This window comes from [Mycobacterium] fortunisiensis (assembly GCF_019050325.1).
Lineage (GTDB): Bacteria > Actinomycetota > Actinomycetes > Mycobacteriales > Mycobacteriaceae > Mycobacterium > Mycobacterium fortunisiensis.
In genome coordinates this window covers 1-56,220 of the sequence record NZ_VOMB01000027.1, presented here as the reverse complement: position 1 = coordinate 56,220, position 56,220 = coordinate 1, and the positions used below count along the sequence as shown (strand labels likewise).

Genomic DNA, 56,220 nt, shown 5'->3' with positions numbered 1-56,220 from the left:
ACCACATCGGCGCGCCGAGCGGTGGCCCGCCAGTCGATCGAGCGGACGTCGTCACCCACCACATATTCACGCAGCGAGTCGAATTCGGTGCCCTGACCGCGGATCAGCACCGGGACCGCACCGTCGAGCTGTCGCAGCCGGGCCAGCCGCGACGGCAGGTGTTTGCGCGACAGGAACGGCGGCAGCACCCGCACCTGCCCGGGCAACCCCAGCGAGCGTTGCCGCCCGGCCAGCCCCAGCGGGCCGATCGAGCGCACCGTGACCAGTTCGCAGCGCTGATCGCCGCGGCGCACCGGATCGAGTCGGGTGGTGAGGGAAATCTGCTGCCCCGCAGCGATGTTCACCTGATGGGCGCGCGGCTGAGCCGAGGCGCTGGGCGGCCAGGCGTCGCGGATCGCCCCGCGCACCCGGCGCCGCCCGGTGTTGTGCACGGTGAGCACGGCGTCGACGCTCTGGCCCAGCCGAACCGTGGCGTCACCGCTGCGGGACACCTGCAGGCCGCCGATACCTCCGGCCAGCGCGACATCTGCGGCCACGGCCACCGCCAGTAGCGCTGCCAGCACCACGAAAGCCGTTGCCGGCCATGGGGCCATCGCGATCGGCAGCACACACAGCAGTGCCACCAGACCCGCGCGGCCGGTGAGAACCATCAGCGCGGCACCGGAACGGAGGCCAGGATCCCGTCCAGCACACCGTCGGCGGTGGCGCCCTCCAACTCGGCCTCCGGACGCAACGCCACCCGGTGCCGCAGCGTGGACCGCGCCATCGCCTTGACGTCGTCGGGCGTCACGTAATTGCGGCCGGACAGCCAGGCCCAGGAGCGCGACGTGGCCAGCAGGGCGGTCGCGCCGCGCGGGGACACCCCGAGCTGCAGGGACGGCGAATGCCGGGTGGCCCCGACGATGTCGACGATGTAGCCCAGCACCTCGTCACCCGTCAGCACCTGACGCACCGCCTCGCGGCCGGCGCCGAGCTCTGCGGTGCCGGCCACCGGCTGTACCGCCGACAGATCCCGGGGATCGAAACCATGCGCATGCCGGGCCAGGATCGCGATCTCCTGATCCCGCGGCGGCAGCGGCACCGTCAGCTTGAGCAGGAAGCGATCCAGCTGGGCCTCGGGCAGCTGATACGTGCCCTCGTACTCGATCGGATTCTGCGTGGCGGCCACGATGAACGGATCGGGCAGTGGCCGGGGCTCACCATCCACGCTGACCTGCCGCTCTTCCATCGCCTCCAGAAGCGCGGCCTGGGTTTTCGGCGGGGTCCGGTTGATCTCGTCGGCCAGCAGCAGGTTGGTGAACACCGGACCGGCGCGGAACTCGAACTCGGCGGTGCGCGCGTCGTACACCAGGGACCCGGTGACATCGCCGGGCATCAGGTCCGGGGTGAACTGCACCCGCTTGAAGTCCAGTTGCAGCGCCGCCGCCAGGGTGCGCACCAGCAGGGTCTTGGCCACCCCGGGCACCCCCTCGAGCAGGACGTGTCCGCGGCACAACAGCGCCACCACCAGTCCGCTCACCACGGCATCCTGCCCCACCACCACCTTGGCGATCTCAGTTCGCAAGGCCTGCAAGGCTTCCCGGGCATTCTCGGAGCTGGGCTGTGTCACGACTGCGCGACCTGCCTTTCCATGTCGTCGAGTTGGTGGGCGAGGTGGACGAGTTCGGTGTCAGAGGCCGGAGGTGGGCCGAACAACACGTGGCCGGCCGTGTTGGCAGTGACACCGCAGCGCGCGGCGACGGCGGCCGCAACGGCCTGCGGGGCGGCCCCGGCGGTCAAGCCCAACCGCGGCGCAAGCCGACCCAGCGCGGCGCTGCGCAGGGCATCGGCGGCCCGGTCGCGCGCCCGGCGGGATCGGTACAGGCGGCCGCGACCCTCCACGGTTTCCGACGCGCGCACCACCACCGGCAGGGACTCGGCGACCAACGGGCCGAGACGTCGGCCCTGGGCCAGCGCCAGCAGCGCCACCACCAGGCACAGCTGCAGCACGATCCAGTGGACCTGCCGCGGCAACAGGTCGGCAAGCTTGCGGTCCCCCGTCGAGCTGGTCTCGAAATACTGTGGCGCATACCAGATCACCCGCGGTGCGGCACCGGCCAGATTCATCGCCAGCGCCGCGTTGCCCTCCTTGAGCAGGTGCGAGTTCGTCAGGAAATCTCCGGCGCCGACCACCGTCACGGTGCGGTTCCCGTCGTGGTACCGGACCAGCGCGCCGTCGTAGCAGGACGTGAGTGCCACGTCGTCAGCGGTGTAGGTGTTGACCGGACCCAGTTGCGTCACACCGGCCCGGATCGCCGCGGGCAGTTCGCAATTCGGCTCGCCACCACCGAATTCCGTGGGCTTGCCCAGCGTCAGCTGCGGGGCGAGTTTCTCCCGGGCCAACCCCGCGGGCTCGACCAACAACAGGTCCCCGGGCAGGCCGGCCAACCGGTCCACGGTTTTTCCGCTCGTCAGATACATCGTCTGTGCGATCACCAGCAGCGTGTCGGGCCGGGCCGCGCGGGCCACCTCGTCGGCGTCGGCCGCGGTGACGACCTCGACGCCGTGGTCGCGCAACAGGCTGATCAACGCATGCGTACCCGCCGGTGACGTCGAGGCGGGATCCAGTCGGCCGCCCGGACGCGGCGCGGTCAGATAGACCGTCGCGACGGCCACCGCGACGATGACGACGAACGCCAGCAGCACCCAGCGGGTCGTGCGCAGCCGTCCCCTCATCGCACGCCGACCTCGTCGAGGGCGGCGATCGCCCGGTACTGCGCTTCGGTGCCGGGGCGCTCACCGTAGGTGACGTCGTTGAACGTGGTTGCTGCACTGGACAGTTCGGCTGATCTGCCCGGAAACAGGGCTGCGGCGTCGCGGGCCAGCTCGGTGGCGGTGCGGCCGGGAACGGCGTCCAAGGCGCCGGCTTCTTCCAGGCTGCGGGCCAGGGCGCGCAGTCGGTGCCGGATCGCTGCCGACCAATCGCCCTGTGCGGCACAGGTTTCGGCGAGCGCCCGGTGTTGGGCCGCGGTGAGCTCCTGGCTGCCGAACAGGGCTGGGCCGCCGCCGCGGTCGGTGCGCATGGTCCGCCGCGCGATCCGTACCGCCACCACGATGGCGACCACCACCAGGATCAGCAGCACCGAGATGGTGAACCAGCCGCCGGGAATCTCGGCACCGGCCGAGGTGAGCCGGTAGAGCAGGTCGTTGAGCCAGTCGGCGATCTGCTGGCTCGGTGTGGACCTCGGGTAGATCGGTTTGGCAAGCTCGTGTTGCGCAGCGTCGTGCGCGGCGTCGCGGTCGATGTCGATGCCCGTCACCTCAGGCGTACCGGGGGAGCCAGAGTTGGTCGGTGGTCTCGACGGGACCCACCCCGCCGGTCTGCAACAGCAGATCGAACGCCTCGGACCGGAACCGGCGATCGGTGTACAGCAGCACCACCACGCCGGCGCTGAACGGGGCGGTGACGATTTGCCCGATGGCCGCGCCGATCGCGCTGAGCACCAGTGCCGGCACCGTCGGGCCCGCCTCAAGGCCGGGTCCGGAAAGCGACATGATCTGGCCGGCGATGTTGAACGGCGCACCGACACCCCAGGCGATCACCGCGGCCACGATAGCCGACAGTATCCAGATGCCGAACACACGCCAGAAGTCCTTGCTCACCAACGTGAATGACCGCCGGATCGCGGCCACGATGCCACGCTGCTCCAGCACGATCACCGCGGGCGCGAACAGCAGCACCGTCGACGCGTAGAGCACGCCCGCCAGAGTCAGCAACAGCAGCGGGATCCCCAGCACGGTGGCGATCACGGCGCCGCCGACGGCCGCCACGGCCACCAGGGGCAGCGTCAACCCCACCACGACCAGGACCAGCGCCAGCGCCTCCAGCGCGGTCAGCCCGATCAGCGCCGGCAACCGGCCCCGCAGCCGCTGCCAGGCCGCACCGATCGTGACGGTCCCGCCGAACACCGACCGGCCGATCACCACCGTGAGCATTCCGCTGAGCAGAAGCGAGGACAGGGTGGTGACGACGATGCCGGTGAGAGCACCACCGGCGAACACCACCACCGACCCCACCGACGGGGTTTCACCCTGCACCGTGGTGTTGAACTCGCCGAGCGCGGACAGCGGGCCGATGCGCAGTGCCAGCTCGACGACCTGCGCGGCGATCACCACCACGGCGGCCAGCCCCAGGGTGGCTTTGGGGTTCGCCCGGATGTAGGCAACTGCACCGTTGAAGATGTCGGTCAAGCTCAACGGGCGCAGCGGGATGACCATGCGTTCCATCCTGACCTGCGGGGTGTCGGTCAGCAACTACGGTGGGGGCATGCCCACCGAGATCATCGTGCGAGGGTCGTACTCCGCTTTCCGGGCGCCTGAACGCGCCACGGTGTACGCCACCGTGGCTGACGAAGGGCCGACGATCGAGCCGGTGTACGAGCGGGTGGTCCGTGCGGTGGACGCCGTGAAGACCTCGATCGCACCGCTGCACGAGCCGGAGGCCGGCCCGGTCACCCGATGGTCCACCGGCCAGGTCCGCACCTGGGCCGGCCGGCCCTGGAACAACGAGGGCAAGCAGCTGCCACCGGTGCACCACGCCAGCGCCGACATCGAGGTCGAGTTCCGCGATTTCGCCGCGCTGTCGCGCTGGGTAGGTGGCCACATCATCGAGACCGGCGGGTTCACGCTGTCCCGCATCGCCTGGGCGTTGACCGTCGCGCACCGTGACGAGCTGGTCGCCGAGGTGCAGGCCCGGGCGGTGGGCGACGCCGTGACCAAAGCCCAACGCTATGCCGATGCGCTCGACCTAGGCCCGGTCCGGCCGGTCGCGATCGGGGACGCCGGCATGCTGACCCGGCCGCCCGAGGAGCCGTCGTCGCCGCGGTTGATGCGCGCCATGGCAACCCGAGGGGCGCCGGGCGCGCGCGAACTGGACTTCACCCCGGCCGATATCGAGGTCTCGGTGGCGGTCGATGCGAAATTCCATGCGGGCCAGGATTGATCGCGGCGTAGGTTTACGGCCATGGCCGAGCTCAAGGACAAACTGCGCGCGGATCTCACCGGCGCGATGAAATCGCAGGACAAGCTGCGCACTGCCACGCTGCGGATGGTGCTGGCCGCGATCCAGAGCGAAGAGGTTTCCGGCAAGCAGGCTCGCGAACTGTCGGATTCCGAGGTGATCGCGGTGCTGGCCCGGGAATCGAAGAAGCGCGGCGAGGCCGCCGAGATCTACACCCAGAACGGCCGGGGCGAGCTGGCGGCCAACGAACACGCCGAGGCCCGGGTCATCGACGAATATCTGCCGACCCCGTTGACCGACGCCGAGCTGGCCGACGTCGCCGACACCGCGATCGCCCAGGTGGCCGAGCAGCTCGGGGAGCGTCCCGGCATGCGGCAGATGGGCCAGGTGATGAAGGCCGCCACGGCCATCGCCGCAGGCAAGGCCGACGGCGCGCGGCTGTCGTCCGCGGTCAAGGCCCGGCTGTAGGAGCGGCGTAAAGAATCCTCGTGCTGGGTATCTCAGGCACATGCCGAAAGGGACGGGGATCTACGACGAACAGCACCGAGATGACGGTGACGACGGCGACGCCGCCGCCAAGAGCGGCCGGGCCAAGAAGGTTCCCGAGGACACGCCGGACGTGGACACCACCGAGGCCACCAGCCATGAGCCGCCAGACTGAGTGCTGAGCCGGCGCGGCCCTACAGGTTTTCCGGTTGGATCCGCCAGAGCGCTTCCTGGCTGACGCTGGCCACCAGTCGGCCGGCGGTGTCGTAGAGCGAGCCGCGGGCCAGCCCGCGCGAATCGTTGTGGTTGACCGCCTCGATCTCGTAGCGATGCCAGTCGCGGGGCTGGAAGGGGCGATGGAACCAGATCGAGTGGTCCAAGCTGGCGGCGAAACCGAGATCCGACCGCAGCGGGACGGCCGGCGGCAGCGCCGAGGGCACCGGCCCCAGGTCGGACATGTAGGCCAGGGTGCAGGCCCGGATCAGTGGATCGTCCTCGATCTCGTGCTGTGTGCGGATCCAGAACGGCGAGATCGCGAACTCCGAGTGATCGGTGGGCATGGTGCGCAGGTCGAACTTGTCACCGAAATCCAGCACGTCACTCTTGGGGACGGCGGCGTCCAACTCGAGCTTCGGCGCGGCCTGGGGAAACCAGTCCAGCCCGGGCTCGGGCTGGTGGAACGATGCGATCATCTCCAGGATCACCGCGCCGTCCTGGGTGGCGGTGACGTGGCGGGTGGCGAATGCGCGTCCGTCGCGGATGCGGTCGACGTGGAACTCGACCTCGGCGTCGTAGCGGCCACCCCGGACGAAGTAGGCATGCACGGACTGCGGCAGCTTGCCGTCGTCGACGGTGGCCCCGGCCGCGGCCAGCGACTGCGCCGCGATCAGCCCACCGAACAGACGCTGCACGGCGCCCTCGCGGGGTTCACGAATGCAGAAGTCGTCGCCGCTGCGGTCGAACTGCAGCAGGCGGGCTATCCAGCTCAGCGTGGCCATCGGCCGACGCTATCAACTGCTTGGTTGGGACCCCGGTCACACCTGCTGCGCCCGTACCGTCTCCAGCCGGCGCCATGTCCACCAGAACACCACCGCGCCAAGGATGGATCCCGCCGACGCCAGCGACTGCGCGCCCAGATAGAGGTCCCACTCGATCACGTCGTCGATCGGCCGGTGCTGCCAGGCCGCCACGGTCAGCAACGTCCCCATGGCCAACACCACGCCACCGGCGAGCGTGATGAGGATGACGAACACCGTGCGCAGCACCCGAGGCCGGCCGTCGTCCACGGCTCGCACCCTTCCGGTGCGGGCCAGGAAATGTGAAGCGGCACAAGCCACCACGAGCGAGACCGCCACCGCCGCCAGGGTGTCCGAGGCGCGATGCCACTTTGCCGTCACCGTGTAGGCGCCGATGCTCACCGCCCAGGCCAGCGCGACGAACATGACGATGCCGCGAATCCGGTAGGGGCTCACCACCAGCAGGGCGAACAGAATCGTCATCGCGATCGTGGTGTGCCCGCTGGGCAGGCTGTTGTGGGCGTAGTTGCCGGTCACCTCGACCAACTCAGGGCGGGGCAGGACGAAGCGCTTGAGTGCCTGGGTGATCACCTGGCCCAGCACGACGATCGACATGCCGGCCACCGCGAGGGCCGGTTGACGCCGCAGCAGCGCGATCACCCCCACCACCAGCGTGGCCACCGCCAGTGAATACACCGTGATGGTGTCCAGCGCCGTGGTGGCGGCCAGCGCGTCGTCTGGGCTCACCTGGTCGGCGCCACGCAGCGCGGCGTTCTCGATCGTCTGCCCGGTCACGGTCTGGACCGCGAACCAGTACACCGCGACGCCGAACAGTGCCGCGGCGATCAGGACCCCTGTCCATCGATGGCGCGCGGCGGAAATCGTCATCGTCGGCGGCATGGTGCCAGCATGCCGCAACGGCATTCCGGGATACTCGGAGCAAGTGCAAACCGGAGGGGAGATTCTGATGACGGCTGCGCTCGGCGGCCGCTACGAATTGCGAGGTGTACTCGGTCGCGGCGGCATGGCCGAGGTGCGCGAGGGCTGGGACACCCGGCTGTCGCGCCCCGTCGCGATCAAACTGCTCCACCCGGCGCTGGCCGCCGACGAGGTGACGCGGGGGCGATTCGAGAACGAAGCGCGCGCTGCCGCCGCGCTCAACCACCCCAACATCGTCGCGGTGCACGACAGCGGCGACGACCACGGCACGCCCTTCATCGTGATGGAACGGCTACCCGGCCCGACCCTGGTCGACGAGATCGCCGCCGGACCGCTGACCGCCGACCGGATGCGTTGGGTGCTCACCGACCTGCTGGGCGCGCTCGGCGCCGCGCACGCTGCCGGCATCCTGCACCGCGACATCAAGCCGGGCAATGTGCTGATCGCTTCGTCAGGTGCCGCCAAGCTCGCCGACTTCGGGATCGCCAAGACCGGCGGGAGCGGCCACACCAACGCCCGCACCGTGTTCGGCACCGCGAATTACCTGAGCCCGCAACGGATTACCGGCCAACCGGCGTCGGTCACCGACGACCTCTACGCCCTCGGCGTCCTCGGCTACGAAGCCCTCACCGGGCAGCTACCGTTCGATCGCGACAATCCGATCGCGACCCTGCACGCGGTGCTCGAAGAGCCGTTGCTGCCGATCGGCATGCTGCGTCCGGACGTCGACCCGGCACTGGTCTACGTGTTGGAGCGGGCGATGGCGCGCGATCCGGCGCACCGCTTTCCCGACGCCGCCGCGATGCGGGCCGCACTGCACGCGCCGGTACCGGCGCGTCCGGCGACCCTGCTGCTGCCGACGCCGTTGCCGCCGCGGCGTCCACGCCGGCGAACAGTGATCGCGGCCGTCGCCGTCGCGGCCGCCGCGATCCTCGGGGGCATCCTGCTGATCGCCGACCCTCCGCCGCAACGCGCACCCATCGCCCCCGTGGTGACTGAACCCGCGCCCACTGTTCCCGCCGCGACGAGCGAGCCCACCGTGCCGCCGACCGAGGATGACGGGGAGTTGGGGGCCGGGCACGGCAAAGGCAATGGGAATGGCAATGGGAACGGCAAGGGGCACGGACATGGGAATGGCAAGAAGAAGCATCCACATGAGTGATGTCGAGGCGGCGCACCGGCACTGAGCACCCGGACGAACGCACCCAGACGAACGCCCAGACGAACGCCCAGATGAACAAGGCCCAGACCGGATTTCTCTGGTCTGGGCCTTGCTTGCACTGTCGGGGTGGCGGGATTCGAACCCACGACCTCTTCGTCCCGAACGAAGCGCGCTACCAAGCTGCGCCACACCCCGCGTGAAGCCTCGACAGCGTATCGCACCGGGTGCCTCGAAAGCCAAACGGCCACCTCTGCACCGAATTCGCACTCAGGTGTGCGCCACCTTCTACGTCTGGGCTGTGGCGCGGCGCGAATCGCGACCCTGGGGGAGAAATCGGCGAGCAATCCACCCGCAGCGGGAAGCAACTCGTGCGTCGGCGACGTTATACGACGCATGACCATCTTGGGCGCTGCGATTTACCTGGGCTTCTTCGCCCTGGCGGCGTTGTGGCTATTCGTGACGGCCGACACGGCCGAGGCCGAACCTGCCGACCAGACACCCGACCGCTCGAACTCCGAGAGCACTGCCGCGGACTCCGACAGCTCCAGCCCCTGGGCCTTGAGCCAGTCCGGGTCGAAGTAGGTGTCGGCGTAGCGGTCGCCGCTGTCGGCCAGCAGCGTCACCACCGACCCGGTGCGGCCGTTCGTGATCATCTCGGCCAGCAGCCCGAACGCCCCCCACAGATTGGTACCCGTCGACGGGCCGACCCGTCGTCCCAGCACCCGGCTCGCGTGATGCGCGGCGGCCACCGAGCCGCTGTCGGGGACGGCGACCATCCGATCGACCACCCCGGGCAGAAATGACGGCTCCACCCGCGGCCGGCCGATGCCCTCGATCCGGGACGACGCTGCGGTGACGACGTCGTCGCGGCCCTGGGCGTAGCCGGGGAAGAATGCCGAGTTCTCCGGGTCCACCACACACAGCTGCGTGGCATGGCGGCGGTATTGGATGTAGCGGCCGATCGTCGCGCTCGTACCCCCGGTGCCCGCGCCCACCACGATCCACTCCGGGACCGGATGCGGTTCCAGGCGCATCTGCTCGTAAATCGACTCGGCGATGTTGTTGTTGCCCCGCCAGTCCGTGGCCCGCTCGGCGTTGGTGAACTGGTCCAGATAATGGCCGCCGGTCTCCTCGGCCAGCCGCTGCGCCTCGGCATACACCTGCGACGATTCCGCGACGAAATGGCAACGGCCACCTTGGGCTTCGATCAACGCGATCTTGGAGCCACTGGTCGAGGCCGGCACCACCGCGATGAACGGCAGCCCCAGCAGCGCGGCGAAATACGCCTCCGACACCGCCGTCGACCCGGACGACGCCTCGATGATCGTGGTGCCCTCACCGATCCAGCCGTTGCACAGTCCGTACAGGAACAGCGACCGGGCCAATCGGTGTTTGAGGCTGCCGGTGATGTGGGTGGACTCGTCCTTGAGGTACAGCGCTACATCCACATCGGCAGCCCAGGCGCTCGGCAGCGGATAGCGCAACAGATGGGTGTCGGCGCTGCGTTTGGCGTCGGCCTCGATCAGCCGCACCGCATTGTCGACCCAGCGGCGGGGCCGCGGGCGCGAGGCGATGTCGGCCGGTCGGCTCACCGGGCCGAAACGGCCGGGCTGGACTGCCCGGCCCGGATCCCGGCATGTCCACCGCCGGTCGGTGCCGCGACGAGCGTCAGCAGCGTGGCCTCGGGACGGCAGCAGAACCGCACCGGCGCGAACGGCGACGTACCGATGCCCGCCGACACGTGCAGCTGCATGTGCGACCCCCACTTGGAGGCGCCCTTGGCCCGCGAGCGGTCCAGCTCGCAATTGGTCACGATGGCGCCGTAGAACGGCAGGCACAGCTGGCCGCCGTGAGTGTGGCCGGCCAGCACCAGCTGGTAGCCGTCCTCGGCGAAGCGGTCGAGCACCCGGGGCTCGGGGGAGTGGGTGAGCCCGAGCGTCAGGTTGGCCGCGTTGTTGGCCTTGCCGGCGATGGTGTCGTAACGGTCGCGCTTGAGGTGGGGATCGTCGACCCCGGCCACCGACAGGTGCAGGCCGGCCACCTCGACATCACGGCGGATGTGGGTCATGTCCAGCCAGCCGCGCTCGGTGAACGCCGCCCGCAGATCCTGCCAGGGCAACGGTTCCCCGTGCGTGCGGTGCTGCGGATTGGTCAGGTAGTTCAGCGGGTTCTTCAGCCGCGGGGCGAAGTAGTCGTTGCTGCCGAACACGAACAGTCCCGGCGCCGAGAGCAGCTCGCTCAGCGACTGCACCACCGCAGGCACGGCCTTCGGGTGGGCCAGATTGTCGCCGGTGTTGACCACCAGATCGGGCTCGAGGCGGGCCAGATCCCGCAGCCAGGCCTGCTTGCGGCGCTGGTTGGGGCGCATGTGCAGATCGGACAGATGCAGCACGCGCAGCGGCGACGAGCCCGGGGCCAGTACCGGCATGGTGGCTTCCCGCAGCACGAACGCGTTGCGCTCGATCAGGGACGCATAGCCGATCCCGGCGACCAGGGAACCGGCGGCGACGGCAGCTGCCTTCTTTACTGACATGACCGCAAGCCTACTGCGAACCACCGGTCACGGGGGCGGTGGCGGTCCCAGCACCGGAACGGTGATCGGCGGCAACCCCGGAATCTCGACGACCGTCTGGCCGATCTCGGGCGGCGGGCCCCCGGGTATCGGGAAACCGATCGGCGGAGGCGGCGGCGCCGGCGGGATGCCGTTGCTGATCTGGATCGTGATGATCGAGCCCGGGATCGTCTGCCCGCTGGGCGCGGTGCCGACCACGGTGCCGTAGCGCGAGCTGCTGTTGACCGAAGCGGCCCCGTCGGCCACCTGGAATCCGGCGTCGCGCAGCCGCTGCCGGGCCGCGGTCTCGTCCAGCCCGTTCACCGTCGGCACCACCGATCCGGGACCGCCGTCGACGTAGCGCGGATCGGTCGGCGGCAGCGCCACCGGTCCGAAGCCGTTGGCGATCGGCTTCATCGCGGTGAACCAGGTGCGGGCCGGCTCGTTACCGCCGAACAGGTCACCGTCGCCGCACTTGCGCAGCGGGAACGAGCACAGCTCACCGGGGCTGGTCGAATCGTCGTAGATGTAGTTGGCCGCCGCGAACTGATTGGTGAACCCCAGGAACGCCGACGAGCGGTGCGCCTCGGTGGTGCCGGTCTTGCCCGACATCGGCAGATCCCAGCCCACCGAGCCGGCCGCACCCGAGGCGGTACCGCCGCCCTGGGAGTCCTTGCTCATCGCGTTGGCCAGGGTGTTGGCCAGGCCCTCGGGCACCGCCTGCTCGCAGGTCTCGGTGGTCACCGACACCTCGTTGCCGCGGCGGTCGAGCACTTTGTCGATCGGGTTCGGTGGGCACCAGGTGCCGGAGGAGCCCAGGGTGGCCGCCACGTTCGACAGCTCGAGGGCGTTGACCTCGATGGGCCCCAGGGTGAACGAGCCGATGTTCTGGCGCTTGACGAAATCGGCCAGGCTCTCGTTGCTGTCCGGGTCGTAGTCGCGCGCGGTGCCGGGCAGCGCATAGGACCGCAGCCCCAGCTTGACCGCCATGTCGACGGTGCGTTGCACCCCGATCTGCGAGATCAACTTGGCGAACGCGGTGTTCGGCGAGGTGGCCAGGGCATCGGTGACGCTCATCGAGCCGCGGTACCCGCCGGCGTTCTTCACACACCAGGTTTCCTTCGGGCATCCCGGGGTGTCGCTGCTGCCCAGGCCCTTGGCCTGGAAGAAGCTCGGCACCGGCAGCTGGGTGTTGATGCCCATCCCCATGTCCATGGCCGCGGCCGTGGTGAACAGCTTGAAGATCGAGCCGGCGCCGTCGCCGACGAGCGAGAACGGCTGGGGCTGCATGGTCTCGCCGGCATCGGTGTTCAGGCCGTAGGTGCGGTTACTGGCCATCGCCAGGATCGGATGCGACTCCTTACCGGGCCTGATCACGCTCATCACGCTGGCGATCCCGGGGGTGTCCGGGCGGGCGATGCTGTCGATCGAGGACTTCACCGTGGACTGCACGTCGGGATCCAGCGTCGTCTTGATCAAGTAGCCGCCCTTGGCCACCTGGTCCTTGGACAATCCGGCGCGGGCCAGGTACTCCAGGGCGTAGTCGCAGAAGAAGGCACGGTCACCGGCGGCGATGCAGCCTCGCGGCAGCTCGTTGGGCTGCGGCAGCACACCCAGCGGCTGCTGCTTGGCGGCCCGCAGCGCATCGGCCTCGGCCGGGATGTTGTCGATCATGGTGTCCAGCACCAGGTTGCGCCGGGCCAGCGCGCCGTCGGGATTGGTGTACGGGTTCAGCGCGCTGGTGGACTGCACCATGCCGGCCAGCAGGGCGGCCTGCTGCCAGTTCAACTCCGAGGCGTTGATGCCGAAATAGGTCTGTGCGGCGTCCTGGACCCCGAACGCGCCGTTGCCGAACGAGACCAGGTTGAGGTAGCGGGTCAGGATCTCGGGCTTGGTGAACGTCTTGTCCAGCGTGAGCGCCATCCTGATCTCGCGCAGCTTGCGCGCCGGGGTGGTCTCGATCGCGGCCCGCCGCTCGGCATCGGTCTGGGCGATCACCAGCAGTTGGTAGTTCTTCACATACTGCTGTTCGATCGTCGAGCCGCCGCGGGTGTCCATGTCACCGCGCATGTATCCGGTCAGGCCGGTGAGCGTGCCCTGCCAGTCCACGCCGTTGTGTTCGGCGAACCGCTTGTCCTCGATGGAGACGAGGGCCAACTTCATGGTGTTGGCGATCTGGTCGCTGGGCACCTCGAAGCGGCGCTGGGAATACAGCCAGGCGATGGTGTTGCCCTTGGCGTCGACCATCGTCGACACCTGCGGAACCTCACCCTCGACCAGCGCGGCCGAGCCGTTGGCCACCACGTCGGAAGCACGGTTGGACATCAGGCCGAACCCGCCCACGACGGGGAACATCAGGGCGGCCGCCAGCACGCTGGCAAGCAGACAGCACCAGGCGAGCTTGATGATGGTGACCGCTTGGGGTGGCTGCGCGGGCGGTCGTGTCGGCGGCTCCGGCATGGGTACAGAGTAACGAGCTTGCTGACGGCCCCTGCCGACGAGCGGGCCTGCCGGCCCATCGCCCTTGCCAGCGGAAACACAGCAGTGCGCCAGGAGACGGATCAGACGGCACGGGCGTCCCAAAAAAGTGGGCTGCAAACTGTTGCATAAACACCCGCTGACCACCTAGCTTGGACACACAGTGCGATCCAGGTAACACCCGCTGGCGCAATGTGGCGTAGATCGCAACGGCGTTCTACACCGGAAGGTTCAACGCCCGCCATCTGGGGAGATGGCTGGATACGAAGGGATCGCTGGTGTCAGGTACACGAACTGTCGCAGACAAGATGAACGCTTCCGCTCCAGCCGCCAACCTGGTCCATCGCGGCGAGGGCGAAGCCCGGATCGCGTGGGTTTCCCAGGCCCGGTGCCGTCAGGCTGATCCGGACGAGCTGTTCGTCCGCGGCGCTGCCCAACGCAAGGCCGCGGTGATCTGCAGGCACTGCCCGGTGATCCTGGAATGCGGAGCCGACGCTCTGGACAACCGGGTCGAGTTCGGCGTGTGGGGTGGCATGACCGAACGTCAGCGTCGCGCCCTGCTCAAGCAGCACCCCGAAGTCAACTCCTGGGCCGAATTCTTTGCCGCACAGCGCAAACACCGCAGCGCCGTCTGATCAGGCGGCGCCGGCAGCTTCTCCCGTGATCTGATCGGCGATCGCGCGCAGCGCGTCGAGATCGGACACATCGAACGGCAGCGACGGCACCCCGACGATCGCCACGTGCGGATTGGCGCCGGTGAACCGCGACAGCAGCCGGATCTCCCGCTTGGCCGTCTGCGCCCGGTCGGCATGGATGCGCAGAACTGCGGCGGCCAACGATTCCGGATCTTCGGCGGCCAACTCATCGGCGGCCTCTTCGGCCTTGTCGCCATGCAGATCACACAGCGTCGGGTGAGTCCGGTTGAGGATCAACCCGGCCAGCGGCATGTGTTCGGTCGAGAGGCGGTCGACGAAGAACGAGGCCTCCCGCAGCGCATCGGGTTCGGCCGCCGACACCACCACGAACTGGGTGCCGTGACGCTTGAGCAATTCGTAGGTGCGATCGGCCTTTTCCCGGAAGCCGCCGAACGTGGCATCCAGGGATTGCACGAAACCCGCTGCGTCAGAAAGCATCTGCGATCCCAATACGGTGGACAGGGCCTTCATCGCCAGGCCCACCGCGCCGGTGACCAACCGTCCGATGCCCCGCCCCGGGGCCAGCAGCATCCGCCACAGCCGGCTGTCCATGAAGCTGCCCAGCCGCTTGGGGGCGTCGAGGAAGTCCAGCGCATTGCGTGACGGCGGGGTGTCCACCACCACCAGGTCCCACTTGTCCTCGGCCAGCAACTGACCGAGTTTCTCCATCGCCATGTACTCCTGCGTGCCGGCCAGCGAGGTCGCCACGGTTTGGTAGAACTGGTTCTCCAGGATGGCGTCGGCCCGGTCTTCCCCGGAGTACTGAACCACCATCTCGTCGAAGGTGCGGCGCATGTCCAGCATCATCGCGTGCAGCTCACCGGTCACCTCGGGGGCCAGCGGAACCCGCTGCGGAGTGTTGCCCAGGTCCTTGATGCCCAGCGCCTGGGCCAGCCGGCGGGCCGGGTCGATCGTCAGCACCACGACCGTGCGGCCGTACTCGGCGGCCCGCAGGGCCATCGCCGCCGCGGTGGTGGTCTTCCCGACTCCGCCTGCGCCGCAACAGACTACGACGCGGTTGGCGGTGTCGGACAGGATTGAGTGCATGTCCAGGGTGGGCGGTGTGGTGCTCACTATCTGACCCCCTGCTGTTCGAGTGCTTCGGCGAGTTCGTACAGGCTGCCCAGGTCGACTCCGTCGGTCAGCGCGGGCAGTTCCAGGCGCGGGATGTCGATGGCGTCGAGCAGTTCGGCGCTCTCGGCCCGGGCCGCGATCCGGGTGGCATGCTGGATCGATTCCGTGAGAAGCCCGGCAAAATCATTGTCCGACAACGTGATTCCCGCCTTGGTCAGATCGGCGCGGATCGCGTCGGCGTCGATGTCACCCTCGGCGGCCTTGGCCAGGGCTTCGGTGGGCAGATAGGCCGGGATGTTGCGGTTGACGATGACGCTGCCGATCGGCAGGCCCATCTCGGTGAGTTCGTCGATCGCCTCCAGGGTCTCCTGGATCGGCAACGCCTCCAGCAGCGTCACCAGGTGAATGGCGGTCTGCTCGGAGTGCAGCAGCTTGACCACACCGTCCGCCTGGGAATGCACCGGACCGCCCTTGGCCAGATCCGACACTGCCTTGGTGACGTCCAGGAAGCGCGAAATGCGGCCGGTGGGAGGGGAATCCACCACGACGGCGTCGTAGACACCGCGTTTTCCCTTGGCATCCTTGGAGGTACGCGTCACGATCTCCTTGATCTTGCCGGTGAGCAACACGTCACGCAGGCCCGGCGCGATCGTGGTGGCGAATTCGATGGCCCCGATGCGGCGCATGGCCCGACCGGCCAGGCCCAGGTTGTAGAACATGTCGAGGTATTCCAGGAAGGCGGCCTCGATGTCGATCGCGAGCGCGTTGACCTGACCGCCGCCCTCGGCGGTGGCGACCTTGACTTCCTCGTACGGCAGCGGCGGCACGTCGAACAGCTGCGCGATGCCCTGGCGCTCCTCCACCTCGACCAGCAGCACCTTGCGGCCGCCGGCGGCCAGCGCCAGGGCCAGCGCCGCGGCGACGGTGGACTTGCCGGTACCGCCCTTGCCGGAAACGAAGTGCAGTCGGGCTTTGGTCAGCCGCGACGGCCAGCCGACATGTTTGGCGCCGCTCTCAGTGGTTGCCACCAGTGCATGCTAACCAAGCCTGTGTGCCCGACCGATAAGCTCAGCCCATGAGCGAACCAACCCGGTGGGAATACGCCACGGTGCCGTTGTTGACCCATGCCACCAAACAGATTCTCGACCAGTGGGGACAGGACGGCTGGGAGCTCGTCTCGGTGCTGCCCGGCCCGACCGGCGAACAGCACGTCGCATACCTCAAGCGCCCGAAGTGACCAACTCGCAGCGGCTCGGTGAACTCGGCATCGCCCTGCCCGATGTCGTCGCGCCGCTGGCCGCCTATGTCCCCGCGGTGCGGACCGGAAACCTGGTCTACACCGCCGGGCAGCTGCCGATCCAGGCCGGTGAACTGTTGGCGACCGGCAAGGTCGGCGACGAGATCAGCCCGGAGCAGGGCAGGGAGCTGGCCCGGGTCTGCGGGCTCAACGCCTTGGCCGCGGTGCACGCGCTGGTGGGCATCGACGCGGTGGTGAAGGTCGTCAAGGTGGTCGGGTTCGTCGCCTCTGCCCCCGGCTTCAGCGGGCAGCCCGGCGTGATCAACGGAGCCTCCGAGCTTTTCGGTGAGATTTTCGGCGAAGCGGGCGCGCATGCGCGGTCGGCTGTCGGGGTGTCGGAGCTGCCGCGTAATGCGCCGGTGGAGGTCGAGATCATTGTCGAGGTCGCGTGAGCGACGATCGGGCGGAGGTCGCGTGAGCGACGATCGGGCGGAGGTCGCGTGAGCGACGATCGGGCAGAGGTCGGGTAGCGCGTGACGACAGCGCAGCACCCGGCTTATGGGCTGCTGAGGCCGGTCACCGAATCGGCCTCGGTGCTGCTGTGCGACAACCCGGGCCTGATGACGCTGGAGGGCACCAACACCTGGGTGCTGCGCGGCCAGGGCAGCGACGAGATCGTCGTCGTCGACCCCGGCCCCGACGATGACGCGCACATCGCGCGCATCGCCGAACTCGGCGCCGTCGCACTGGTGCTGATCAGCCACAAGCACGAGGACCACACCGGCGGGATCGACAAGCTGGTGGATTTGACCGGCGCTGTGGTGCGGTCGGTCGGCAGCGGTTTCCTGCGGGGCCTGGGCGGTCCGCTGACCGACGGCGAGGTGATCGACGCGGCCGGGCTGCGGATCAAGGTGCTGGCCACCCCGGGGCACACCGTCGATTCACTGAGCTTCGTGATCGACGACGACACCGGCGCCGTGCTGACCGCCGACACCGTGCTGGGCCGTGGGACGACCGTCATCGACACCGAGGACGGCAGCCTGCGGGACTACCTGGAATCGCTGCACCGGCTGCAGGGCCTGGGTGCCCGGACGGTGCTGCCTGGGCACGGTCCCGATCTGCCGAACCTGCGCGACGTCACCGCGATGTACCTGGCCCACCGCGAGGAGCGGCTGGACCAGATCCGGGGGGCGCTGGCCGAACTCGGTGCGGACGCCTCGGTCCGCCAGGTCGTCGAGCATGTGTACACCGACGTCGACCAGAAACTCTGGGATGCCGCCGAGAAGAGCGTGCAGGCCCAACTGGACTACTTGCGCGCCTGACTCCTACTCCTTTAACGCCGAAACGGCATTCCAGCAGCTGGCTACTCGCACAAACGCTGCCGGAATGCCGTTTCGGCGGAAAAGCGGAAAAGCAGAAAACTAGCGGGCTCGGCGAGCCAACCGTTCGGAGTCGCTGATCAGCACGCTCTTGCCCTCCAGCCGGATCCAGCCACGATGGGCGAAATCGGCCAGGGCCTTGTTCACGGTCTCGCGGGACGCGCCGACGAGCTGGGCGATCTCTTCCTGCGTGAGGTCGTGCGTGACGCGCAGCGCCCCGCCCTCCTGGGTCCCGAACCGCTGGGCCAGCTGCAGCAACTGCTTGGCCACCCGGCCGGGAACGTCGGTGAAGATCAGATCGGCCAGGTTGTTGTTGGTGCGACGCAGACGACGGGCGAGCACGCGCAGCAGCTGCTCGGCGATCTCAGGCCGGTCGGCGATCCAGGCGCGCAGCGCGTCGCGGTCCATCGACACCGCGCGCACCTCGGTGATGGTGGTGGCGCTGGAGGTCCGCGGCCCCGGGTCGAAGATCGACAGCTCGCCGAACATGTCCGACGGCCCCATGATGGTCAGCAGGTTCTCGCGGCCGTCCGGAGAACGGCGGCCGATCTTCACCTTGCCGGAAATGATGATGTACAGCCGATCGCCGGGCTCGCCCTCGGCGAATACCGTATGACCGCGCGGGAAGTCGACGGGCTGCAACTGCTTCGTCAGCGCCGAAACGGCGGTCGGTTCGACTCCCTGGAAGATTCCGGCCCTGGCCAGGATCTCGTCCACGTTGCCCCTCTTAAGCTATTGGGTGTGTTGTCCTCTTACTGATACTTCCTGCTCAGTCTAGAGGTACGCGGTTTCGCGACTAGCCCACGCTACACACGATTGACAGGTCGAGACGCCGGAAACCCAGGATTGATGGCCTGCGGCTCGTAGTACCGCGTCGGCAAACCCTCGCTCTCCATGTCGAAGGTGACCGGCTTCGGCGGCGGCAGGGCTGCTGCCGGGGTGGGCTCTCGGTCCAATCCGGATTCGAGCCGCTCGAGCCCGAACGCCGCCAGCATGAGGAACCCGGGGATGAGCGCCACCAGCAACCACGACACAAGGGTGTAGTTAACACGGCGCAGGTCTCAGCACGGTCACGAAACGTCACCGGTCCGCGCCACGGTATGTCCGAGGCGGTCAGTACGCTGGCTGGCGTGACTGCGGCTGCCGCCCCATCAGGGAAAACGCGCCGGTCCAAGAAGTGGGACAACGAGACCCACCTGGGCCTGGTCCGTCGGGCTCGACGGATGAACCGGGAACTGGCCCGCGCCTTTCCCCATGTGTACTGCGAGCTGGATTTCACCAATCCGCTGGAGCTGACGGTGGCGACGATCCTGTCGGCGCAGAGCACCGACAAACGGGTCAACCTGACCACCCCGGCGCTGTTCAAGAAGTACCGCACCGCGCTGGACTACGCGCAGGCCGACCGCACCGAGATGGAGGAGCTGATCCGGCCGACCGGTTTCTACCGGAACAAGACCAACTCGCTGATCCGGCTCGGCCAGGAACTGGTGACCAGGTTCGACGGGCAGGTGCCCGACACCCTCGATGAGCTCGTCACCCTGCCCGGGGTGGGACGCAAGACCGCCAACGTAATCCTGGGCAACGCCTTCGACATCCCCGGAATCACCGTCGACACCCACTTCGGGCGGCTGGTGCGGCGCTGGCGCTGGACCGCCGAGGAAGATCCGGTGAAGGTCGAGTTCGCGGTCGCCGAGCTCATCGAACGCAAAGAATGGACCCTGCTCAGCCATCGGGTGATCTTCCACGGGCGCCGGGTCTGTCACGCTCGCAAACCCGCCTGCGGGGTGTGTGTGCTGGCCAACGACTGCCCGTCGTTCGGGCTCGGGCCCACCGACCCGGAAACCGCGGCCGCGCTGGTCAAGGGCCCGGAGACCGAGCATCTGCTGGCCCTGGCCGGGCTGTGAACGTGCGATGAGTGTCTCGGCCCGCTGGACCGTGGCGGTCCTGGTGGTCCTGGTGGCGCTGGGCACCGCGTTCTGGATGGAGTTGCGCGACGAGCCGGCCCCGCAGGCCGGGGCCGGGCAATCCGACGCCCGCGATCATCGCGACGCCGACACCCCCGAGGCGCTCGCCGGGCCCCGGGCCCGGGCCGACCTGCCGTCCTGCCCCGCCCCCGGTCCGGGCCAGGGGCCACAGGCGCTGCGCGGCATCACACTGGACTGCACGGCCGACGGAAAGCCCGTCGACGTGGCCGCCGCGCTGGCCGGGCGCACAGTGGTGCTCAACCTGTGGGCGTACTGGTGCGGGCCGTGCGCCGACGAACTGCCCGCGATGGCCGAATATCAGCGCCGGGTCGGTGACGACGTGCTGGTGGTGACCGTGCATCAGGACGAGAACGAGAACGCGGCACTGATCCGGTTGGCCGAACTCGGCGTGCGGTTGCCGACGCTGCAGGATGGCCGGCGTCTGGTCGCGGCAGCGCTGAAGGTACCCAACGTCATGCCTGCGACGGTCGTGCTGCGTGCGGACGGTAGCGTGGCCGGGACCCTGCCCCGCTCCTTCGTCAGTGCCGACGAGATCGCGGCGGCGGTCGATGAGAAGATCCGCTCTAGCCGATAAGGAGCACCCGGGGTGAGGTCGACGCGCGGCGGGTTGGTCCCCGATGCCGCTCCGGACTGGCTCAAACCGCTGGTGGCCAATGTCGACCGGGTGCCCGATGCCTACCGTCGGCGGGTTCCGCCCGACGTCCTGGCCGGCATCCTCGAAGCCAACAACCAGGCCGTTCAGGCCGGTCGCGGGCGTGATGCCGCAGTGCTGGTGTTGTTCTCCGGACCACCCGACGTCCCGCCCCCGCTGCTACCCGAGGACGCCGACCTGCTGGTGACCGTCCGTGCGTCGACGCTGCGACACCACGCCGGCCAGGCCGCGTTCCCCGGCGGCGCCGCCGATCCGGGGGACCGGGGCCCGATCGGCACGGCGTTCCGTGAGGCCGCCGAGGAGACCGGCATCGACACCAGCCGGATCCATCCCCTGGCCACGCTGGACAAGATGTTCATCCCGCCGTCGGGATTCCACGTGGTCCCGGTGCTGGCCTATTCGCCCGACCCGGGGCCGGTGGCGGTCGTCGACGAAGCCGAGACCGCTGTCGTGGCGCGGGTCCCGGTACGGGCCTTCACCAACCCGGAGAACCGGCTCATGGTCTACCGGGAGTCCAACACCAGCCGGTTCGCCGGGCCGGCGTTCCTGCTCAACGAGATGCTGGTGTGGGGTTTCACCGGCCAGGTCATCTCGGCCATCCTCGATGTCGCGGGCTGGGCCAAGCCGTGGAACACCGAGGACGTCCGCGGACTCGACGAGGCAATGGCCCTCGTCGGGCATGACAACGGTTACGGTGAAGCCCAAAGTTGAAGTGGAAATAGATGACACCTTCGGTCTGGCTCGATTTCGCCATCCTCGGCATCGGGTTCGTCGCAGCGATCTCCGGCTGGCGTTCCGGCGCGCTGGGTTCCCTGCTGTCGTTCATCGGTGTGGTGCTCGGTGCGGTGGCAGGCGTGCTCCTGGCCCCGCACGTGATCCCGCACATCAGCGGTGACCGCACCCGGCTGTTCGCCACCCTGTTCCTGATTCTGGCGCTCGTGGTGATCGGCGAGATCGCCGGTGTGGTGCTGGGGCGGGCGGTGCGCAGCACCATCCGGAACCGGGCGCTGCGTGCACTGGACTCCGCCGTCGGGGTGAGCCTGATGCTGGTCGCGGTCCTCGTGGCGTCCTGGCTGCTGGGCAGCTTGCTGACGTCGTCGGATCAGCCGAGTCTGGCTGCGGCGGTGAAGAACTCACGGGTGCTGACCGAGGTCGACAAGGTGGCGCCGGACTGGCTGCGCTCGGTGCCGAACCGGCTCTCGGCGCTGCTGGACACCTCCGGGCTGCCCGATGTGCTCGAACCGTTCGGCCGGACCCCGATCGTCAACGTCGACGCCCCGGACGCCGCGCTGGCCACCGACCCGGTGGTGACCACCACCCGGCCCAGCGTGGTGAAGATCCGCGGCGTCGCCCCGAGCTGCCAGAAAGTGCTGGAGGGCAGCGGATTCGTCGTCGCCCCCAACCGGGTGATGTCCAACGCCCACGTGGTGGCCGGCGCCGACAGCGTCACGATCGAGGCCGACGGCCAGACCTACGACGCCGGTGTGGTGTCCTACGACCCCAACGCCGACATCTCCATCCTCGACGTCCCCAACCTGCCGGTGGCACCCTTGCAGTTCGCCGAACAGCCGGCGCCCAAGGGCACCGACGCGGTGGTGATGGGCTACCCCGGCGGCGGTGACTTCCTGGCCACCCCGGCCCGGGTCCGCGAGATCATCGAGCTCAACGGCCCCGACATCTACCGGACCACCACCGTGACCCGCGAGGTCTACACCGTAAGAGGCACGGTGCGGCAAGGGAATTCGGGCGGGCCGATGATCAACCGGGCCGGCAAGGTGCTGGGCGTGGTGTTCGGCGCCGCGGTCGACGATGTCGACACCGGCTTCGTGCTGACCGCCAAGGAGGTCGAGCACCAGCTGGCAAAGATCGGCAACACCCAGCGGGTCGCGACCGGAACCTGCATCAACTCTTGATCAGCCACGCAGCTGAGCCAGGAAGCGGCTCAGCTGTTCATTGACCGCCCCCGGTTGCTCCTCGTGGCCGAAATGCCCGGCGCCCGCGATCGATACGTACCGGCCGTGCGGTGCATAGCGCTGGGTCCGCGTCACCGGGTCGGCCAGGACGTACGGGTCGGCGTCACCGCGCAGGTGCAGCACCGGCACGTTGACCGGGCGCTTCATCGAGCGCATGAACCGTCGCCCCTCGCCACGCAGCTGGCTGCGCACCGCCCACCGCTGATACTCCAGGGCGCAGTGGGCGGCACCGGGAATCTGGATGGCCTGGCGCAGATACCCCATCGTGTCCGAGAAGTCCGGTGTGGCTTGCCAACCGGCGCCGGCCCGGCTGCGTACCAGACGCTCGAGCTCGGCGCCGTCATGCTGGGTCAACGTGCGCTCGGGCCAGGCCGGAAGCTGGTAGCGCAGCATCGACGGCAACAGCGCGCGGCCCTGATCGCGGCGGGTCAGCGTGGAGGCGCGCAGCGCCACCGGGTGCGGTGAGCTGACCAGAGCGATCGCGTCGACCATGCGCGGGTGCAGCACCGCCGTCGCCCAGCACACCAGGCCGCCGTCGGCGTGCCCGACAAGTGTCGCGGACTTGTGGCCCAGTGCCCGGATCAGTCCGGCAGTGTCGCCGGCCAGAGTCCAGCCGTCATAACCGCGTGGCGGTTTGTCGCTGTCGCCGTACCCGCGCAGGTCGACGGCAACCACCCGGGCGTCGGCCAGTCCGCTGAGCTGGTGGCGCCAGGACCACCAGAACGACCCGAACCCATGCAGCAGGATGACCAGGGGCCGCTCTGCTTCCGGCTGCGGGCCCTCACTTCCGACGGTGCCCTCCACGACATGGAACCGAATGCCATTCGCATGCACCTGCAGATGACGCCATGGCCCGTCGATCCTGGTGATCGACGGGTCGGGTGGGGGCATTACCAGCCTGACGGGTCGGTGGTCGGCCTGGTCGGGACAGCCGTCGTGATGGCCTTGTCGTGGCCGGGGGTCAGGGCCTCGCGGGTCTCCTTGACCGATTCGATGGTCTGCTGCGGACCCTTGATCCGTCGTACCTTCAGGAAGCCGAACAGCGCCAGGGCCCCGGTGGTCAGCACCATCAGGCCGAACACGATCAGGAAGGCCACCCAGCGCCACAGCCAGGTGTCGAGCAGCTCGGCCAGGAAGAAGAAGAAAAAGAACGTCGAGTAGAACAGCACGACCAGCGCGGCGATGAAGAACACGCTGCCGGTCAGGCCCTTCTTCACGTCGCGGGTGATCTCGGCCTTTGCCAGTTCCACCTCGGCGCGCACCAGCGTGGAGACCTGTGCGGTGGCGTCCTTGACCAGGTCGCCGATCGACGGGTCCGGCTTGGGTGCGTGCGGGTCGACGAGCGGAATCGAGGTCACCGTCGTCGGAACGCCGTCCCTGCGGTCGCCTGTGCTCATGGCGTTCATGTTGCCATGCGCCGAAGCCGTTAACGATGCCGCCCGACATCCGGGTCTTAGTAGACTGACCGCATTCTTGAGTTGCGCGGGTCGGGCGCGTCGATTGGAGGACTCTTGACGAGCAGACACCGCCGGCAGTTGCTCCTCGGTGCACCGTTGGTCGCCCTCCTCGCGCTGCTCGCGCCGGCGCCCGCGGCCGCCGATGCCCCCGTGGTTCTCGGTGGCGGCTCGGGCATCGTGGTCAACGGTGAATCGCTGTGCACGCTCACCACGATCGGGCACGACAGTGCGGGCCGGCTCATCGGTTTCACCTCGGCGCACTGCGGCGGCCCGGGCGCGGTGGTGGCTGCAGAAGGTGCCGAGGCCGCCGGGGTGCTGGGCACGATGGTGGCCGGCAACGAGGGGCTGGACTATGCGGTCATCGAGTTCGACCCGGCCAAGGTGACCCCGACCAACAACGTCAGGGGATTCCAGATCGACGGCCTCGGCCCGGACCCGGTGTTCGGCGATGTGGCCTGCAAACTCGGTCGCACGACGGGGTACTCGTGCGGGGTCACGTGGGGGCCGGGGCAGGATCCGGGCACGATCGTCAACCAGGTGTGCGGTCAGCCCGGTGACTCGGGCGCGCCGGTGACGGTCAACAACCGGCTGGTCGGCATGATCCACGGCGCCTTCAGCGACGAACTGCCCACGTGTGTGGTGAAGTTCGTGCCACTGCACACGCCGGCCGTCACGATGTCGTTCAACACCCAGCTGGCCGACATCACCGCCAAGAACCGGCCGGGAACGGGTTTCGTCCCGATCGGCTGAACTTCCCCGCGCGAGCGGCCACCTATGACCCGCAATTGCTGGAACAGCGTGCGACAAGTGGCCTCTCGACCAGCCCTACTTGCCGGCCCGGATGGCCTCGAACACGCTCGGGTCCACCAGGGTCGAGGTGTCGCCGAGCTCGCGGCCCTCGGCGACGTCGCGCAACAGCCGACGCATGATCTTGCCGCTGCGGGTCTTGGGCAGCTCGGGCACCACGTGGATCTCCCGCGGCTTGGCGATGGGCGAGATCTCGGTGGCCACCTGAGCGCGCAGCTCGTCGATCATGGAGTCGGCACCGCCGTGCGCGGACGCCTTGAGGATGACGAACGCGCAGATCGCCTGCCCCGTGGTGTCATCGGACGCACCGACGACCGCGGCTTCGGCCACCCCGGAGTGACCGACGAGGGCCGATTCCACCTCCGCGGTCGAGATGCGGTGACCGGAGATGTTCATGACGTCGTCGATACGGCCCAGCACCCAGATGTTGCCGTCCGAGTCGTAGCGGGCACCGTCACCGGCGAAGTACCAGCCCTGCTCGGCGAACCGCGACCAGTAAGTGTCGGTAAACCGCTTCGGGTCACCCCAGATGCCGCGCAGCATCGCCGGCCACGGCTGATCGAGCACCAGGTAACCGGTGACATGCTCGGCCTCGTCCGCGCCGGGCACCAACTCGTTGCCGTCGTCGTCGACGATCTTGGCCGAGATGCCGGGCAGCGGCGTCATCGCCGAACCGGGCTTGGTGGCGGTGACACCGGGCAGCGGGGAGATCATGATCGCCCCGGTCTCGGTCTGCCACCACGTGTCTACCACCGGGGTCCGGCCCGCGCCGATGACTTCCCGGTACCAGCGCCAGGCCTCGGGGTTGATCGGCTCACCCACCGACCCCAGCAGCCGCAGGCTGGACAGATCGTGCGCGGCCGGGATCTGCCGGCCCAGCTTCATGAACGTGCGGATCAGGGTGGGCGCGGTGTAATAGATTGTGACGCCGTACTTTTCGATGATCTCGAAGTGGCGGTGCTCGGTCGGTGAGGTGGGCGTGCCCTCGTAGACCACCTGCGTGGCCCCGTTGGCCAGCGGTCCGTAGACGATGTAGGTGTGCCCGGTCACCCAGCCGATGTCGGCGGTGCACCAGTACACGTCGGTCTCGGGTTTGAGGTCGAACACGTTGTAGTGGGTGTAGGCCGACTGGGTGAGGTAGCCGCCCGAGGTGTGCACGATGCCCTTGGGCTTGCCGGTGGTGCCCGAGGTGTACAGCAGGAACAGCGGCTGCTCGGAGTCGAACGCTTCGGGGCTGTGCTCGGCCGAGGCCACGTCCACCGTCTCGTGCCACCACAGATCCCGGCCGTCGGTCCAGTTCACGTCAATCCCGGTGCGGCGCACCACGAGTACATGTTCGACGGAGGGCTGATCCGCGACCGCCTCGTCGACGGCGGCCTTCAACGAGGCGGCCTGGCCGCGCCGGTACTGACCGTCGGTGGTGATGACAACCTTGGCCTCGGCGTCCTCGACGCGGGCCCGCAGCGCCGATGCCGAGAACCCGGCGAACACCACACTGTGCATGACGCCCAGCCGGGCGCAGGCCAGCATCGCCACGATCGCCTCGGGCACCATCGGCATGTAGATCGCCACCCGGTCCCCGGCGGTCAGCCCCAGCCCGGTGAGCGCATTGGCCGCCTGGCTCACCTCGTCCTTGAGCTGGGCGTAGGTGATGTCGCGGGCATCACCGACGGGCTCGCCCTCCCAATGGATCGCCACCCGGTCCCCATTGCCGGCCTCGACGTGCCGGTCGACGCAGTTGTAGGCGACGTTGAGCCGCCCGCCGACGAACCACTTCGCAAACGGCGCCTCCGACCAGTCGAGTACTTCGCTGAACGGGGTCTGCCAGGTCAACCGGTTGGCCTGGGCGGCCCAGAATGCCAGCCGGTCCTTCTCGGCCTCGGCGTACAACTCGCCCGTCGCGTTGGCGGTGGCCGCGAATTCGGCGGGCGGCGGATAGGCTGACGGAACTTCGGTGGATGTCGTCGGCGAGTTTGACATGCGTGTGAGCCTAGTCACCGAACGTTGCAACGGGGTTGGGACCTCACAAGGCAGTGGTCGGCGGCTAGCGTTTCGGCTATGACGACCGACCCACTCGCTCCGCTGGTCGACTTGCCCGGTGTGGCCGAGGCCAGCGATGAGGCCCGTGACGCGCTCGGGCGCGCACACCGGCACAAGTTCAATTTGCGGGGCTGGCCGCAGACTGCGGCCGAGGCGGCCCTGCGCGCGGCGCGGGCTTCCGCGGTGCTCGACGGTGGATCGGTGCAGCTGTCCGCCGACGGTGAGCCCGATCCGGTGACCGCCGGTGCCATCCGGGTCGCCGAGGCGTTGGAGGGCGGGGCGACGGCGTTGGTCGCGGTGTGGCAGCGGGCGCCGATGCAGGCGCTGGCCCGGCTGCACGCATTGGCAGCGGCCGACCTCACCGATGACGAACATCTGGGCCGCCCCCGCACGGATCCCGGCGTCGGGCGTCGTCTCGAGCTGCTCACCGAGATTCTGTCCGGCGGGTCCAAGGTGCCCGCCCCGGTGATGGCCGCTGTCGCGCACGGTGAACTGCTGAGTCTGGCGCCGTTCGGCACCGCCGACGGCGTGGTGGCCCGCGCAGTGTCGCGGTTGGTGACGATCGCCACCGGGCTCGACCCGCACGGTCTCGGGGTGCCCGAGGTGCATTGGATGCGCAAGTCGGGGGAGTACCGTGCTGCCGCACGGGGATTCGCGTCCGGCACGCCTGACGGGCTGGCGGCGTGGCTGTTGCTCAGTAGCGAGGCGTTGACGGCCGGGGCCCGGGAGGCGCTGCAGATCGCCCAGTCAGCAACGTAAAGCGGGCGACGCTCCGAAATATCGTTTCGGCTCGCCGCCCGCTAGCACGGATACCGGTTACCAAGCGTGCCAAGTGGGTTGCGTGGGTGGCCTCGGCGTCCTTGCGATGCGCTTCGGCTGCAACCCTACCCAAAGGGTCGTCGTAGCCGTCCGCTCCTCGCAATCACGCAGGCCCGCAACGCTTTTGCCTATTCCGCGGCATGTGCTCCGCGTGGGTTCCGGGACCCGTGCCGGGGAGCCTGGTTCGGGAGAGTCAGCCTTCTCTTCTGGCTGGCACTTGGCCTCATCCAAGCTTCCGTGGTTCCTTTGTACTACGTGACCCCAGTCACAGCAAGGGCGAAAGCCGTCCGACTTCTGATCGTTACTCCGCGGATCCAGCTACTACATCCGGTAGGTCAGGAAGTGAAGCGGCGCAACAGTGAATACGTCAGGGCGCCGGCGGCCAGCGCGCTGATCCCGACGGCCGCGCTGGTGGCGACGGCGGCCCCGGACGGGGCTGGAATCCGGTCCCGCAGTGGCACCGGCCGGGTGAACGTCAGCACCGGCCAGCCGCGCGCCGCGGCCTCCTTGCGCAGCCCCCGGTCGGGATTGACCGCGGTGGGATGGCCCACGGTTTCCAGCATCGGGATGTCGGTGATCGAGTCCGAGTAGGCGTAACAATGATCCAGCGCGTAGCCCTCGCGGGCGGCCAGCGCCCGGATCGCCTCGACCTTGCCCTCGCCGTAGCAGTAGAAGGCGATCTCACCGGTGTAGCGGCCGTCCTCGACCACCATGCGGGTGGCCATGGCGTGGGTGGCCCCCAGGGCCCGGGCGATCGGGGCCACGATCTCCTCTCCAGAGGCCGAGACCACCACGACGTCGCGGCCGCACAGCTTGTGGTCGGCGATCAGCTCGGCGGCCTCGGCGAACACCAGCGGGTCGACGATGTCGTGCAGGGTCTCACCCACGATCGACTTCACCTGCGCGACGTCCCAGCCCGTGCACATGTTGGTGATGTAGCTGCGCATCCGGTCCATCTGGTCGTGGTCCGCCCCCGACATCAGGAACAGAAACTGGGCATAGGTCGACTTGAGAACGGTGCGGCGATTGAGCAGACCCTGATTGAAGAAAGGTTTGCTGAAGGCCAATGTGCTGGACTTGGCGATGACGGTCTTGTCGAGGTCGAAGAAGGCCGCGGTGCGCACCGGCCGACCCTCGTGCAGCTCGGATTGCTGTGCGCTCAACTCCCCGGCAGCCCGATCGGATGCGGTCACAGCCGTCAGCATAGAGGCAGCTGTGCCGCGCTTTCCGGGCGGCGGCATGAAATGGCAGTTCACGACACATTCTTTCGGACGGCGTCGTCGGAGTACGGGTTGGTAGCCCGCACAGGTGTCTGTTGCATGTTTTGGCAGTTCCGTGTGTATAGTGAGCATTACTCGGCTTATGCCGAGGGTGTATCAGCCCGACCCCCCGGGGCTGATACACGACGACCTCCGCCTCCTCCCCCCCTGGCGGGGGTCGTCCCTTTTCTGGGGTAAAAATCTTCGGCGCCCGCTCCGGGTTGGTTGCGGAACCGCATTTTCAGTCGTCGTTCCCGGTACGTTTGCGGACCACGGTTCATCCCCAGGCCCGACTTCATCCACAATCCGCGAATTGGTGATGGTGCCCACTCCGTGGTTGCCCGCAGGGTGGGGGCATGGCCACCCAGACCTTCTCGAACTCGCCGCCCGACACCGTGCTGGCCATGGTCGGCGACCCGCTGCTGCGGGAGGACGTGTCCCGGGTGGCGGCCGCCGCAGGCGTCGGCCTTGTGCTGCTCGACGAGCCGTGCGGGCGCAAAGCCTGGATGGCGGCCACCGCGGTACTGCTCGACGCTCCGGCCGCACAGCGCTGCGCCGAAGGTCCGCTGCCCCGACGCAGCCGGGTGATCCTGGTCGGCCACGCCGTCCCGCAGCCGTGCGACTGGCAGGCCGCCATCGCGGTCGGCGCCCAACAGGTGGTGACGCTGCCGGCCAACGACACCGACCTGGTGGCGGCGCTGTCGGAGGCCTCCTGCCGCGATGAGGCCGGGCGCGGTCCGGCGGTGGCCGTGGTGGGCGCCCGCGGCGGGGCGGGCGCGTCGGTGTTCTCGGTTGCGCTGGCGCAGTCGGCCTCGGCTGCGCTGCTGATCGACGCCGACCCGCTCAGCGGCGGCATCGAGTTGGTGGCCGGCAGCGAGGATCTGGCCGGGCTGCGCTGGCCCGATCTGGTGCTGCAGGGTGGGCGGCTGGGCTACCCGGCGTTACGCGAGGCGCTGCCGCGCCGCGACGGGGTGAGTGTGCTCTCCAGCGGACGCGTGGGTGCCGAGATCCAGGCCGGGCCACTGGGCGCCGTCATCGAGGCGGGTTGCCGCGGTGGCGTCACCGTCGTGTGCGACGTACCCCGCTGCGCCACCGAAACGACTGAAACCGCGTTGAGCGCAGCCGATCTCGTGGTGGTGGTGACGCCGGCCGACGTGCGGTCGTGTACCGCCGCGGCGGCCGCATGTCCGTGGCTGCTGGCCTGCAACCCGAATACCGGCGTCGTGGTGCGCGGCCCGGCTCCCGGCGGGCTGCGCGCGGCCGAGGTGGCCCGCATCGCCGGCCTGCCGCTGTTGGCGGCGATGCGACCGCAGGCCGGTATCGCCGAGGCGCTGGAGCGCGGCGGGTTGCGGGTGCGCCCACGCTCGCCACTGGGCTCGGCGGCCCGCCGGGTACTGGCGGTGCTGGCCCGCCATCTCGAGGCGGCTGCCGCGTGAGCGCCTCGTTGATCGACCGGGTGCGGGAACGGCTGGTGGCCGAGGCCTCCCCGTTGAGCCCGGGCGTGGTGGCCGCGGCGATCCGCGCCGAGTCCGGCGGCGTGCTCGGCGACACCGAGGTGCTGAGCAATCTGCGGCTGCTGGAAACCGAGCTGACCGGTGCGGGCCTGCTCGAACCGCTGCTGTGCGCGGCGGGCACCACCGATGTGCTGGTCACCGCTCCTGACTCGGTGTGGGTGGACGACGGCAATGGGCTGCACCGCAGCGTCGTCCGGTTCCCCGACGAGGCCGCGGTCCGTCGCCTGGCGCAGCGATTGGCGCTGCTGGCCGGACGCCGGCTGGACGAGGCGCAGCCGTGGGTGGACGGCCAGCTCAGCGGCATCGGGCCGTTCACGGTGCGCCTGCACGCGGTGCTGCCCCCGGTCGCGGCGGCGGGCACCTGCCTGTCGCTGCGGGTGCTACGCCCGGCCACCCAGAACCTCGACAGCCTCACCCGCTCCGGGGCCATTCCGGCGCAGGCCGCGGAACTGTTGCGGGCCATCATCGCGGCCCGGTTGGCCTTCTTGATCTCCGGCGGCACCGGCTGCGGCAAGACCACGCTGCTGGCCGCCGCGCTCGGGGCGGTTGCCGCGCATGAACGCATCATCTGCGTCGAGGATGCGGCTGAACTGGCCCCGCCGCACCCACACCTGGTGAAGCTCGTGGCCCGCGGTGCCAATGTCGAGGGCGTGGGCGAGGTCACGGTACGGGACCTGGTGCGCCAGGCACTGCGGATGCGTCCGGATCGGATCGTCGTCGGTGAGGTGCGGGGAGCCGAGGTGGTGGACCTGCTGGCTGCGCTCAACACCGGCCATGACGGTGGGGCCGGCACCGTCCATGCCAACAACGCGGCCGAGGTGCCGGCCCGGTTGGAGGCGCTCGGGGCGCTGGGTGGGCTGGACCGGGCCGCCCTGATCAGTCAGCTGGCCGCCGCCGTATTATCTGTAGGTCGGTTGCGGGTGTCCTCGACTGTCGCTGACGGTGATCGGGATGGTGTTTGCGACCGTGGGCGACATGCTTATCTGTAGTGCTGTACTCGATGATCTGCGCTCTGCGGGGCGGGTTTTGGCGGATCGGTGTGAATCGGGAATGCCGCGTGTGACTGTGGTTGAAATTTCTTAGCGCTGTCAGGTTGTGGCGGTGGCTGGTTGTGGTGTTGGTGTGGGGTGTGTTGTGGGTGTGGTGGGGCGTTGTGGCCACCAGCTGGCTTGGCGGAGCAGGGTGGCGATGGCTGGGACGGTGAGGGTGCGTACGAGGAAGGTGTCCAGCAGTAGTCCGCAGCCGATGATGAGTCCGGTTTGGATCATGATGGCTACCGATCCGATCATCAGGCCGAACATGCTGGCTGCGAAGATGAGGCCGGCGGAGGTGATGACTGAGCCGGTGGTGGCTACGGTGCGCAGCACGCCGACGCGGATGTTGTGGGTGGATTCTTCGCGGAGTCGGGATACGAGCAGCATGTTGTAGTCGGCGCCGACGGCGACGAGGATGATGAACGCTAGTAGTGGTACGGGCCAAGCGATTTGGTGGCCGAGGATCCATTGGAAGACGATGACTCCGATACCGAGTGAGGCCAGGTAGTTCAGCACGACGGTGCCCAGCAGATATAGCGGGGCGATCAGGGCGCGTAGCAGGGCGATGAGGATGAGTCCGACAATGACCAGGGTGGCGATGGCCAGTTGGGTGAAGTCGGATGAGAGCAGGCGTTGGATGTCGGAGTTGACGGCGGGGAATCCGGCGACCGAGACGGTGGCGTGGTCCAGGGAGGTGTTGGGGCGTGCGGTGTTGGCGACGTCGGTGATCTGGCGGGCCAGGTTCATCGCCTCGCCGCTGTAGGGGTCGGTGTTGGTGTCGATGGCGAAGCGGGCGGTTTTGCCGTCGGGTGAGAGGAAGTGTTTGGCGACGTCGGCGAATTGGCGGTTGTCGAAGGCTTCGGGGGGCAGGTAGAAGCCGGTGGCGGCATCGGATCCGGCGGTGGCGCGGGCGGAGTTTTGCAGTTGGGCCGCGATTTGACTCATCCCGGACAGCATTTGGATGTTGCTGTCGGCCAGGGTGTGCACGCCGGTGGCCAGGGCGCGTGCGCCGGAGGCCAGTTGGCTGATGCCGTGTTGGAGTCGGCCGATGTTGGCGGTCAGGTTTTCGGGGTTGCCGAGGGTTTTGAAGGCGTTGTTCATGGTGGCCACGGTGTGTTGCACTTCGGTGAGGGTGCCGGTGACGGTGGCGTTGGTGGCCGGGTTGTACTGGTCGCCCAGGGTGGCGAGTTGGGTGAAGAATCCGTTGTCGCGCAGGGTGGTCAGGATACTGACCTGGTCGCGGATCTGGGTGCATTGCGGGGTGGTGATACACCACGGTGAGGTGTTGAGTGCGGTGACGAGCGGGTCGAGGGCGGCGATGGCGGTCTGGGCGCGTTCGGCCAGGGGTCGGATGCCGGGGCCGGCTTGGATGGCGGTGTCGACCTCGGGTGCGGTGGCTGAGAGTTGTTGCAGCAGCGGGCCGAAGCGCTGCATGTTCTCACCGGCGGCGCCGGCTTGGGTGAGTACACCGCCCAGGGGGGTGAGCGCGGTGCGCACGGTGGTGTCGAGTTGGGCCAGGCCGTCGGCGAGTTGGTCGGCGCCGTGGGTGAGCTTGTCCAGGTCGGTGCGCCGGTCGTTGCCCTGGGCGACCGAGTCGGCCATCTTGTCGCCGATTTGTCCGTTCTGCCAGGACAGTTGGGCTTGGTCGAGGCGTTGCCCGGCCGGTCGGGTGATCCCGGAAACACGTGTCACGGCCGGGATTTGGGCGATGCGTGAGGCCATCTCGTCGAGGTCGGCCAGGCCTTTGCCGGTGCGCATGTCGGTCGGGTTTTCCACGACGAGGAATTCGGTGATGACGACGTCTTTGGGGAAATGGCGGTCCAGCAGCTGATAGCCCTGGTTGCTGGCGGTGGTGGGGGGTTGTCCTTGGCGGTCGTCGTAGCTGATGGTCATGGTCGCCGCGGCCGCTGACAGTGCCACCAGGATGGTCAGGCTGATGACCAGCAGCGGCACCGGGCGACGCACCACGGCCACGGCCACGCTGTTCCAGTAGCGGCGGGTGCGGTCGGGTTTGGGTTCGCCGATGCCGCGGGTGGCCGCCAGCGCCAGCACCGGCGGCAGCAGGGTCACGGTGGCGGCGAATCCGACTGCCACGGCGACCGCGCAGGCCGGACCGAGGCCGGCGAACACACTCAAGGTGGCGAACACCATGGCCAGAAAGGCCAGGGCCACGGTGCCCGCCGAGGCCAGGATGACTCGGCCGATGCTGGCGGTGGCCGCGATGACCGCCTGCTCGGCGGGCACCTGGGCGCGGCGTTGTTCGTGGTAGCGGCTGATCAGAAACACGGTGTAGTCGGTGCCGGCGCCGAGCAGGATCGCGGTCATGAACGCCACGGTGAACTGCGAGACCGGCATGCCGATTTCCCCCAGGGCAGAGAGCACCCCACGCCCGACGGCCAGGCTGATCCCGATCACCAGCAGCGGCAGCAGCGCGGTGAACACCGACCGGTACACGATCAGCAGGATCAGCGCGATCAGCCCGGCGGTGGCGATCGAAATGAACACCAGGTCGTGCTCGGCTGAGGCGATCTGATCGGCGAACGTGGCCGGTGGCCCTGTCACATAGGCCGTGGTGGACGTGTTGGCGAATGCCGTGTCGGTGAGATCGCGCACGGCTTGCACGGATTCGGCCGCGGTGGGATCACCGAGCGTGCCGGCCACCCCGACCGGCAGATACCAGGCCTTGCCGTCACCGCTGACCGCCTGGGTTCTGGTGACCGGGTCGGCCAGCAGATCCTGGACCAGCAGGACATGGTCGTGATCGGCGCGCAACCGCCCCACCAGATCCTGATAGCGCAGCTGATTATCGGGGGTCAGACCGGCCGGGTCTTGCATCGCGACGAACAGCATCGTCTTGGAGCCCTGCTCACCGAACGCCTCACTCATGCGGTCCACGGTCTGAAACGAGGGCACATCACGCGGGATCAGATCGACCGACTGTTGGCGCACCACCGTCTCCAGCTGCGGGAACAGCAGCGCCAGCACCACCGCGGCCGCGATCCATCCACCGATCACCAATGCCTTGTGGCCCACCGTGAACGCCGCGAGCCGACCCAACCGGGCGCTGTATTCCGAAGATCCGGACAGATCGACGCCGCGCCGGCCACGGGAAGGCCCAGCATCTCCGGTTCGATCGCCCATCCCCACGCCTCCCAAGAAACGAAACTATCGGTATCGCTACGATACTAATAGTCCCACACGAGGATCGGAAGGGCCGCGCCGACCTTTCGGGCCATGGTTGCGGCTGGGCGCGGTGGGGGGTGAATTAACTTGCGGTGTCCTCAGATTCGTCGTCGGGCAGGTCGTGGCGCACCACCCGCACCCGCCCGCGGGGCAGGCATGCCATGTAGCCGTGGCGTTTGCCGTAGAGCTCCCAGGAGGTCGCGGCCTCCTGGGGGGCGACATCGATGCGATGCCCGCGGGAAAAACCCAGGTGCAACCCGCCGCCCTCGTCGCACCACGCCCCCGTGCACACCGCGCCGGCCAGGTCCAGCAACGGACGCTGCTGGACCGAGACGTTGCCCGGGTCGATGAGGACCTGCTCTTCGGGATAAGACGATCCGATCGGCGGCAGGGTCAGCCGGATCGGGGTGGCGATCACCAATTCGTTGTAATCGTCGAGGTCGAGCACCAATCCGTCGCGCAACGAGACACGCTGAACGGTGCACCGCTCGATCCAGGGGGTATGCATGCCCGGCTCCCTTCGACACGTCGTTGTGTCGCTTTATGGTACTGGGAGTAGCGCAGCGATACTACTAGTATCGCTAAGTGGTGGTGTGGGTGCCGTGCACCAGCTGTCGGGTTGTGCGGTCGATGCGTTCGCGGGCCAGGTCCGCATCGATCCGGCCGCCGATGACGGCGATCAGGTTGGCCAGCCACACGTCGGCGATCAGGCTGGCCACGTCCCGGTCATGTGCGCTGGGTGTGGGCCCGCCCAGGGCGCGGGCCAGCATGTCCTCGATCACCGCGACAGCGTGCTCGATCGCGCTGGTGGCCTCGGTGTCGGCCACGACGAACGCACGCACCATCGCCTCGGTCAGGTGCGGGTTGGCCTGCCAGGCTGTGTGCAGGTGGGTGGTCAACCGCCCCAGCCGGGCCTGCGGCGCCAGTTCACCGGTACTCCAGACGAATTCGGTGTCGAGACGTTCGAATTCGCGGGCCAGCACCGTCACCAGCAGATGGCTTTTGGATCGGAAATGCCGATACAGCGAGCTGGCGGCAATGCCGGCCTGCGCGGCCACCGCACGCATCTGCACACCGTCAAAACCGTGTGCTGAGGCCACCGTCCACGCGGCATCCAGGATCGCCTCGCGACGCGCCCACACCGAGGCCGCCGGCCGGCGCGGGCGCCGCACCCGGTCCCGGGGTGCGGCGGTGGGCGCGCTCACCGCGACCCCGCGTCGGGGCCGGCGCCACCGTAGCGGGCCAGCTCGGCGAACAACTCCCCGAAACCGCTGATGTCACCGTGGGCGGCGAAATGGGCCGCATCCACCGTGATGAACACCGCCGAGGCGGTGAACCGGGTGACACCGTCCACGCCGACCCCCACCCCGTCCACATGCAACGCCCGGCCCTCGCGGGTGGCGATCCGCGCGGTCAGCCGATGCGTACATCCCAACGGCACCGGCTGCAGATAGTCCACCGTCAAACGGCGCGTCACCGCCGGGGTGGCCGCGATCCACAACGAAAACCCCAGCACGTCATCACAGGCCGCGGCGATCGCGCCACCGTGTGCGAGCCCCGGCGCACCGATATGACGCTCATCGAACACCAGATCAGCGAACACCTCATCGCCGCACCGAAACACCTCCAGCTGCAAACCGTGCGGATTGTCCGGCCCGCAGCCCATGCAGGTCGGCGTGTGTGACGGCAACCGCTGCGGCTGATCAGCACCCATCACGGCCTCCTCACACCCGGGCAGCCCCGCCACCGCGTCCCGACCCGGGACCGCCGGTACTAGCAGTTTCGCTGCGCTACTATCGGTACCATAACCGGGAGAGCGGGGGCAACGCACCGGCGATCGGAACACCAGGAGGTCAGGTGGGGACAGAACCCGCGGCGGCACCCGACGACGAGGACGACGTCGACCCGCGCCGCACCCGATCGCGCACCCGACTGCTCGACGCCGCGGCCAACCTGCTCAAAACCGGTGGGATCGAAGCCGTCACCATCGACGCGGTCACTAAAGCCTCCAAGGTCGCCCGCACCACCCTCTACCGCCACTTCAACAGTTCCTCACAACTGCTCGCGGCCACCTTCGAACGCCTTCTGCCCCAAGTCATCCCGCCCGCCCCGACCAGCGGCACCCTGCGTGAGCGGCTCATCGAACTGCTCTCGCGCCAAGCCGACCTGTTCGCCGAAGCGCCGCTGCACGTCACCACCTTGGCCTGGGCCGCGTTGGGCCCCACCGAAACGCACGACAGCGACAGCGATACCGGCCAACACGCCACCGCCAGCATGCTGCGCACCCGGGTGATCGAGCAGTACCGGCGGCCTTTCGACGAAATCCTGCACAGCCCCGAAACCTTCGACCAACTCGGCGAACTCGACATCGAACTGGCACTGTGCCAACTGGTCGGCCCCCTGGTCTTCGCCAGAATGACCGGCCTACGCGCCATCGGCCACCACGACTGCACCCGCATCGTCGACGACTTCATCACCGCGCAAACCACGCAGCGACCCGCACAACCAGCCAGCTAGGAGTTGGTGTCCGGGTGGGGTTTGCCGGCCAGTTGCCCGTGCAGGGTCGCGATGATGTGGTCGCGTTCGCGCAGTTGGGCTTTCAGGTCGGCGATCTGGGCGTCTCGTGCCTTCAGGCGGGTCCGTAGCGCGGTGATGATGCTGCTCTCGGTGTCGGTAGCCGGTGGTGGCGGTGGATCGGGGGCGGCGGCCAGCGGCTGGGTGGTGCGGATCTGTTCTCGCAGTTGGGGGCGGCGGTGGATGACGCTGCGTGACACTCCGGCGTGGCGGGCCAGGCTGCTGACGTTGATGTCGAGGCCCTGCTTGCGCATCTTCTTCAGGGCCCGATCGATACGGGCCTCGACGTCGGCGCTGCGTTTGCGGGCGCTGGCCTCAAGGGCGGTGAGGGAGGCGGGGGTGACGGTCATGCGGGTGTGTGAGGATCGGCTTTGCGCAGTGCTGAATCGTGCGCACCGCGGGTGGCCACAGGTTGCAGCGGGATGCGGTTGGCCGTCCCGGCCCCGGCGATCGCCTCCTGATGGGTGCGTTGATCTGCGGTCAGGCGGTCCAGGATGGCTTGCAGGGAATGCAATTCGCGCAGGCGTTGGGCGACCCATACGTTGTCATCGGTGAGTTCGCGGCCGGTGCGCTGGCGGTACTGCTGACGTCTGATCTCGACCAGCGCCGTGGTCTTGGCGTGCTGATCTTCGAGTTCGTCGAGGTGGGTGGCGTCGGTGGCGAAATGCCCGCACGACAGACAGGCGTTGCCCTTGTCGCAGGTTTTCAGTGGCGGCAGCAGGCACACCCCGTTGGGCAAGACCCGGTCGGTGCGCACTGAGAGCTGGGTCATGTCCAACATGTCAGACGGGCTGATTCCGATGTCGGTGCCGTGAGCGCCGATCTTCTTGTGTTTGAGGAACTCCGCTTCGGCGGTCGCGGCCAGTGTCGCGGCATAACGCATGGTCATCTCGGGGCTCTTGTGGCCCAGGTAGCGCTGGACGACGTGGATCGGCACGCCGTCGTTGAGCAGTTCGGTGGCCCGGGTGTGGCGCAGCCGATGCGTTTGGGTGAACCGCAACGGGTTTCCCGCAGCATCGCTGAGACCATGGATGGCATCGAGCTTGTCCAGGGAGGCCCGATACGTTGCATACGGGCGGGGCCGGCGCCCGGCCAGGTTTTGTTTGACCGCGATGAACAGGTATTTCGGGGTGAGGCTGGGGTGGGTGTCGGCGAGCCAGCGCTGTTGCTCGGCGATGACGTTGACCACGGCCTGCTCGACCAGGATGGTGGGGATGACCCCGTCGACTTTGGTCTGTTGGTAGCGCAGTTTGGCCACGAACACATCGGGGTCATCGGTGGCGGTGGGCCGCGCCGCGCCGGGGATCGCTTCGAGCGGGTGGTGATCGAGCATGAGGATTTCTGAGGCCCGCCGCCCAGTCAGTGCTTGCAGCAGCCAGATCCGGGCGGCCTGGGGGTCGCCGAGGCCTTTGATCAGCGACACGGTGCCATCGGGATGGGTCACCGACACCAGGGCGCCCCGTTGGGCGGCGAGCACGTCGAGGTAGGCCAGCATCTGCTGCAGTTCTCCAGTGGAGTACCAGGTCAATTCCCGGGTGCGGTGGGCGCGGCGGGTGCGAAACGCCGGCCCCCACAACCGGGTGTGCGCCGCGGACAGGTTCTCCCAACGCGCATCGCCGGTGGCTGCCGCGGCCTCGGGTGCATGGTCGAGCATGAACGTGTAGAAGCTCTGGATCTGAGATTGGCTGTCGCCGATCGCCGTGGCAGACAACGGCTTGTCAGGTCGGGCAGCCGCGGCTGGGGAGCGCAGGTATTCGTTGTAGGTAGTGAAAATCAGGCGTAGCTGCGCCGGGTCATCGGATAAGACGGGATCGGTGTAGCCACGCGCGATCACGAATTCACCGAAATGGCGCGCCATCTCGCGGGCACGATCGACTGCCGATGACCAGCGCAGCAACTCCGCATCCAGGCAGGTGCGCAGCCAAAACCGCACCCCTTCGCGCAGCCACGCTGGTTCGATCGCGCCGATGCGCACCGTCTTCTCGTGGCACGGTTCGTGTTCGCGTTGCGGGATCCGTGGATCGGCCCGCAGATCCCAGGTGTCATAGGCCCACCAGTCGATGGCGCTGGCCCGCACCGACACAAACAGGTGCAGATGCTCGATCAGGCCCACAATATTGCGGCGTGTGCCGCCGGCGGGCAGCCGCGCATTGCGCCGCTCGAACACCACGACCGCGTGGCGCACCATGTCGTTGACCGCCAGGTCGGTGATGCTCACCGGGTGGCGGCCGTGCGCACTGCGGTACTCGGCCGCGGCGGCGCTGATGGCCTGGGTGGCCCAGCGCAGCAGGGAATGCTCGATCTTGCGCAGCCCCTCGTGGTAGCACACCCACACCCACCAGGCGATCTCGTCGGCGAACCGCGCCGGTGTGGCCTGCGGGGTGAAGTCGTACACCCCAGCGGTCGCAGCGGGCGGCAGATCGTTCTTGCGGGACAGGAACACCCGATCTGCCGGGGGCAGATGCACCTGATAGGCCGGGCGGCGCCATTCGGCGGGTACCTGGGCCCACTGCGCCTGCCACGCCACCGCACCGAGGTCGCCTACCGGTGTGGTCAGGCGGCCCTCATTGCTGGCCATCGTGAAGTCCTTTCCATCCGGCGACATAGTTTTTCCACTCGGCCAGTGAACGCATCGCCGCGTCCTGGGTGACCCAGCCGTAGGTGGACAGAGTGGTCTGCACATCGGCGTGGCCCAGACGCCGCATCACCACATGCTCAGGCACCCCCGCCAGCAGCAACGCGGTGGCGTGAGTGTGGCGCAGCCAGTGCGGTGACCAATCCGGCGGCAGACTCCGATGCGCTGTGCGCAGCCCGCGCACCTTCTCGTAGATGTTCTCCTGGCGCATCGGCGAAAAACGCGGTCCCCGTTGCAGATTGACGAACACGAAATGATTCGACAGATCATCGACCACCTGGTCGGCGTTCATCGCGACCAACTGCCACACATACTCTGAATACAGTGCCTCCAGGTCATCACCGACATAGATCCGCCGCGGCCCGGTCTTGACCCGAGCACCATGGGGATGATCTTGGCGCTCCACAATGTCGATCCACGGGGTCGCACCGGCGCCGATATGAAAATCGTTGTGCCGCAGTGATAAGGCCTCGCCCAGACGCATTCCCGTTTCGGCCAGTACTGCGAAAAACAATCGGTTGCGCACCGCGGCGGCCCCGCCGGTCCAGTCCCCGTCGCGCTGCACCGAGCAGCCATCGAGGATCGTGGCCACCTGGGCAGGCGACAAGACAGGGGTAGCCGATCGCCGCGGGGTGCGCACCGGGTAGATCGGGTGCTCGCCGTCGCGGTGGGGCCCGACGCCGTCGAGGAACCCGACGTAGCGGTTGTGGCGCCGCCAGCTGCCCCGCTGAGTGACCAAACGCCGATAAGGCACCTCGGTGGTGCCGGCATCAGCGTGATAGCGATACATCGACAACACCGCAGCCGCCCGCGGCTGCAAAGAACTGGTCACCATCTTGGTCTCGGGGGCACCCAGGCGCGGTGTCCCGGGCAGATCCCCAGTCCGCAGATACTGCAAGTACTGCCCGAACAGGGTGGTGGGGAAGTCATCCCAGCGATGGCCGGTGTGCTCGAGCATCGTGAACCACCGCGCCAACCCCGCGGCGTAGCCACGCACCGTGTGCGGGGACGCGCCCCCCTCACGCAGAAACCTCAGATACTCCGCAGCCGGGGCCACCGGCAGATGATCGGCGCCAACGACCGTGTAGGTGACAGGCTGGTCGGCAAAGATCACCCGCTGCACTCGCGCCACCGGCCCCCCTTGTGTTCTAGCCGCGCCGGCTTCGCTGCCGCAACGGAATCACATTGCTGCCCGTACTGGGCGCCGATGACCCGGGTCCGACCGTCGCTCTGCCGCTGCCGGCGGCCACCCGCACCGCCGCCGCGCCCGGGGCGGCCCGCTGCCCGGCCATGAAGTCCTCCAGCAGATCCTGCGGCCACACCAAGTCATAGGGGGCCAGCATCGCCGCCGAACGCGCCGAAAACGCCATCTCCAGCCACTTGCTGATCAATCGTGGCCGCTCCACCTCACGGTCATTCCAGCCCGGCTCCACCCGACCCCACGTCGTATCGGTATCCGGATTGACCCGGGTGTAGAGCTGGCGGCGCAACGCCTCAAACCGCGCCCCAGTCAACAACTGCGAGGTATGCAGATGCTTGATCAACGCCCCCAGCGACACACCCCACTTTGCTTTCACCGGCAACAACTCCGCCAGCGACGGAGCCCGCGACACGTCCTTGGCCAGCACCGCCGCCGGCGCCAACAACTCCGAGGCGAACTGCGACGCCTGCTCCTCGCAGGCCTCGGTGACGCTGCCCGAGGCATGCAACACCAGATGACCCACCTCATGAGCCAGCGTCCAGCGGGTCCGTTCCCACGAATTCGATTGCCGCACAACGATCAACGGCCGGGTATTGAACTCCCCGACACGCACCGAATAACCCAAATGCTTGTCGATCTTGCCGGTGGAATCCCCGTCACCCAGGATCCGCCGTGACGAGGAGGTCAGCAAGCGGCGCACCACGACCACCACACCGCTGCGCTCGATCTCATGCGTCAGGTACTCGATCGGCTGATCGTGCTCCAACCCCCAACTGGCACGCACCGCCGCAGCGGCCTGGGTCACTGCGGTGTCGATCGGAAGTATCGGCAACTTCACCGCAGGTAACTGAGTGCGGCCATTGAGCTCGTCGAGAAACTCCCCAGCCAATGCCGCGAACTGCGCCAAATACTCCCGCTCGGTCGCCGTGATCGACCGCGGCGCACGGAACAACAGATCCGACTGGTGCACCCGCGACGTCGGAGCGGTGGTGAAAAATTTCGCCGGGAACCGCAACACCGCCACCAGCCGGTCGAAATCCTTGATCGGCAACGCCGTCGTGGTCGACTTCTCCAACCGGTTCAGCCGAGAATGCTTCCAGCCCAACGCTTCCATCACCGCAGTGGCAGTCATCGCGCGCATGACCCGGGCCTGGTTGACCCGCAACCCATACACGTCCACGGTCGTCGTCATTGCGACCTCGATTCAACAGCCACCCGCCGACATTCGCATCGACCCCCGACACCACGACCCCTTAAGCCGGCTCCTCGGGATCCTCGCCCGTCCCCAGCGCCGGCGGCTCGTACTCGCCGAAGTCGTCCCTGGGCCCCTGACCCTGCGCCGACGGAGTCACCAGCGGAGAGTCGGTGACTGGAGGCAGCGGCTCGGTTGCCAAAATCTGCACCCGCGACGCATTGTCCACATCCACCACGAACGCCAACACCGCCTCCGACAATCCCCACCCATCGTCGGTCGGCCACCACAGGGCGAAGATATCCGGTGTACCGGCCGGAGTCACAATCGGCGACGGAAACAACTGCGCCGGCTCGTCCTCGTCCAACAACATCTGCTCGTCGACCTGAGCCTTCGGCGGCCGCAGCACCCGAAGATCGCCGCCCGTCGGATGCGTCACCACCCGAACTCGCTCCCCGTGCAACACCTTCGACGGCCACCGTCGCGCACGAAAATCCATCCCCCGCGAATCGGCGATCTGCACCGACAACCCACTGCCACGAGAAGTCAACAACGTGTCCCCAGGGATCGGCTTGCGAAGCTCGCGCATCCTCAACACCATCTGGCGCACACACGTACAAAACGCCTGACCATGAATATCCAACGGATCCTCGAACAACGGCTGCCACATCTGGCCAACCTTGGGGATCACCACCTCCAAGTCGTAACGCAGAGTCGCCAACGACGGCCCATGATCCGACACCGCCTTGCGCAACCGCTCTTGTAGGTTCACACGGCGAATTTCGCACACAAAAACAGAGAGCGCAAGCAACACGCCGCATCGGCGTGGCGAGAGGGTTGATATTGCTACGCACACTCTTAGAGTACATGTACCCGACGATAAATACGCAGGTCAACACGCATTGTGCGCCCACATTGTGTAGTTAACTACTGATAACGAGCGCAGGTGCTGCTGCACGTGGGCCGCGACAGCAGCGGACGGCGCAGGCTCGCCGAGATTGCAGTGCTGCGGCGCGGCGGGCGCGGCGAGCTTGAGGTGGTGACGGCCTGGCACGCCGACACCGGGATGGGCTGTGGCGCTGAGGCTCTCACCAGCTTGATCGAACGGCGGGCGCCGTCATGACCGCGAGCGCACTGGCGTTGGCGGCCGCACTTCTGCTCTGGCCGGTCACGCCGCGACGGGCCGCAGCGTTGCGGCGGACGCGTGCCCCGGCGCCACGCCGATTTCGCTTTGGCGCGCTGCTGGCCGCACTGGGAGTCGTTCTGGCGTGGTCGATCTCACTGCCGACCGCGCTGGCAACCACGATGGCGGCCGCCACCGTGACCGTGCGGCTGAGGCGCCGCGCATCCCGGCAACAGCGACAGCGCGAGGCCGCCGCACTGCAGGCTGCTCTGGAGGTCTTGGTCGGTGAGCTCCGCACCGGAGCGCATCCGGTCACCGCCTTCGGCACGGCGGCGGCCGAAGTATCCGGCCAGGTGGGCCGTCACCTGGGCGCCGTCGCCGCCAGAGCGCGGTTGGGTGCCGATGTGGCAGCGGGTTTGGCGGACGTCTCGGCCGAGTCGCGGCTGCCGACGCATTGGCACCGGCTCGCGCTGTGTTGGCGCCTGGCCCACACCCACGGACTGTCGATCACGGCCCTGATGCGCACCGCGCAGCGCGACATCGTCGAGCGCGAACACTTCTCCGCGCACGTCGAGGCGGCCATGGCCGGGCCCCGGGCGACGGCAGCGGTGCTGGCCGGGCTACCGGTGGCAGGCGTTGCCCTGGGGCAGCTGATCGGCGCTGAGCCCGTGCGCTTCCTGTGTGGGCCGGGGGCGGGTGGCTGGCTGTTGATCATCGGCGTACTGCTGGCCTGCGCCGGTCTGCTGTGGTCGGACCGGATCACCGATCGGGTGCTGAGATGAGCTGGGCAGCACTGCTTCTCGCGACAGCACTGCTGGTTGCCCCCGATCCGGTACGGATGCGGGTCCGACCGGTCCGGACCACGCCGGTGAGCAGGTTGCGGCCGCCGGCCGACGATCCCCTCGCCGCGGCCTCCACGTTCGATCTGCTTGCCGCCTGCCTGGCGGCCGGGATGGCGGTATCGACCGCGGCCGCCGCGGTGGCGTCGTCCGCACCGCCGGCGCTGGCCCCGCTGCTGCGTCGAGCAGCCGAGCTGCTGGCACTCGGGGCGGACCCGGATCGGGCCTGGTCCAACGAGATTGCGTCACGGGACAAAAGCGCCGAGGCGCTGTTGCGGCTGGCGCGGCGGTCCGCGGTGTCGGGCAGCGCGTTGGCCGGTGGCGTGGCCGACCTGGCCGCACAGACCCGCCACGACGCCACGACGGCGGCGGATGCGCTCGCCGAACGTGCCTCGGTGTTGGTGGCCGGGCCGCTGGGGGTGTGCTACCTGCCGGCGTTCGTCTGTCTGGGAGTCGTTCCCGTGGTCGCGGGCCTCGCTGGCGACGTGCTGGGTTCAGGACTGTTGTGAGTACACCTGGGGAAGAAAGGAAAGAGCATGGCAGGAAACATGGTTGGGCGGATGAATGCCCGCGCCACGTTGTTGGTGGTCGACGAGTCGGGTATGTCGACCGTCGAATACGCGATCGGCACCATCGCGGCCGCGGCGTTCGGCGCGATCTTGTACACGGTCGTTTCCTAGGGGTGTCTGGATCGGTATCTCACGCACTCGCAAGCTGTCCGAAGGGCCTATGCAGTGCGACTGGTGGATCATGCCCTCGACAGGTTGTTCACCGGCGTGTCCCATGCTCCCGTCGGTGGGCGCGGGCTAGCGTGGGGCTGCAATGCATAGGGCATTTTGGTTCAACACCGACGCGGGTGCCTACTGGTCTGTTGTCGACGATAGTGACTACGGGGTAGTGGAGTTAGCGGACCGGTTCCTTCAGTTCATGCGGTTCGCACGGGGTAGAGCTGAGTCGACAACGCGGAAGTATGCGGAGTCCCTCGCGTTGTACTACCGGTTCTGTGAGACCAGGTCGATTAGTTGGGCCGACCCGGATATCACCGCGTTCCAAATCTGGTTGAGGATCGCGCCGTCTCCGCGGCATCCGCATCCTTCGAAACAGGTGTGGGCGGGACCGGGACATGCCCCCGTGCGGGCTGATAACCGAATCAATCTGATTACCTACGCCGTGTGTGAATTGTTCAAATTCGCTGCGGCAGAGGGTATGTGGGATGAGTCGAAGCTTCGTCAGCTGTTTGAAATGATGCCGGTGCGAGATCTTGGTCCCAGCGATCGACGGCACCATCTATCCACTTCGGTGATCCTTCGGCGGAGGCATCGTCTGCGGCCTCAACGTGCCGGCCGACGCGACGCGCCTGTCGATGTTGTGAAGATGATCTTGGCGGAATGCGGCAATCCGCGAGATGTCTTGTTGGTTGCGATGCTGTCTACCACCGGTGTCCGACGCGGAGAGGCGCTGGGGCTGCGACTCTCGGATATGCATTTTCTGCCCAGTTCTACATCGCTGGGCTGCCAGGTCGATGGTCCGCACCTTCATGTCGAGCCCCGCATCAACAGCAATCAGGCCAGGGTCAAGAACGGCAAGCCGCGCGTCGTGCCGGTCACCTCAGGTCTGGTGAGACTCTATGAGCTCTACCGCATCGAGCGGGACGTATGTCAGCAGGCCCGCGAATCGGACTACGTCTTCGTCAACCTGTATCGCCAGCCGTTGGGCGAACCGATGAAGCTGCACGCCGCCAACGAATTATTCACCAGGTTGAGCCGACGCGCCGGGCAGGCAGTTACGCCCCACATGTTGCGGCACACATTCGGAACCGGTGCCGCTCAAGTCACGACGATCGATGTCGTCGCAGAGTTGCTCGGACACTCCAGCCTTCAATCCACCCAGATCTATCTGCACCCAGATGTGCTGCGACAGCGACAAGCGGTCGAGGCAGGGGCACTATCGCGTCACCTTGAGACCCGAGGAAGCTGATGAAGGGCATCCGTGGAGCACTGGTTCTGCTGTCACCGGAAAGTGACGAGGATCCATCGGTCAGTGCCTTCGATCAGTGGCTGCACTCGGCGGGCTGGAGTGATGATCTCCTCCAACTGCGGCCTCCAGCCACCCACGAAACCTTGGGCTGGAAAGACTGTGCTGTGGATACATGTGATCGACCCGCCTGGGGGCTGAAGAATAATGGCCTCTGCGAGGGCTGTTCGGCGGCGTGGTACAAAGCTGGGCGGCCGGAAAGAGCGGACTTCGATCGGCAGGCACCCAAACGAAACCGCGTTCAACAAGACCTCACGCCGTGTCTGGTTATCCGCAACGGTGTCAGATGCGGCCGCGACGCCCAGAGTAAGGGCCTGTGCGGCCCGCATTCGTACAAGGTCGGCAGAAGTAACCGCGAACGAGCCGCCGTCATCGCGGAACTCAGCCCACTACCAAGCCTTGGACCATGCCGAGTTGCCTCATGCGATCGGCGCGCGCATCTTCCCGGCGAGAGGCTTTGCAGGGCTCACCACAACCGATGGCGCACGTTCAGGCGAGCGACTTCTGGGGCGAGCTTGGACGATTGGTGCCGGACGGAGAAGCCTGTCGCCGATAGCCGCCGAGTTGCGTTCGCGGGACTTCATCAGTCCGTGGTGCGGCAGATCCTGTTTGGCGTGTTTACTCGGTCTCGGCGTGGTTCGCGAACGCGACTTGATCATCTGCAGCGCCTTGTCGACTGGGTCCGGTATCTGCAGCCAACAGATCTGCTGGAGGTACGTGGCGCTGAGTTGCCCAAGACGTGGACGCGCACGTCCAACCACATCCTGAATACGATCTTGGTTACCGTCGAATACGGCGACCGCACCCCTGAAGATTTCCGTCACACCGATGTCTGGCCAGGCGTTGTCTTCGGCAAGACGGGACAGGTGGACTTCCGCGATCTCTCGCAGGATTGGCTCCGCGACATTACCCAGGCCTGGTGTTGGGACAACCTCAACCGGTACGGCAACTTCGCCAAGTTCGGCCACTTGGTCAACGAGATCGGCTACTTCTCGGAGTACCTGCGCGCCAACGTTTCTGGCGGCGGTGACGACATCGCAGTCCTCGACAGGTCAACGGTCACCGGCTATGCAGCGTCGTTGGCCTCCCTTGTCGAGCAAGGTGCCAACCGGCACCGCAACCTGATACGACCAGTGCCGTGGACCGCTGGCCTCCAGGCAGGTTGTCTCCTGGCGGTACAGCGGATCCTGCGGTACGGGCGTGAAACGGGTCGTATGGATCGGTTCGCGGGATCATTCATGCTTACTGATGACCTACTGGTCCGACGCCCCCGGCCGCAGTTTCGAGACGACGTCGGCGACGCTCTTCCGTTGTCCATCGTGCGCCAACTGTTCACCGTTGAAGCCATGGCAGCCCTAACTGCGCTGAATGAGCAGGTGCCACCGCTGGTGCGCCTTGCTGCCGAAACGGGACGACGCCCAGGCGAATTGACATCGCTGAAGTACGACTGCATCGACACAACGTCCGCGGGGGGGCCTTTTCTGATTTACACCGAAACCAAGGTGACAGCGGGTCAGGAGCGCAAGCTACCGGTGCTTAGCGTCGTTGTAGATACCGTACGTAAACAACAGCTGCACGTACGTAGCCGCTATCCACACACTGCCCTAGAACAATTGCGGTTGTTTCCACGGCCGACGATGAACCCACATGGATACCACCCGATCGACTCGTCGACCTTCACCGGCGCCCTGCGAACGTGGGTTGATTCGCTGCCTCGCCTTGACTCCGACGAGATTGATGAAGACGGAACACCGCTGCCATTCGAGCGGTCCTCGATCTCTGGCTATTCGTTTCGCCACACCTACGCCCAGCGGCATGCCGACGCTGGTACCTCGCCCGATGTCCTGATGGAGCTCATGGGTCACGAGAAAATCTCCACAACAATGGGTTACTACCGAATCCCGCAGAAGCGTCGACGTGAGGCCGCTGAATTCGTCGGCAATCTTGTGATCTCGGGTGAGCACTTGGTGAGCGGGTCGATGACGCACAGTCAGCGACTCGCTAACGAACGAGCGACTATCGCGGTGCCGTTCGGAAAGTGCTCTAACCCACAGAATGTGACGGCAGAAGGCCACGGGTGTCCAATCCGGCACCGCTGCTTCGGATGTGCATCGTTCAGCAGTGACCCGTCGTATCTTCCGGAGATGCGTCGACGCTTGCTTGATCTGAAAGCCGCACGTGCTCGTGTCGACGCTTTCGACGGTGCTGCGGAATGGGCCAAACGTGATGCCCGCCCCAGCGATGAAGAAATCCAGGCGCTCCAACAGCGTATCCGCGTCGAGGAGGACAAGCTCACACACGCTAGCCCGGAACAGCGCGCGCTGATCGAGGACGCCTCCATCACACTGCGGAAGGCGCGCGCCGCAGCCCAAGTCGATATCACGTTGCGCCGACCCAATGGTGAGGATGCGTTACTCGACCACGGCGACGACCGCCGCCACGTCGTCGATGCAATCGGAACCCTGATCGATGACTGACGTCCAAAGCTACGAGCAGCGAGTCTCACGACTTACCGATGCGCGGCGCAAAGACACAGCCACCAAACGAGCCGCAGTTCTCAATGCACTCACCGACCTTCGTCGTGAAGACCGGCGGATCAGCCGGCGAGTCGTCATCGCCCGCGCCGGCGTTCACCGCAACTTCCTGCAACGCCACAAAGACCTCGCTGCTCTTATCGACCACGCCGCCGGGGGCCAGCGGCCCGACAATCATCCCCGCCCTCAAGACCAGGTCACGGCGGAGAGCCTTCGTGCCGATTTGGCGACAGCCAGACACCACAATCGCGACCTGCAGCAGAAAGTGCAGGTACTGGAACGCCGGCTCGGAGCACAAGGACCATCGATCGGTCCGGCGTTACTCGATCAACATCCGATCGTCATCGATCTGCGCCAGCGCCTAGCAGAAGTTGAGCTCGCCATCGTGGAAAAGGACCGAACCATCGCCTCGCTGCAAGAGGACATCGAGGTGTTGCGCGAGACCAACCGCTCACTCGTCCGTGAGTACGGCCTCACTCGCAGCTGATTGTCACCACCAGATTTGCCCTGGTGGAATCCAGCGGACGGAACCTTGGACCGTTTCATCCGATTGAATGGGACCGTACGGACGTCGACACGAATCTCGCGGATGCCTGGTCAGCGCCCGCGATAACACAAGATGTCGGCTATTCAGGCGGTAGCGGTGTTTGATGTCCTGAAGCTCGGATTGAGAGGAACGAGACCCCTAACTGAACTGCACCAGCGGCACTCGATCGCGTCGGCCCCGCTTACCGGTCTCGGTCGGAGCCCGTCGATAGGATTCCCCGCAGACACGCCCCGCTGCTGGCGGTGCAGTCCGGCCACCGGGGAGAGAGCATGACGACCGCTTCGAGGAACACCAGTCTCCAGGCTGCTCGCGATACGAAGAACGACGAGTTCTACACGCAGTGGGCGGACATCGAGCGCGAGATCAACGCCTACCTCGAATTCGACCCCGATGTGTTCCGGGACAAGGTCGTCCTCCTGCCGTGCGACGACCCGGAGTGGTCCAACTTCGCGAAGTTCTTCGCCCTGCACTTCGTCGACTTCGGCCTGAAGAAGCTCATCTCGACGTCGTACGCGCCCGACAGCAACCCGAACCTCGACTACTACACCCCGACCCTGTTCGAGATGGATGACCCGAAGTTCGACGAGACCAAGACACACACGAACGGTAAGAAATTCGTCCTCGAGCCCAAGGACATCAACGGCGACGGAATCGTCAACATAGATGACCTCCAATGGGAGTACCTCGACGGCGACGGCGACTTCCGAAGCAGGGAGGTAACAGCCCTGCGTAACGAGGCCGACTTCGTCATCACCAACCCGCCGTTCAGTCTCTTCCGTCAGTTCATGACCTGGGTCGTCGGCGGTGGGCGAAAGTTCTCGGTGATCGGCAACAACAACGCCATCACCTACAACGAAGTGTTTCCGCACATCATGGCGAACGAGCTGTGGAAGGGCGCGACCGCGAACAACACCGACATGGTGTTCGGCGTCCCGAAGGGTGCGAAGGTGTCTGATGCGGACCGGCTGAAGGCGGAGAGGCTCGGTTACCCGTCAGACGGGGAGCGGGACTACACACGGCTCGGGAACTCCTGCTGGTTCACCAACATCGACCACGGCCGACGCCACGAACCGATGCAGCTCATGACGACGGACGACAACATCAAGTACTCCAGGCACAAGGAAGTCCGAGGCGTCGGTTACGCGACCTACGACAACTTCCCGGCGATCGAGGTTCCGTTCGTCGACGCGATCCCCAGCGATCACGACGGGATGATGGGCGTTCCGATCACGTTTCTGGATAAGTACAACCCCGACCAGTTCGAGATCGTCGGCAGCAGTGAGGGCGACTACCCGCAGACGAAGACCTACGGGCCGAAGGTGCGTGTCGTCGACGGAGTGCGGATGAAGTCGAACACCGGTTCCTTCGGGTGCTTCGTCCGTACCGAATCGTTCGGTCCGGGGACGTACTTTGATGTGGGCTACCCCGTCAAGCGCATCTACAAGCGCATCTTCATCCGTCGGAAGGACGCCTCGTGAAGACCGAGCTCAAGCACTACACGGTCGAGGAGATCCTTGTGGGCTTCGTCTACAACGAGCTCGAAGGCAAGGGCTTGTTCGGGCTCGACGGCAAGCTGGTCATTCAGCCGGAGTACCAACGCAACTACATCTACAACGACGGCAAGCGCGACGTCGCGGTCATCGACTCGCTGCTGAAGGGGTACCCGCTCGGGCTGATCTACTTCAACGTGGAGGGGGACACGCTCGAAGTCCTCGACGGGCAGCAGCGCATCACCAGCTTTGGCCGCTTCGTCACCGGCAAGTTCGCCATCAAGGTGGATGGGCGGGAGCAGACCTTCTCCTCGCTGCCCAGGGACCAGCAGCGCATCATCCTCGACACGCGGCTCGACATCTACGAGTGCGACGGCACCGAGGACGAGATCAAGGCCTGGTTCCAGACGATCAACATCGCCGGGATCCCGCTGAACAAGCAGGAGCTGCTCAACGCGATCTACTCGGGGCCGTTCATCACCAGGGCCAAGGTCGAGTACAGCAACTCGAACAACGCGAACATGCAGAAGTGGCAGTCGTACATCAACGGCGACCCGAAGCGGCAACAGGTGCTCGCGGAGGCGCTGGACTGGGTCGCGTTCTCGCAGGGCCTGAGCATCGACGCCTACCTCGCCCAGCATCGCCAGGACACTGACATCGCCCAGCTGAAGACCTACTTCACCTCGGTCATCGACTGGGTTGCCGGTGTCTTCACGCGGCCCCCGGACAGGGAGATGCGCGGCCTCGAATGGGGCAGGTTGTACGAGGCGTATCACGGGACCTCCTACAGCGCGGCGAAGATCGAGGCCCGCGTCAATGAGCTGCGCGGTGATCCGGCGGTGCACAGCAGCAAGGGGATCTACGAGTACCTGCTCGGCGGTGAGAAGCAGCCGCAGCTGCTCGACATCCGTCTGTTCGAGCCTAAGGACAAGCGCGTTGCCTACGAACAGCAGACGGCGAAGGCGAAGGCCGGTGGCGTGTCGAACTGCCCGCTGTGCGCGATCGGCGGGGACAGCAACAAGGACCGGATCTACAAGCTGAACGAGATGGACGCTGACCACGTCACCGCTTGGTCCAAGGGCGGCTCCACAGACCTGTCCAACCTGACCATGCTCTGTGTCCCCCACAACCGCGCCAAAGGCAACAGGTAGCGCCCACCACCAGGGACCAGGAGGCAACGATGCCGAAGGGTGACAGCCTGCCGACCGTGTGGAGACGACCTCCGCACACCAAGGCCAAGCACGACATCCTCACGCGATACCTCGGCGCGTGGTTTGGCATCTTCGGCACGAGCAGGCGCCACCAGAGGGTCAACGTGCTGGACGGCTTCGCAGGCCCCGGCCGCTACGACGACGACCAGCCAGGCTCGCCCGTCCTGACCCTCAACACGCTGCTGGAGCACCGATCGTTCGCCACCTTCGGTGACACCCTGTTCAACTTCATCTTCAACGAGTGGGACGACAAGAGGTTCGCGTCGCTGCAGGAGGTCCTCGCCGGCGTCAAGGCGAGCCGCGCCCCGTGGCCGAACACCGTGCAGATCCACGAGCGCAACCAGAACTTCCAGTCGTTGGCCCGTGAGCTGCTGGACTCCATCCCCGCAGACAGGCAGCTGGCACCCACGTTCGCGTTCGTCGACCCGTTCGGCTACAAGGACGTCCCGATGTCTCTCATCCGCGACCTGGTCAGCCACCCGTCGTGCGAGCTATTCATCTACTTCGACTTCAACAGCGTCAACCGGTTCGCAAACGCCGGCAACGTCGACCCGCTCTTGACGGCACTCTTCGGGTGCGACGACTACAAGAACGCCCCGCCAGCTGATCAGGGTCGCGCACAGTTCATCCACGACCTCTACGAGAGGCAGCTTCGCAACGAATGCGACTTCGCCCACGTGTGCAGCTTCGAGATGATCAACAAGAGCGGCCACACCGGCAGCTACCTCTTCTTCTGCACGCGCGACGACCAGGCCTACGACAAGATGAAGGAGGCGATGTGGAAACTCGCCCCCGGAGGGGGCTACAGGTTCGACGACCGTCTCGCCGGCCAACAGGTTCTCTTCGAGGACGAGGCCAACACCGGACCGCTTCAGGACGAGCTGGCACAGCACTTCGCAGGCCGGACGGTGCCGGTCGAGGAGGTCCGCCAGTACGTCATCAGGAAGACGCCATTCCACAGCGGTCAGGTGAAGGTCAAGACCCTCAAGCCGATGCAGACCGCCGGGCGCATCTCGTCACCCAACCAGCAGAGGAAGGGAACCTTCCCGGACGGAACCCTCATCGAGTTCCCCGCTCTGGACGGCTGACGACCGGCCAGGTCAGAGCGCTGCTGCCAGCACCGGCATGTCGTCCCAGGTGCGGCCGTCGAGCTCACGGCCGTTGGCCTTCGGCGTCCGCCCGCCCCACTGCTTGAAGAAGAACGCCACTCCGGCGTGGACGCACTGGTCGCGGATGTCTTCGACCCAGGCCGGATCCATCGGCCGCGCCCGCGGACCCGACTCGCCGCCGGCGATTACCCAGTCGATGTTGTTGAGGGCCAAGTCAGGAAGGGCTGTGAGGAGCGGCTCGCAGGACAGGAACCGCGTGGCCGCAGGCGAGGCCCGCAGGTGATCAATTCGGTCGACGACCTCGTGCGACTCCACCGATACGCCCATCCATAGGTTCTCGGGCCAGTCCAGCCTGTCGGCGATCCGCGCCATGCGGTGGGCGCGCTTGGTGAGCACCTGGTACGTATGCTGCGGGGTCTCCCGGATCACGTTGAAGACGTCCTTAATGAAGCCCAGTGGCACCTTGGCGTGGAAGAGGTCGCTCATCGAGTTGACGAAGACGACCTTCGGCGCGCGCCACCGGTACGGCTGGTCCAGTGCGCGTGGATGGATCGTGACCCCGAAGCCAGGCCCGGAGGTCCTCGGATCGCCGTCGTTCTGATACTTCTCGGCGCCCATGGCCTTGAGACGCTTCGCGAGTGTGAGGGCGTAGCAGTTATCGCAGCCAGCCGCGACCCTGTCGCAGCCGGTGACGGGGTTCCAGGTGACTTCAGTCCACTCGATCCCGCTATTCGCGGCCAACGACATCACCCCATCTCTTCCCGACAAGCGTAACGGCCGCCGCTCGGGCAACGAGCCGAAACGCCGCGGGCCTCGCCAGCCACATTCGGAGTTGCGGCTGCAGCGGAATCGCATCCCTTGGCACGCCGAGGGTAGCGGCTGGCGCCGACAGGTAACTCGATACTCGATATCTCTAGGTGGCGAGTGCCTGCCGTTGCCGTCCACGACGGTCGCGGGTTGTCAGGTGTCACACGCCGTCGTGGACGGATTATCTGTGGGACGTCGTCGACGAAGAAGCACCCGACTGTTAGGTTCTGACGACTTGGCGTCTCCACGGCGCCAGGATCAGCAGGACGTGGACGGGCTGCTCGGCTTCACCTTTGGCGGGAACTGATCGATCCACTAGTCCGGCCGGTCCAGAAGGTGACCGTTGGCGACGACCAAGTACCCAGCAACAAAGCCGCTGCGGATGGGGGCTGTCGAGGTATGCCGGCACCTAGAGGTCACCGAGTCGACCTGGCATCGCTGGGTCGCCCAGTACGGCGGCATGAAAGCCAACGACGCCAAACGCCTCAGAACTCGATGTCAATCAGCCCCTAATCGGCTGGTGCTGCTTTACCAGCCTCCTCCATATCTTCCAGACGAAATGGCCCGTCAGGCTGGTTGATGAGCTGAAAGAGCGAGCCCGGTTCGTGCCGACGACGAAGCCATCCCTCAGCGATGATGCGGCCCAGGCCTGTCATCGCCAAGTGCGCGATGCGGCTGGCTTCCACGTTTGCCTCGTTCCGATCATCCTGATGTTGGCGATGGCGATTGCGCTCTGCTTCGGTCGCGTGGGAAAAGCACCCAGAGGCGAAGGCATTGTCGCCGAGATAGAGAACGCCGTTACTGCATTGTCGTGAGCCGTCCCGGATTATCGCTGGGCACTGGGGCCGAGCACGCCAATCTGGGCCGGTCGCCTGACTGGCGATCGTCCTGATGGCACTGTTGAAATGCCGCAGCGACGACGGCACTGGAAATACGCTCGGGGAACCACGCGTGACAGCCGCCTTGTGGCGGGCGAAAACCGCCTGGGGACGTGACGGCAGTGACCCCCACGCCTCGTCTAGGTCCGCGTCAAGCAGCAACAGCCGTGCCGCTCCGACGGCCTGGTCTGCAAGCACTTCGAGAGCGGCAAGGCGAGGGTAGAAGTCGTCCAGGCGGAGCGAAACGTCCTCGGTCGCCACGAGGAGCGCCAGACGAATCTCGAGGATGCGCAAGCTGATTTCGTCGAGCAGCTGGCATCCGCGGCTCGTAGCGAACTCAGGCGGTTCCGGTTCCCGATAGCGCCGTTCGGTGAGCGCGGCCGAGTTTTCCTCTTCGTCGGTCAGTTCTGGTGCGTGCGGGTCGTCCACAATTGCGTCCACCCTTCGGTCCCGTCACCTTCGATAGTAGGCCTGTTACGCATGGGTGCGATGCACTCTGGCCTGTTTCGCCTGGGGCATATGTGCTTGGAAGCCGTGCCGGCCCCCTCACCACTGAACGCGACGACGCAAGCCTTCGGCGAGCGGGTCCGCGCACGTAGGGTCGAGCTCGGCCTCAGCCAAGAAGCTGCGGCTGTGCGTTGCGGGATCCACTGGACCCAGCTCGGAAAGGTGGAACGTGGTCAACGCAGCTTGCGACTGGAAACCATCGTCAAGATCGCCGACGGCTTGGATATCGACGCTGGGAAATTGGTTTCGAGACTGCCCGGACCGTCAGTCGCTGCCGCAATCCATCAATGAGGCACCGACGACTGGGATTCCATCGAAACCGCTTTCTACCGCGGCCAACTCACCGACGACGAATTCCAACAACTGGCCGGCCGACGTGACGAATCACAACCTGCTGCTGCCGGACCTCATCGCCGATGTCCGCCAGGTCGCTGATGCACGCAAGCCATCAAGCCATACGGTCACTGGCGTTCTCTTGTTCACGAGGAGTCCCTGACGCAGCGTGTCCGGGTCGAGCATGAGCGGACCGGGAACGCCGACTACGCAAGCTTGGTGCAGCGCTTGGTAGTCCGGGATGCGACACATGCGATGGAGACAACGAACCGGCTGCACTTCGGCAGCTACGTATTTGGCGGTCCTGACCTTATAAGCGCGCCGACCCACAGCTCGGCGTTGAGGATCAGCCGGTTCAGGACGTCACGACACCGAATCCGTTGACCCGCCCGCGGATGATTGCGCTCATCGAACGTCCCCAGGTGTGCTCGTTGAAATTCCTCACCTGTGAGCACCGGTCAGTGTAG

55 protein-coding genes, 1 tRNA gene and 3 pseudogenes (1 of these 59 only partly in view) are annotated in these 56,220 nt (G+C 67.0%); 29 read left to right on the top strand and 30 right to left on the bottom strand.

Going from position 1 to position 56,220, the window contains the following annotated elements:
- The 5 genes in view from FR943_RS24470 to FR943_RS24450 are tightly spaced (at most 1 nt apart) and all read right to left on the bottom strand, a layout consistent with a single transcriptional unit that may run on beyond the window.
- Positions 1-650, bottom strand: partial view of a DUF58 domain-containing protein gene (locus FR943_RS24470; RefSeq protein ID WP_217160859.1) — the 5' portion only. The gene continues 673 nt to the left of window position 1, outside the view; 650 of the gene's 1,323 nt are visible here — the first part of the coding sequence; the start codon lies at positions 648-650; its stop codon lies beyond the left edge, outside the window.
- The gene (locus tag FR943_RS24465; RefSeq protein WP_217160858.1) at positions 650-1,609 is read right to left on the bottom strand and encodes an AAA family ATPase; all 960 of its coding nucleotides are present in this window, start codon (positions 1,607-1,609) and stop codon (positions 650-652) included. Before FR943_RS24465 ends, FR943_RS24470 begins: the two co-directional genes overlap by 1 nt.
- Entirely contained in the window at positions 1,606-2,715 is a 1,110-nt protein-coding gene (locus FR943_RS24460) for a DUF4350 domain-containing protein (protein WP_217160857.1), read from the bottom strand. The genes FR943_RS24465 and FR943_RS24460 overlap by 4 nt, the downstream gene beginning before the upstream one ends.
- Entirely contained in the window at positions 2,712-3,299 is a 588-nt protein-coding gene (locus FR943_RS24455) for a DUF4129 domain-containing protein (protein WP_217160856.1), read from the bottom strand. The genes FR943_RS24460 and FR943_RS24455 overlap by 4 nt, the downstream gene beginning before the upstream one ends.
- Before the next feature lies 1 nt (position 3,300).
- Positions 3,301-4,257, bottom strand: a complete 957-nt coding sequence (locus FR943_RS24450) for a DUF7847 domain-containing protein (protein WP_246585251.1) — start codon at positions 4,255-4,257, stop codon at positions 3,301-3,303.
- Between FR943_RS24450 and FR943_RS24445 the strand changes: the two genes are divergently transcribed.
- Genes FR943_RS24445 through FR943_RS24435 form a run of 3 tightly spaced genes read left to right on the top strand, consistent with a single transcriptional unit; the run spans position 4,256 to position 5,660 of the window.
- Positions 4,256-4,981: an SIMPL domain-containing protein gene (locus FR943_RS24445; protein WP_246585250.1), complete on the top strand. Its 726-nt coding sequence runs from the start codon at positions 4,256-4,258 to the stop codon at positions 4,979-4,981. The genes FR943_RS24450 and FR943_RS24445 overlap by 2 nt on opposite strands.
- Positions 4,982-5,002: 21 nt before the next feature.
- The gene (locus FR943_RS24440) at positions 5,003-5,467 is read left to right on the top strand and encodes a GatB/YqeY domain-containing protein (protein ID WP_217160854.1); all 465 of its coding nucleotides are present in this window, start codon (positions 5,003-5,005) and stop codon (positions 5,465-5,467) included.
- Positions 5,468-5,507: 40 nt separating this feature from the next.
- The gene (locus tag FR943_RS24435; protein ID WP_217160853.1) at positions 5,508-5,660 is read left to right on the top strand and encodes a hypothetical protein; all 153 of its coding nucleotides are present in this window, start codon (positions 5,508-5,510) and stop codon (positions 5,658-5,660) included.
- Positions 5,661-5,679: 19 nt separating this feature from the next.
- Here the strand turns inward: FR943_RS24435 and FR943_RS24430 are convergent, their stop codons facing one another.
- Together FR943_RS24430 and FR943_RS24425 are read right to left on the bottom strand one after the other, a co-directional pair.
- Complete coding sequence (locus tag FR943_RS24430; RefSeq protein WP_217160852.1) at positions 5,680-6,483, bottom strand: acyl-CoA thioesterase; 804 nt, start codon at positions 6,481-6,483, stop codon at positions 5,680-5,682.
- A gap of 36 nt (positions 6,484-6,519) precedes the next feature.
- Entirely contained in the window at positions 6,520-7,389 is an 870-nt protein-coding gene (locus tag FR943_RS24425; protein WP_246585249.1) for a phosphatase PAP2 family protein, read from the bottom strand.
- Between the two features lie 79 nt (positions 7,390-7,468).
- Between FR943_RS24425 and FR943_RS24420 the strand changes: the two genes are divergently transcribed.
- Positions 7,469-8,602: a serine/threonine-protein kinase gene (locus FR943_RS24420; protein ID WP_217160850.1), complete on the top strand. Its 1,134-nt coding sequence runs from the start codon at positions 7,469-7,471 to the stop codon at positions 8,600-8,602.
- 121 nt (positions 8,603-8,723) lie between these two features.
- On the opposite strand, the gene FR943_RS24415 is transcribed toward FR943_RS24420, so the two are convergent.
- From FR943_RS24415 to ponA2, 4 genes and pseudogenes are all read right to left on the bottom strand, one after another.
- Positions 8,724-8,797: transfer RNA gene (locus FR943_RS24415), tRNA-Pro, on the bottom strand.
- Between the two features lie 296 nt (positions 8,798-9,093).
- A pseudogene (cds1, locus tag FR943_RS24410) lies at positions 9,094-10,194 on the bottom strand (L-cysteine desulfhydrase Cds1); the annotation flags it as partial.
- Entirely contained in the window at positions 10,191-11,135 is a 945-nt protein-coding gene (locus FR943_RS24405) for a metallophosphoesterase (RefSeq protein ID WP_217160849.1), read from the bottom strand. The pseudogene cds1 and the gene FR943_RS24405, both read right to left, overlap by 4 nt.
- A gap of 27 nt (positions 11,136-11,162) precedes the next feature.
- A complete protein-coding gene (gene ponA2, locus FR943_RS24400) occupies positions 11,163-13,613 on the bottom strand; it encodes a penicillin-binding protein (protein ID WP_217160848.1) in 2,451 nt (816 codons plus the stop codon).
- Between the two features lie 326 nt (positions 13,614-13,939).
- Between ponA2 and FR943_RS24395 the strand changes: the two genes are divergently transcribed.
- Complete coding sequence (locus tag FR943_RS24395; protein ID WP_067769721.1) at positions 13,940-14,266, top strand: WhiB family transcriptional regulator; 327 nt, start codon at positions 13,940-13,942, stop codon at positions 14,264-14,266.
- On the opposite strand, the gene bagB is transcribed toward FR943_RS24395, so the two are convergent.
- Both bagB and bagA read right to left on the bottom strand, forming a co-directional pair.
- Complete coding sequence (gene bagB, locus FR943_RS24390; protein ID WP_217160847.1) at positions 14,267-15,400, bottom strand: ATPase BagB; 1,134 nt, start codon at positions 15,398-15,400, stop codon at positions 14,267-14,269.
- Positions 15,400-16,431 carry an ATPase BagA gene (bagA, locus tag FR943_RS24385; protein ID WP_217161210.1) on the bottom strand — a complete coding sequence of 344 codons (1,032 nt, stop codon included), beginning with the start codon at positions 16,429-16,431 and terminating at the stop codon, positions 15,400-15,402. The genes bagB and bagA overlap by 1 nt, the downstream gene beginning before the upstream one ends.
- 44 nt (positions 16,432-16,475) lie before the next feature.
- On the opposite strand from bagA, the gene sp36 reads away from it, so the two are divergent.
- The 3 genes from sp36 to FR943_RS24370 all read left to right on the top strand — a co-directional run bounded on the left by sp36 (position 16,476) and on the right by FR943_RS24370 (position 17,959).
- Positions 16,476-16,637 carry a Sp36 family protein gene (sp36, locus tag FR943_RS24380; RefSeq protein ID WP_075908995.1) on the top strand — a complete coding sequence of 54 codons (162 nt, stop codon included), beginning with the start codon at positions 16,476-16,478 and terminating at the stop codon, positions 16,635-16,637.
- Positions 16,634-17,089 (top strand): RidA family protein, encoded by a 456-nt coding sequence (locus FR943_RS24375; protein ID WP_217160846.1) that lies wholly within the window; start codon positions 16,634-16,636, stop codon positions 17,087-17,089. The genes sp36 and FR943_RS24375 overlap by 4 nt, the downstream gene beginning before the upstream one ends.
- 81 nt (positions 17,090-17,170) lie before the next feature.
- Complete coding sequence (locus FR943_RS24370) at positions 17,171-17,959, top strand: MBL fold metallo-hydrolase (RefSeq protein WP_217160845.1); 789 nt, start codon at positions 17,171-17,173, stop codon at positions 17,957-17,959.
- A 99-nt stretch (positions 17,960-18,058) separates the two neighbouring features.
- On the opposite strand, the gene crp is transcribed toward FR943_RS24370, so the two are convergent.
- Both crp and FR943_RS24360 read right to left on the bottom strand, forming a co-directional pair.
- Entirely contained in the window at positions 18,059-18,733 is a 675-nt protein-coding gene (gene crp / locus FR943_RS24365) for a cAMP-activated global transcriptional regulator CRP (RefSeq protein ID WP_003883807.1), read from the bottom strand.
- A gap of 89 nt (positions 18,734-18,822) precedes the next feature.
- On the bottom strand, positions 18,823-19,035 hold the full coding sequence (locus FR943_RS24360; protein WP_308170655.1) for a hypothetical protein: 213 nt from the start codon (positions 19,033-19,035) through the stop codon (positions 18,823-18,825).
- A gap of 111 nt (positions 19,036-19,146) precedes the next feature.
- Here FR943_RS24360 and nth point away from each other — a divergent pair, with 111 nt between their 5' ends.
- Genes nth through marP form a run of 4 tightly spaced genes read left to right on the top strand, consistent with a single transcriptional unit; the run spans position 19,147 to position 22,566 of the window.
- Positions 19,147-19,920: an endonuclease III gene (gene nth, locus FR943_RS24355; RefSeq protein WP_308170649.1), complete on the top strand. Its 774-nt coding sequence runs from the start codon at positions 19,147-19,149 to the stop codon at positions 19,918-19,920.
- A 7-nt stretch (positions 19,921-19,927) separates the two neighbouring features.
- Positions 19,928-20,575: a TlpA family protein disulfide reductase gene (locus FR943_RS24350; protein WP_217160843.1), complete on the top strand. Its 648-nt coding sequence runs from the start codon at positions 19,928-19,930 to the stop codon at positions 20,573-20,575.
- Positions 20,576-20,587: 12 nt separating this feature from the next.
- Positions 20,588-21,364, top strand: coding sequence for an NUDIX hydrolase (locus FR943_RS24345; RefSeq protein WP_217160842.1), 777 nt, complete (start codon positions 20,588-20,590; stop codon positions 21,362-21,364).
- A gap of 11 nt (positions 21,365-21,375) precedes the next feature.
- Positions 21,376-22,566 (top strand): MarP family serine protease, encoded by a 1,191-nt coding sequence (gene marP / locus FR943_RS24340; RefSeq protein ID WP_217160841.1) that lies wholly within the window; start codon positions 21,376-21,378, stop codon positions 22,564-22,566.
- Here marP and FR943_RS24335 read toward each other — a convergent pair whose 3' ends face one another.
- Entirely contained in the window at positions 22,567-23,517 is a 951-nt protein-coding gene (locus FR943_RS24335; RefSeq protein ID WP_217160840.1) for an alpha/beta fold hydrolase, read from the bottom strand.
- Positions 23,517-24,023: a phage holin family protein gene (locus tag FR943_RS24330; protein ID WP_217160839.1), complete on the bottom strand. Its 507-nt coding sequence runs from the start codon at positions 24,021-24,023 to the stop codon at positions 23,517-23,519. Before FR943_RS24330 ends, FR943_RS24335 begins: the two co-directional genes overlap by 1 nt.
- A 114-nt stretch (positions 24,024-24,137) precedes the next feature.
- Between FR943_RS24330 and FR943_RS24325 the strand changes: the two genes are divergently transcribed.
- A complete protein-coding gene (locus FR943_RS24325) occupies positions 24,138-24,833 on the top strand; it encodes a S1 family peptidase (RefSeq protein WP_217160838.1) in 696 nt (231 codons plus the stop codon).
- 75 nt (positions 24,834-24,908) lie between these two features.
- Here the strand turns inward: FR943_RS24325 and acs are convergent, their stop codons facing one another.
- The gene (gene acs / locus FR943_RS24320; protein WP_217160837.1) at positions 24,909-26,870 is read right to left on the bottom strand and encodes an acetate--CoA ligase; all 1,962 of its coding nucleotides are present in this window, start codon (positions 26,868-26,870) and stop codon (positions 24,909-24,911) included.
- A gap of 78 nt (positions 26,871-26,948) precedes the next feature.
- Here acs and FR943_RS24315 point away from each other — a divergent pair, with 78 nt between their 5' ends.
- The gene (locus FR943_RS24315) at positions 26,949-27,689 is read left to right on the top strand and encodes a Fic family protein (protein WP_217160836.1); all 741 of its coding nucleotides are present in this window, start codon (positions 26,949-26,951) and stop codon (positions 27,687-27,689) included.
- Positions 27,690-28,084: 395 nt separating this feature from the next.
- On the opposite strand, the gene FR943_RS24310 is transcribed toward FR943_RS24315, so the two are convergent.
- The gene (locus tag FR943_RS24310) at positions 28,085-28,954 is read right to left on the bottom strand and encodes an HAD-IB family hydrolase (RefSeq protein WP_217160835.1); all 870 of its coding nucleotides are present in this window, start codon (positions 28,952-28,954) and stop codon (positions 28,085-28,087) included.
- A 410-nt stretch (positions 28,955-29,364) separates the two neighbouring features.
- Between FR943_RS24310 and ssd the strand changes: the two genes are divergently transcribed.
- Positions 29,365-30,444 carry a septum site-determining protein Ssd gene (gene ssd / locus FR943_RS24305; RefSeq protein WP_275957490.1) on the top strand — a complete coding sequence of 360 codons (1,080 nt, stop codon included), beginning with the start codon at positions 29,365-29,367 and terminating at the stop codon, positions 30,442-30,444.
- The gene (locus FR943_RS24300) at positions 30,441-31,511 is read left to right on the top strand and encodes a TadA family conjugal transfer-associated ATPase (RefSeq protein ID WP_217160834.1); all 1,071 of its coding nucleotides are present in this window, start codon (positions 30,441-30,443) and stop codon (positions 31,509-31,511) included. Before ssd ends, FR943_RS24300 begins: the two co-directional genes overlap by 4 nt.
- A gap of 99 nt (positions 31,512-31,610) precedes the next feature.
- Here the strand turns inward: FR943_RS24300 and FR943_RS24295 are convergent, their stop codons facing one another.
- The 4 genes from FR943_RS24295 to FR943_RS24280 all read right to left on the bottom strand — a co-directional run bounded on the left by FR943_RS24295 (position 31,611) and on the right by FR943_RS24280 (position 36,453).
- Positions 31,611-34,697 (bottom strand): MMPL/RND family transporter, encoded by a 3,087-nt coding sequence (locus tag FR943_RS24295; protein ID WP_003882619.1) that lies wholly within the window; start codon positions 34,695-34,697, stop codon positions 31,611-31,613.
- Between the two features lie 124 nt (positions 34,698-34,821).
- Complete coding sequence (locus FR943_RS24290; RefSeq protein ID WP_003882618.1) at positions 34,822-35,247, bottom strand: DUF6188 family protein; 426 nt, start codon at positions 35,245-35,247, stop codon at positions 34,822-34,824.
- A gap of 73 nt (positions 35,248-35,320) precedes the next feature.
- On the bottom strand, positions 35,321-35,881 hold the full coding sequence (locus FR943_RS24285; protein WP_079710224.1) for a TetR/AcrR family transcriptional regulator: 561 nt from the start codon (positions 35,879-35,881) through the stop codon (positions 35,321-35,323).
- A 59-nt stretch (positions 35,882-35,940) separates the two neighbouring features.
- The gene (locus tag FR943_RS24280) at positions 35,941-36,453 is read right to left on the bottom strand and encodes a PaaI family thioesterase (RefSeq protein WP_003882616.1); all 513 of its coding nucleotides are present in this window, start codon (positions 36,451-36,453) and stop codon (positions 35,941-35,943) included.
- 143 nt (positions 36,454-36,596) lie between these two features.
- Between FR943_RS24280 and FR943_RS24275 the strand changes: the two genes are divergently transcribed.
- Positions 36,597-37,256, top strand: a complete 660-nt coding sequence (locus FR943_RS24275) for a TetR/AcrR family transcriptional regulator (protein WP_003882615.1) — start codon at positions 36,597-36,599, stop codon at positions 37,254-37,256.
- Here FR943_RS24275 and FR943_RS24270 read toward each other — a convergent pair.
- The 5 genes from FR943_RS24270 to FR943_RS24250 form a co-directional block, all read right to left on the bottom strand.
- Positions 37,253-37,663, bottom strand: a complete 411-nt coding sequence (locus FR943_RS24270; protein WP_003882614.1) for a DUF6262 family protein — start codon at positions 37,661-37,663, stop codon at positions 37,253-37,255. The two genes, FR943_RS24275 and FR943_RS24270, sit on opposite strands and share 4 nt — an antisense overlap.
- Positions 37,660-39,891: a site-specific integrase gene (locus tag FR943_RS24265; RefSeq protein ID WP_217160833.1), complete on the bottom strand. Its 2,232-nt coding sequence runs from the start codon at positions 39,889-39,891 to the stop codon at positions 37,660-37,662. Before FR943_RS24265 ends, FR943_RS24270 begins: the two co-directional genes overlap by 4 nt.
- Positions 39,878-41,080, bottom strand: a complete 1,203-nt coding sequence (locus FR943_RS24260) for a tyrosine-type recombinase/integrase (protein ID WP_021269098.1) — start codon at positions 41,078-41,080, stop codon at positions 39,878-39,880. The genes FR943_RS24265 and FR943_RS24260 overlap by 14 nt, the downstream gene beginning before the upstream one ends.
- Positions 41,081-41,096: 16 nt before the next feature.
- Entirely contained in the window at positions 41,097-42,341 is a 1,245-nt protein-coding gene (locus FR943_RS24255) for an ImmA/IrrE family metallo-endopeptidase (RefSeq protein ID WP_003882611.1), read from the bottom strand.
- A gap of 61 nt (positions 42,342-42,402) precedes the next feature.
- Complete coding sequence (locus tag FR943_RS24250) at positions 42,403-43,113, bottom strand: hypothetical protein (protein ID WP_003882610.1); 711 nt, start codon at positions 43,111-43,113, stop codon at positions 42,403-42,405.
- 174 nt (positions 43,114-43,287) lie between these two features.
- Between FR943_RS24250 and FR943_RS24245 the strand changes: the two genes are divergently transcribed.
- From FR943_RS24245 to FR943_RS24200, 10 genes and pseudogenes are all read left to right on the top strand, one after another.
- On the top strand, positions 43,288-43,464 hold the full coding sequence (locus FR943_RS24245; protein WP_217160832.1) for a conjugal transfer protein TrbB: 177 nt from the start codon (positions 43,288-43,290) through the stop codon (positions 43,462-43,464).
- The gene (locus FR943_RS24240; RefSeq protein ID WP_217160831.1) at positions 43,461-44,246 is read left to right on the top strand and encodes a type II secretion system F family protein; all 786 of its coding nucleotides are present in this window, start codon (positions 43,461-43,463) and stop codon (positions 44,244-44,246) included. Before FR943_RS24245 ends, FR943_RS24240 begins: the two co-directional genes overlap by 4 nt.
- Positions 44,243-44,812 (top strand): type II secretion system F family protein, encoded by a 570-nt coding sequence (locus FR943_RS24235; protein WP_217160830.1) that lies wholly within the window; start codon positions 44,243-44,245, stop codon positions 44,810-44,812. Before FR943_RS24240 ends, FR943_RS24235 begins: the two co-directional genes overlap by 4 nt.
- Before the next feature lie 27 nt (positions 44,813-44,839).
- Positions 44,840-44,980: pseudogene (locus FR943_RS24230) on the top strand (DUF4244 domain-containing protein); the annotation flags it as partial.
- A gap of 454 nt (positions 44,981-45,434) precedes the next feature.
- On the top strand, positions 45,435-46,280 hold the full coding sequence (locus tag FR943_RS24225; RefSeq protein ID WP_217160828.1) for a tyrosine-type recombinase/integrase: 846 nt from the start codon (positions 45,435-45,437) through the stop codon (positions 46,278-46,280).
- A 650-nt stretch (positions 46,281-46,930) separates the two neighbouring features.
- Positions 46,931-48,814 carry a tyrosine-type recombinase/integrase gene (locus FR943_RS26795; RefSeq protein ID WP_217160827.1) on the top strand — a complete coding sequence of 628 codons (1,884 nt, stop codon included), beginning with the start codon at positions 46,931-46,933 and terminating at the stop codon, positions 48,812-48,814.
- Positions 48,807-49,358: a hypothetical protein gene (locus tag FR943_RS24215; protein ID WP_217160826.1), complete on the top strand. Its 552-nt coding sequence runs from the start codon at positions 48,807-48,809 to the stop codon at positions 49,356-49,358. The genes FR943_RS26795 and FR943_RS24215 overlap by 8 nt, the downstream gene beginning before the upstream one ends.
- Before the next feature lie 302 nt (positions 49,359-49,660).
- Positions 49,661-50,896 carry an adenine-specific methyltransferase EcoRI family protein gene (locus tag FR943_RS24210; RefSeq protein ID WP_308170647.1) on the top strand — a complete coding sequence of 412 codons (1,236 nt, stop codon included), beginning with the start codon at positions 49,661-49,663 and terminating at the stop codon, positions 50,894-50,896.
- Entirely contained in the window at positions 50,893-52,059 is a 1,167-nt protein-coding gene (locus tag FR943_RS24205) for an HNH endonuclease family protein (protein ID WP_217160825.1), read from the top strand. Before FR943_RS24210 ends, FR943_RS24205 begins: the two co-directional genes overlap by 4 nt.
- A gap of 29 nt (positions 52,060-52,088) precedes the next feature.
- A complete protein-coding gene (locus FR943_RS24200) occupies positions 52,089-53,207 on the top strand; it encodes a three-Cys-motif partner protein TcmP (protein ID WP_217160824.1) in 1,119 nt (372 codons plus the stop codon).
- A 12-nt stretch (positions 53,208-53,219) separates the two neighbouring features.
- Here the strand turns inward: FR943_RS24200 and FR943_RS24195 are convergent, their stop codons facing one another.
- Positions 53,220-53,975: a DUF5131 family protein gene (locus FR943_RS24195; protein ID WP_217160823.1), complete on the bottom strand. Its 756-nt coding sequence runs from the start codon at positions 53,973-53,975 to the stop codon at positions 53,220-53,222.
- A gap of 454 nt (positions 53,976-54,429) precedes the next feature.
- On the opposite strand from FR943_RS24195, the pseudogene FR943_RS24190 reads away from it, so the two are divergent.
- Positions 54,430-54,525, top strand: a pseudogene (locus tag FR943_RS24190) (transposase); the annotation flags it as partial.
- 19 nt (positions 54,526-54,544) lie between these two features.
- Here FR943_RS24190 and FR943_RS24185 read toward each other — a convergent pair.
- Complete coding sequence (locus FR943_RS24185) at positions 54,545-55,342, bottom strand: hypothetical protein (RefSeq protein ID WP_217160822.1); 798 nt, start codon at positions 55,340-55,342, stop codon at positions 54,545-54,547.
- A 51-nt stretch (positions 55,343-55,393) separates the two neighbouring features.
- Here FR943_RS24185 and FR943_RS24180 point away from each other — a divergent pair, with 51 nt between their 5' ends.
- Positions 55,394-55,711, top strand: a complete 318-nt coding sequence (locus FR943_RS24180) for a helix-turn-helix domain-containing protein (protein ID WP_372448234.1) — start codon at positions 55,394-55,396, stop codon at positions 55,709-55,711.
- The last annotated feature ends 509 nt before the right edge of the window (positions 55,712-56,220 follow it).

What these genes read in the sequence shown, in the direction of transcription:
- FR943_RS24460 (WP_217160857.1), bottom strand. Translation starts at nt 2,715, where the DNA reads ATGAGGGGACGGCTGCGCACGACCCGCTGGGTGCTGCTGGCGTTCGTC.
- FR943_RS24445 (WP_246585250.1), top strand. Translation starts at nt 4,256, where the DNA reads ATGCGTTCCATCCTGACCTGCGGGGTGTCGGTCAGCAACTACGGTGGG.
- FR943_RS24450 (WP_246585251.1), bottom strand. Translation starts at nt 4,257, where the DNA reads ATGGTCATCCCGCTGCGCCCGTTGAGCTTGACCGACATCTTCAACGGT.
- FR943_RS24440 (WP_217160854.1), top strand. Translation starts at nt 5,003, where the DNA reads ATGGCCGAGCTCAAGGACAAACTGCGCGCGGATCTCACCGGCGCGATG.
- FR943_RS24435 (WP_217160853.1), top strand. Translation starts at nt 5,508, where the DNA reads ATGCCGAAAGGGACGGGGATCTACGACGAACAGCACCGAGATGACGGT.
- FR943_RS24430 (WP_217160852.1), bottom strand. Translation starts at nt 6,483, where the DNA reads ATGGCCACGCTGAGCTGGATAGCCCGCCTGCTGCAGTTCGACCGCAGC.
- FR943_RS24425 (WP_246585249.1), bottom strand. Translation starts at nt 7,389, where the DNA reads ATGACGATTTCCGCCGCGCGCCATCGATGGACAGGGGTCCTGATCGCC.
- FR943_RS24420 (WP_217160850.1), top strand. Translation starts at nt 7,469, where the DNA reads ATGACGGCTGCGCTCGGCGGCCGCTACGAATTGCGAGGTGTACTCGGT.
- FR943_RS24405 (WP_217160849.1), bottom strand. Translation starts at nt 11,135, where the DNA reads ATGTCAGTAAAGAAGGCAGCTGCCGTCGCCGCCGGTTCCCTGGTCGCC.
- ponA2 (WP_217160848.1), bottom strand. Translation starts at nt 13,613, where the DNA reads ATGCCGGAGCCGCCGACACGACCGCCCGCGCAGCCACCCCAAGCGGTC.
- FR943_RS24395 (WP_067769721.1), top strand. Translation starts at nt 13,940, where the DNA reads ATGAACGCTTCCGCTCCAGCCGCCAACCTGGTCCATCGCGGCGAGGGC.
- sp36 (WP_075908995.1), top strand. Translation starts at nt 16,476, where the DNA reads ATGAGCGAACCAACCCGGTGGGAATACGCCACGGTGCCGTTGTTGACC.
- FR943_RS24350 (WP_217160843.1), top strand. Translation starts at nt 19,928, where the DNA reads ATGAGTGTCTCGGCCCGCTGGACCGTGGCGGTCCTGGTGGTCCTGGTG.
- marP (WP_217160841.1), top strand. Translation starts at nt 21,376, where the DNA reads ATGACACCTTCGGTCTGGCTCGATTTCGCCATCCTCGGCATCGGGTTC.
- FR943_RS24335 (WP_217160840.1), bottom strand. Translation starts at nt 23,517, where the DNA reads ATGCCCCCACCCGACCCGTCGATCACCAGGATCGACGGGCCATGGCGT.
- FR943_RS24330 (WP_217160839.1), bottom strand. Translation starts at nt 24,023, where the DNA reads ATGAGCACAGGCGACCGCAGGGACGGCGTTCCGACGACGGTGACCTCG.
- acs (WP_217160837.1), bottom strand. Translation starts at nt 26,870, where the DNA reads ATGTCAAACTCGCCGACGACATCCACCGAAGTTCCGTCAGCCTATCCG.
- FR943_RS24315 (WP_217160836.1), top strand. Translation starts at nt 26,949, where the DNA reads ATGACGACCGACCCACTCGCTCCGCTGGTCGACTTGCCCGGTGTGGCC.
- FR943_RS24310 (WP_217160835.1), bottom strand. Translation starts at nt 28,954, where the DNA reads ATGCTGACGGCTGTGACCGCATCCGATCGGGCTGCCGGGGAGTTGAGC.
- ssd (WP_275957490.1), top strand. Translation starts at nt 29,365, where the DNA reads ATGGCCACCCAGACCTTCTCGAACTCGCCGCCCGACACCGTGCTGGCC.
- FR943_RS24295 (WP_003882619.1), bottom strand. Translation starts at nt 34,697, where the DNA reads ATGGGCGATCGAACCGGAGATGCTGGGCCTTCCCGTGGCCGGCGCGGC.
- FR943_RS24290 (WP_003882618.1), bottom strand. Translation starts at nt 35,247, where the DNA reads ATGCATACCCCCTGGATCGAGCGGTGCACCGTTCAGCGTGTCTCGTTG.
- FR943_RS24280 (WP_003882616.1), bottom strand. Translation starts at nt 36,453, where the DNA reads ATGGGTGCTGATCAGCCGCAGCGGTTGCCGTCACACACGCCGACCTGC.
- FR943_RS24270 (WP_003882614.1), bottom strand. Translation starts at nt 37,663, where the DNA reads ATGACCGTCACCCCCGCCTCCCTCACCGCCCTTGAGGCCAGCGCCCGC.
- FR943_RS24265 (WP_217160833.1), bottom strand. Translation starts at nt 39,891, where the DNA reads ATGGCCAGCAATGAGGGCCGCCTGACCACACCGGTAGGCGACCTCGGT.
- FR943_RS24255 (WP_003882611.1), bottom strand. Translation starts at nt 42,341, where the DNA reads ATGACGACGACCGTGGACGTGTATGGGTTGCGGGTCAACCAGGCCCGG.
- FR943_RS24240 (WP_217160831.1), top strand. Translation starts at nt 43,461, where the DNA reads ATGACCGCGAGCGCACTGGCGTTGGCGGCCGCACTTCTGCTCTGGCCG.
- FR943_RS24235 (WP_217160830.1), top strand. Translation starts at nt 44,243, where the DNA reads ATGAGCTGGGCAGCACTGCTTCTCGCGACAGCACTGCTGGTTGCCCCC.
- FR943_RS24215 (WP_217160826.1), top strand. Translation starts at nt 48,807, where the DNA reads ATGACTGACGTCCAAAGCTACGAGCAGCGAGTCTCACGACTTACCGAT.
- FR943_RS24200 (WP_217160824.1), top strand. Translation starts at nt 52,089, where the DNA reads ATGCCGAAGGGTGACAGCCTGCCGACCGTGTGGAGACGACCTCCGCAC.
- FR943_RS24195 (WP_217160823.1), bottom strand. Translation starts at nt 53,975, where the DNA reads ATGTCGTTGGCCGCGAATAGCGGGATCGAGTGGACTGAAGTCACCTGG.
- FR943_RS24180 (WP_372448234.1), top strand. Translation starts at nt 55,394, where the DNA reads ATGGGTGCGATGCACTCTGGCCTGTTTCGCCTGGGGCATATGTGCTTG.